General features: G+C 44.7%; 50 protein-coding genes and 2 tRNA genes (2 of these 52 cut by a window edge). 34 read left to right on the top strand and 18 right to left on the bottom strand.

The features are described 5' to 3' along the window. The 3 genes from KN811_RS18405 to mce form a co-directional block, all read right to left on the bottom strand. Window positions 1–963 carry the 5' portion of an AraC family transcriptional regulator gene (locus KN811_RS18405; protein ID WP_187965021.1) on the bottom strand. 9 nt of this gene lie to the left of the window's left edge, so only the first 963 of its 972 coding nucleotides appear in the window; its start codon is at window positions 961–963; its stop codon lies off the left edge, out of view. 822 nt (window positions 964–1785) lie between these two features. After that, window positions 1786–1859: transfer RNA gene (locus KN811_RS18410), tRNA-Ile, on the bottom strand. Between the two features lie 65 nt (window positions 1860–1924). After that, on the bottom strand, window positions 1925–2362 hold the full coding sequence (gene mce / locus KN811_RS18415) for a methylmalonyl-CoA epimerase (protein WP_187965022.1): 438 nt from the start codon (window positions 2360–2362) through the stop codon (window positions 1925–1927). Window positions 2363–2457: 95 nt separating this feature from the next. Here mce and rbfA point away from each other — a divergent pair, with 95 nt between their 5' ends. Further along, a complete protein-coding gene (rbfA, locus tag KN811_RS18420) occupies window positions 2458–2850 on the top strand; it encodes a 30S ribosome-binding factor RbfA (protein ID WP_187965023.1) in 393 nt (130 codons plus the stop codon). 75 nt (window positions 2851–2925) lie between these two features. Continuing rightward, window positions 2926–4134, top strand: a complete 1209-nt coding sequence (locus KN811_RS18425) for an FtsX-like permease family protein (protein WP_187965024.1) — start codon at window positions 2926–2928, stop codon at window positions 4132–4134. Window positions 4135–4265: 131 nt separating this feature from the next. On the opposite strand, the gene dusB is transcribed toward KN811_RS18425, so the two are convergent. Further along, window positions 4266–5258: a tRNA dihydrouridine synthase DusB gene (gene dusB / locus KN811_RS18430; protein WP_187965025.1), complete on the bottom strand. Its 993-nt coding sequence runs from the start codon at window positions 5256–5258 to the stop codon at window positions 4266–4268. A gap of 421 nt (window positions 5259–5679) precedes the next feature. Between dusB and KN811_RS18435 the strand changes: the two genes are divergently transcribed. The 9 genes from KN811_RS18435 to KN811_RS18475 all read left to right on the top strand — a co-directional run bounded on the left by KN811_RS18435 (window position 5680) and on the right by KN811_RS18475 (window position 14974). Then, complete coding sequence (locus tag KN811_RS18435) at window positions 5680–7122, top strand: sulfatase family protein (RefSeq protein ID WP_187965026.1); 1443 nt, start codon at window positions 5680–5682, stop codon at window positions 7120–7122. 141 nt (window positions 7123–7263) lie between these two features. After that, window positions 7264–9060, top strand: a complete 1797-nt coding sequence (lepA, locus tag KN811_RS18440) for a translation elongation factor 4 (RefSeq protein WP_187965027.1) — start codon at window positions 7264–7266, stop codon at window positions 9058–9060. 153 nt (window positions 9061–9213) lie between these two features. Beyond that, window positions 9214–9957 carry a prolipoprotein diacylglyceryl transferase family protein gene (locus tag KN811_RS18445; protein ID WP_216334948.1) on the top strand — a complete coding sequence of 248 codons (744 nt, stop codon included), beginning with the start codon at window positions 9214–9216 and terminating at the stop codon, window positions 9955–9957. Next, on the top strand, window positions 9947–11338 hold the full coding sequence (locus KN811_RS18450) for a radical SAM protein (protein WP_187965029.1): 1392 nt from the start codon (window positions 9947–9949) through the stop codon (window positions 11336–11338). Before KN811_RS18445 ends, KN811_RS18450 begins: the two co-directional genes overlap by 11 nt. Before the next feature lie 2 nt (window positions 11339–11340). After that, on the top strand, window positions 11341–11547 hold the full coding sequence (locus tag KN811_RS18455) for a hypothetical protein (protein WP_187965030.1): 207 nt from the start codon (window positions 11341–11343) through the stop codon (window positions 11545–11547). A 59-nt stretch (window positions 11548–11606) separates the two neighbouring features. After that, window positions 11607–11786, top strand: a complete 180-nt coding sequence (locus KN811_RS18460) for a hypothetical protein (protein ID WP_187965031.1) — start codon at window positions 11607–11609, stop codon at window positions 11784–11786. Window positions 11787–11943: 157 nt separating this feature from the next. Next, a complete protein-coding gene (locus KN811_RS18465) occupies window positions 11944–13059 on the top strand; it encodes an NAD(P)/FAD-dependent oxidoreductase (RefSeq protein ID WP_187965032.1) in 1116 nt (371 codons plus the stop codon). A 2-nt stretch (window positions 13060–13061) separates the two neighbouring features. Then, window positions 13062–13745 (top strand): monofunctional biosynthetic peptidoglycan transglycosylase, encoded by a 684-nt coding sequence (gene mtgA, locus KN811_RS18470; RefSeq protein ID WP_187965033.1) that lies wholly within the window; start codon window positions 13062–13064, stop codon window positions 13743–13745. A 26-nt stretch (window positions 13746–13771) separates the two neighbouring features. After that, on the top strand, window positions 13772–14974 hold the full coding sequence (locus tag KN811_RS18475; protein ID WP_187965034.1) for an exo-beta-N-acetylmuramidase NamZ family protein: 1203 nt from the start codon (window positions 13772–13774) through the stop codon (window positions 14972–14974). 39 nt (window positions 14975–15013) lie between these two features. On the opposite strand, the gene KN811_RS18480 is transcribed toward KN811_RS18475, so the two are convergent. The 4 genes from KN811_RS18480 to KN811_RS18495 form a co-directional block, all read right to left on the bottom strand. Next, window positions 15014–15472 carry a GNAT family N-acetyltransferase gene (locus KN811_RS18480; protein ID WP_187965035.1) on the bottom strand — a complete coding sequence of 153 codons (459 nt, stop codon included), beginning with the start codon at window positions 15470–15472 and terminating at the stop codon, window positions 15014–15016. A 52-nt stretch (window positions 15473–15524) separates the two neighbouring features. Beyond that, on the bottom strand, window positions 15525–15959 hold the full coding sequence (gene rpiB, locus KN811_RS18485; protein ID WP_187965036.1) for a ribose 5-phosphate isomerase B: 435 nt from the start codon (window positions 15957–15959) through the stop codon (window positions 15525–15527). Window positions 15960–16657: 698 nt separating this feature from the next. Then, window positions 16658–16897, bottom strand: coding sequence for a DUF2007 domain-containing protein (locus KN811_RS18490; RefSeq protein WP_187966410.1), 240 nt, complete (start codon window positions 16895–16897; stop codon window positions 16658–16660). 55 nt (window positions 16898–16952) lie between these two features. Next, window positions 16953–17114 (bottom strand): hypothetical protein, encoded by a 162-nt coding sequence (locus KN811_RS18495; RefSeq protein ID WP_187966411.1) that lies wholly within the window; start codon window positions 17112–17114, stop codon window positions 16953–16955. A 137-nt stretch (window positions 17115–17251) separates the two neighbouring features. Here KN811_RS18495 and rnr point away from each other — a divergent pair, with 137 nt between their 5' ends. The 3 genes from rnr (at window position 17252) to KN811_RS18510 (ending at window position 20884) form a co-directional block, all read left to right on the top strand. Further along, window positions 17252–19447 carry a ribonuclease R gene (gene rnr, locus KN811_RS18500; RefSeq protein WP_187966412.1) on the top strand — a complete coding sequence of 732 codons (2196 nt, stop codon included), beginning with the start codon at window positions 17252–17254 and terminating at the stop codon, window positions 19445–19447. Between the two features lie 66 nt (window positions 19448–19513). Next, window positions 19514–20188, top strand: coding sequence for a head GIN domain-containing protein (locus KN811_RS18505; RefSeq protein ID WP_187966413.1), 675 nt, complete (start codon window positions 19514–19516; stop codon window positions 20186–20188). A 12-nt stretch (window positions 20189–20200) separates the two neighbouring features. Further along, window positions 20201–20884 (top strand): LysE family translocator, encoded by a 684-nt coding sequence (locus tag KN811_RS18510; protein ID WP_187966414.1) that lies wholly within the window; start codon window positions 20201–20203, stop codon window positions 20882–20884. Window positions 20885–21002: 118 nt separating this feature from the next. Here KN811_RS18510 and KN811_RS18515 read toward each other — a convergent pair. Then, window positions 21003–21073 (bottom strand) — tRNA-Cys (locus tag KN811_RS18515). 188 nt (window positions 21074–21261) lie between these two features. Continuing rightward, window positions 21262–21645: a dihydroneopterin aldolase gene (gene folB / locus KN811_RS18520; RefSeq protein WP_187966415.1), complete on the bottom strand. Its 384-nt coding sequence runs from the start codon at window positions 21643–21645 to the stop codon at window positions 21262–21264. Window positions 21646–21906: 261 nt separating this feature from the next. On the opposite strand from folB, the gene KN811_RS18525 reads away from it, so the two are divergent. Further along, window positions 21907–23592: a glutamine--tRNA ligase/YqeY domain fusion protein gene (locus KN811_RS18525; RefSeq protein ID WP_187966416.1), complete on the top strand. Its 1686-nt coding sequence runs from the start codon at window positions 21907–21909 to the stop codon at window positions 23590–23592. Window positions 23593–23610: 18 nt separating this feature from the next. Here KN811_RS18525 and KN811_RS18530 read toward each other — a convergent pair whose 3' ends face one another. The 3 genes from KN811_RS18530 to gltX all read right to left on the bottom strand — a co-directional run bounded on the left by KN811_RS18530 (window position 23611) and on the right by gltX (window position 26823). Further along, window positions 23611–24030, bottom strand: coding sequence for a GNAT family N-acetyltransferase (locus tag KN811_RS18530; protein WP_187966417.1), 420 nt, complete (start codon window positions 24028–24030; stop codon window positions 23611–23613). Between the two features lie 222 nt (window positions 24031–24252). Further along, window positions 24253–25194: an SPFH domain-containing protein gene (locus KN811_RS18535; protein ID WP_187966418.1), complete on the bottom strand. Its 942-nt coding sequence runs from the start codon at window positions 25192–25194 to the stop codon at window positions 24253–24255. A gap of 108 nt (window positions 25195–25302) precedes the next feature. Beyond that, on the bottom strand, window positions 25303–26823 hold the full coding sequence (gltX, locus tag KN811_RS18540; RefSeq protein ID WP_187966419.1) for a glutamate--tRNA ligase: 1521 nt from the start codon (window positions 26821–26823) through the stop codon (window positions 25303–25305). 382 nt (window positions 26824–27205) lie between these two features. Here gltX and KN811_RS18545 point away from each other — a divergent pair, with 382 nt between their 5' ends. The 7 genes from KN811_RS18545 to KN811_RS18575 all read left to right on the top strand — a co-directional run bounded on the left by KN811_RS18545 (window position 27206) and on the right by KN811_RS18575 (window position 37434). Continuing rightward, window positions 27206–30532 (top strand): DUF4175 family protein, encoded by a 3327-nt coding sequence (locus KN811_RS18545; protein ID WP_187966420.1) that lies wholly within the window; start codon window positions 27206–27208, stop codon window positions 30530–30532. Then, window positions 30525–30989, top strand: a complete 465-nt coding sequence (gene ybeY / locus KN811_RS18550) for an rRNA maturation RNase YbeY (RefSeq protein WP_187966421.1) — start codon at window positions 30525–30527, stop codon at window positions 30987–30989. Before KN811_RS18545 ends, ybeY begins: the two co-directional genes overlap by 8 nt. 156 nt (window positions 30990–31145) lie before the next feature. Next, complete coding sequence (mnmG, locus tag KN811_RS18555) at window positions 31146–33017, top strand: tRNA uridine-5-carboxymethylaminomethyl(34) synthesis enzyme MnmG (protein WP_187966422.1); 1872 nt, start codon at window positions 31146–31148, stop codon at window positions 33015–33017. A gap of 138 nt (window positions 33018–33155) precedes the next feature. Continuing rightward, window positions 33156–33629, top strand: a complete 474-nt coding sequence (locus KN811_RS18560) for a hypothetical protein (RefSeq protein ID WP_187966423.1) — start codon at window positions 33156–33158, stop codon at window positions 33627–33629. Continuing rightward, entirely contained in the window at window positions 33629–34495 is an 867-nt protein-coding gene (locus tag KN811_RS18565) for a class I SAM-dependent methyltransferase (protein ID WP_187966424.1), read from the top strand. The genes KN811_RS18560 and KN811_RS18565 overlap by 1 nt, the downstream gene beginning before the upstream one ends. A 278-nt stretch (window positions 34496–34773) precedes the next feature. Beyond that, the gene (locus tag KN811_RS18570) at window positions 34774–35289 is read left to right on the top strand and encodes an OmpH/Skp family outer membrane protein (protein ID WP_187966425.1); all 516 of its coding nucleotides are present in this window, start codon (window positions 34774–34776) and stop codon (window positions 35287–35289) included. A 240-nt stretch (window positions 35290–35529) separates the two neighbouring features. Further along, window positions 35530–37434, top strand: a complete 1905-nt coding sequence (locus KN811_RS18575; RefSeq protein WP_187966426.1) for a S9 family peptidase — start codon at window positions 35530–35532, stop codon at window positions 37432–37434. Window positions 37435–37475: 41 nt separating this feature from the next. On the opposite strand, the gene KN811_RS18580 is transcribed toward KN811_RS18575, so the two are convergent. Together KN811_RS18580 and KN811_RS18585 are read right to left on the bottom strand one after the other, a co-directional pair. Continuing rightward, window positions 37476–37871, bottom strand: a complete 396-nt coding sequence (locus tag KN811_RS18580) for a DoxX family protein (protein WP_187966427.1) — start codon at window positions 37869–37871, stop codon at window positions 37476–37478. 67 nt (window positions 37872–37938) lie between these two features. Then, window positions 37939–39084 (bottom strand): DNA polymerase III subunit, encoded by a 1146-nt coding sequence (locus KN811_RS18585; RefSeq protein ID WP_187966428.1) that lies wholly within the window; start codon window positions 39082–39084, stop codon window positions 37939–37941. Between the two features lie 323 nt (window positions 39085–39407). Between KN811_RS18585 and KN811_RS18590 the strand changes: the two genes are divergently transcribed. The 4 genes from KN811_RS18590 (at window position 39408) to KN811_RS18605 (ending at window position 45633) form a co-directional block, all read left to right on the top strand. Beyond that, window positions 39408–40598: a phosphoglycerate kinase gene (locus KN811_RS18590; RefSeq protein ID WP_187966429.1), complete on the top strand. Its 1191-nt coding sequence runs from the start codon at window positions 39408–39410 to the stop codon at window positions 40596–40598. A 184-nt stretch (window positions 40599–40782) separates the two neighbouring features. Further along, window positions 40783–42327: a LysM peptidoglycan-binding domain-containing protein gene (locus KN811_RS18595; protein WP_187966430.1), complete on the top strand. Its 1545-nt coding sequence runs from the start codon at window positions 40783–40785 to the stop codon at window positions 42325–42327. Window positions 42328–42350: 23 nt separating this feature from the next. Next, a complete protein-coding gene (locus tag KN811_RS18600; RefSeq protein WP_247716556.1) occupies window positions 42351–43430 on the top strand; it encodes a DUF4837 family protein in 1080 nt (359 codons plus the stop codon). Between the two features lie 76 nt (window positions 43431–43506). Further along, window positions 43507–45633 (top strand): Tex-like N-terminal domain-containing protein, encoded by a 2127-nt coding sequence (locus tag KN811_RS18605; RefSeq protein ID WP_187966431.1) that lies wholly within the window; start codon window positions 43507–43509, stop codon window positions 45631–45633. Between the two features lie 96 nt (window positions 45634–45729). Here KN811_RS18605 and tatA read toward each other — a convergent pair whose 3' ends face one another. Beyond that, complete coding sequence (gene tatA / locus KN811_RS18610) at window positions 45730–45921, bottom strand: twin-arginine translocase TatA/TatE family subunit (protein ID WP_282097932.1); 192 nt, start codon at window positions 45919–45921, stop codon at window positions 45730–45732. Window positions 45922–46031: 110 nt separating this feature from the next. On the opposite strand from tatA, the gene KN811_RS18615 reads away from it, so the two are divergent. From KN811_RS18615 to KN811_RS18645, 7 genes are all read left to right on the top strand, one after another. Beyond that, window positions 46032–46916, top strand: coding sequence for a M23 family metallopeptidase (locus KN811_RS18615; RefSeq protein WP_187966432.1), 885 nt, complete (start codon window positions 46032–46034; stop codon window positions 46914–46916). Between the two features lie 172 nt (window positions 46917–47088). Next, on the top strand, window positions 47089–48006 hold the full coding sequence (locus KN811_RS18620) for an Abi family protein (RefSeq protein WP_187966433.1): 918 nt from the start codon (window positions 47089–47091) through the stop codon (window positions 48004–48006). Window positions 48007–48072: 66 nt separating this feature from the next. Continuing rightward, window positions 48073–49569 carry a GH3 auxin-responsive promoter family protein gene (locus tag KN811_RS18625; RefSeq protein ID WP_187966434.1) on the top strand — a complete coding sequence of 499 codons (1497 nt, stop codon included), beginning with the start codon at window positions 48073–48075 and terminating at the stop codon, window positions 49567–49569. A gap of 143 nt (window positions 49570–49712) precedes the next feature. Then, a complete protein-coding gene (locus KN811_RS18630) occupies window positions 49713–50228 on the top strand; it encodes a hypothetical protein (protein WP_187966435.1) in 516 nt (171 codons plus the stop codon). 48 nt (window positions 50229–50276) lie between these two features. Next, on the top strand, window positions 50277–51986 hold the full coding sequence (locus KN811_RS18635; protein WP_216334949.1) for a DUF6909 family protein: 1710 nt from the start codon (window positions 50277–50279) through the stop codon (window positions 51984–51986). 56 nt (window positions 51987–52042) lie between these two features. Continuing rightward, a complete protein-coding gene (locus KN811_RS18640; RefSeq protein ID WP_187967025.1) occupies window positions 52043–53029 on the top strand; it encodes a hypothetical protein in 987 nt (328 codons plus the stop codon). A 59-nt stretch (window positions 53030–53088) separates the two neighbouring features. Beyond that, window positions 53089–54066: a LuxE/PaaK family acyltransferase gene (locus tag KN811_RS18645; RefSeq protein ID WP_187967026.1), complete on the top strand. Its 978-nt coding sequence runs from the start codon at window positions 53089–53091 to the stop codon at window positions 54064–54066. 156 nt (window positions 54067–54222) lie between these two features. On the opposite strand, the gene tyrS is transcribed toward KN811_RS18645, so the two are convergent. Beyond that, the gene (gene tyrS / locus KN811_RS18650) at window positions 54223–55524 is read right to left on the bottom strand and encodes a tyrosine--tRNA ligase (protein WP_187967027.1); all 1302 of its coding nucleotides are present in this window, start codon (window positions 55522–55524) and stop codon (window positions 54223–54225) included. Between the two features lie 252 nt (window positions 55525–55776). Between tyrS and KN811_RS18655 the strand changes: the two genes are divergently transcribed. Then, window positions 55777–56811, top strand: a complete 1035-nt coding sequence (locus KN811_RS18655; RefSeq protein ID WP_187967028.1) for an NAD-dependent epimerase/dehydratase family protein — start codon at window positions 55777–55779, stop codon at window positions 56809–56811. Here the strand turns inward: KN811_RS18655 and ade are convergent. Next, on the bottom strand, window positions 56789–57671 hold the 3' portion of the coding sequence (gene ade / locus KN811_RS18660) for an adenine deaminase (RefSeq protein ID WP_187967029.1). The gene runs 749 nt beyond the window's last position; the window shows 883 of its 1632 coding nt (coding positions 750–1632); the start codon falls outside the window, past its right edge — the gene reads right to left on this strand; the stop codon is at window positions 56789–56791. The genes KN811_RS18655 and ade overlap by 23 nt on opposite strands.

Here is a 57671-nt window from a genome sequence, read left to right on the forward strand (position 1 = left end):
TTTTATGTTAAAATTCAGTCTTACCCCTTTTTTCAGGAATCGATTGAGCGCATAGCGGAACGAGCGTTCGTCACGGTAGCCCACCATCGGATAAACATCCTTTATGCTTAGACTGTTGCATTCCATCAATGCAATAGCGTGGGTGATCCTTAGCCTGCTGTAATATTCATGGGGAGTGCTGCCATATGCCCGTCTGAATTGGTGGCGTAGGGTAGGTTCCGTTACATGGAAACGGGATGCAAGGAATTTACTACTCAGATCGCTGTCTTGATAATGCTCATCCAGATAGGTTTTGGTTTGGTAAGCGAGGTCATGTGTTTGTGTTTCCAATGCCTTATCATAATACCCTAACACATAGGAGATGTACTTACGGAGGTTTCCATCGAGTGCACCGATGTTATTTTTCGAATAGCTGTACACCCTATAGAGCCAACGTTGTACCTTGCGGTCCATCCGGCATGGATACATTGCGAGATAGGAACGGCCGTCTTTTAGCTTTTCCAGTACAGATTGTATGTTTTGGAATCCGGCACTAATATTTTTCATCCACTGAGGGTCAATGCCAATCCATAGAGAACTGTGATGACCAGCTCTTGCACGGACCTGGTAGCTACCGGAACTGTAATACAGTAGGGCGAATGTATTGGGACGTGTCCTAGTAATGGGGCGGTCACCATCCGTGGTAAGGGAAAATCCGCCTTCCAGCATAAAATAGAGGAATAATTGTCGTTTGGGGATACTGAACCGGATAGGAATCGGTTTATCGGTTTTAATTTCAAAAAGGTCGATATAGAACGGCTGATGGCTACGCCTTTGACTCAATATTTCCATCCCGTCCAGGCCATAGTGGTGGCAATGCTCGGCGAAAGGCATCTGAAAATAGCACCACTCCGGAAGGTTTCGGGTGAATTCATCGCACAGCAACTCATCAGGCCTGAAGATTAGGTTGTATGGTGTTTTCATAATGCTTTACTTGGCAGTGACGGAGTCGATCGTTTTAAAATTTATGGACTCCGCTCCGGCCGCCGGTATATCGAAATAAAATTACGGTCCTAAATGTTAAACCCGGTATTCCGGGCAGATACAAAAAGTATTCATTGAGGATACTTTTGCGTAAGAATTTTAACGTTTTTACTTACAGTATAAAGTTCCTCAATAAAAAATAAAAACATTTCGGGTAGAGGGAGAAAGATTTATGGCTCAGGGAGTTTTTTGGGTAAGAAAGCAGGTAATTGGCGTATTACCTTTTGGATTTGAAAGATTTTGAAACATGTCTGGTGCAAAGCCATACTATTTCCTAAACACTTTAGTAGGCACCTTCCGGTTTAGTTTTTCATTAGATTGAATATCATCAAACATAGAGTTTTCATAGTGTTTGTTTTTGAGGTCCGATGTCCGGTGTCCGAAGTATATTTACTTCCGACCTTTCGGCTACGCTCAAGGCGTCGCTTCGAGCTTCCGACTTCCGACTATTTCATCGTTTCCTGGTTTGCAAACTAACGATACTGTTTTCTACTATCAGTAATCATTTGATCTTTAAGTTGATAAATGTTTAATTTTAATAAAAATGGGAACTTTACGGTAAGTAATTGAATTACAAACACAAAAAAGCCCAAACCATATTTTCATATCATTTGGACTTGTAAGCAGGTGGGACCACCTGGGCTCCCTTCGGCGCAGTCTATACTGAGCTTGTCGAAGTGCTCAGGGTAAACTTCTCGCCAAATTCTCTAAAAAAAGAAACGCAACTACTTGTAAATAAGTAATTGCGTTTTGAAATAGAGGTGGTCCCACCTGGGCTCGAACCAGGGACCCCTTGATTATGAGTCAAGTGCTCTAACCAGCTGAGCTATAGGACCCGCATTTTGCGGATGCAATATTACTACTTATTTTAGTTTGCTGCAAACTTTTTTAACTTTTTATATCACTCCTGTACTGCCGTATCTCCGGAGTTTTCAGGCGTAGGTATGTCCTGGCAAAGCTCTATTAAAACTCCCCCGGTACTTTTGGGATGTAAAAAAACAACCCGTTTATTGTCCGCTCCCTTTTTGGGTACTTCATTCAGCACGGTAAACCCTTCGGCTGTAAGGCGTTTTATCTCCGCTTCCATATCATCCACGTCGAAGGCTATGTGATGTATGCCCTCTCCCCTTTTCTGGATGAATTTATATATGGGACTGTCTTCGGCAGTGGCTTCCAACAATTCTATCTTGCTTTCGCCCACCTGGAAAAAAGAGGTCTTTACCCCTTCGCTTTCCACTGTCTCCGTTTTATAAGGGGCTGTTCCCAGCAATTTGGTGTATAATGTGTTGGATTCCTCAATATGGCGCACTGCAATGCCCAGATGTTCTATTTTTCGCATTACTTTTTCTAGCAAATATAGGATTTACCCTCTAATTTACTGAAGATGTATCGATTTATACCCCATTCCTTCCCGGTATTTCCTATTTTTGCACTATGGAGAGTAACAGACAGAAAAAGATAGCAGGGGTCATACAGCGCGACCTGGCAGATATTTTGCAACGCGCCGCCACCGATGGAGGCCTTCAGGGCATACTCATCTCCGTAACCAAAGTAGCGGTAACGGTAGATCTGTCCATGGCCAAAGTATACCTGAGCATTTTTCCCAATACCAAAGGCAAGGAGCTCCTCGCCGGGATCAAAAAAAACCAGCCGTTGATAAAACACGAGCTGGCAAAGCGTACCAGAAACCAGCTGAGAAGGGTACCCGAACTGGAGTTTTTTATAGACGATTCACTGGAATATATCGATAAGATCGAAAAATCCCTGAAGGGTAAGGACAACCCCATAGAAAACCCTGATATGCTGGACAAGCGGAAAAAATCCTGAATATCCGGCTTTATAAGATCCCGGGTTGTATATCGTTATAATACAACCCACAAAACGGTAACGCAATAACAGAAAGTGCATTTCCCTACCTACATAGCCAAGAGGTACCTCGTTTCCAAAAGCAGCCAGAATGCGGTGAACATCATTAACCTGGTCACCTTTCTCGTGGTTGTTATCGGTGCTGCGGCTCTGTTTATCGTACTTTCGGGATTTGCAGGGCTAAAGACCTTCAGTCTTTCTTTCAGTAATTCTTTCGACCCGGACCTGAAAGTACTCAGTGACGGAGGAAAATTCCTGGATGTTGACAAAGACCGGGAGGAACAGTTAAAAGCCATTCCCGGAGTGGCCTCCTATTCAAGGGAAATTGAAGAGCAGGTACTTCTTACGCACAAACAAAAAAATCATGTCGCTTTTATAAAAGGGATAGATGATGGCTATGCCCATGTGGTAGATACAGACAGTATCCTCTATTACGGGAACTGGTTCGACAGGGAACTGAACGAAGTCGTTACCGGGATCGGTACGGCCAGCCTGCTGGGAATTGCCCTGAACGATTACAAAAACCCCTTGAAAATACTGGTGCCCAAGCCCGGAAAAGGAAGTATTACGTCCAATTCCACACCCTATAATGAAGTCGCCGTCACCGTTTCGGGAGTCTATGCCATTACAGAAGATATCGACAAAAAATACGTGTTTGCTGACCTGGCACTGGTACAGAGGATGCTACATAAAGAACCGGGTGAGATCACAGGAATAAATATAAAACTTACTCCGGATGCCAATGCAGATCGGGTAAAACAACAGATCATTTCCGTATTCGATAACAAAGCGGTCGTAAAGGACCGGGTGGAACAAAACGATGCCTTATACCGTATGCTGAATACCGAAAACATGGCCACTTACCTCATCTTTACCCTGGTGCTTATCATAGCTCTGTTTAACGTGGTCGGAGCCATTATTATGATGATACTGGACAAAAGAAAGAATATCAACACCCTGTTCAGCATGGGAGCAACAATTAAGCAGTTGCGCCGTATTTTCTTCGTACAGGGGCTTATAGTTACTCTCGTAGGGGGAACTATAGGCATTGCTTTGGGAGCATTGCTCACCTGGTCGCAAATGTTTTTCGGATGGCTTCGTATCACCCCTTCCCTGCCTTACCCGGTAGAGATCCACCTTTCCAATACGCTTATCGTATTCGGTACGATCGCCGTTCTGGGACTGATCGCTTCTAAAATTGCCTCCGGAAGGATCTCGGAAAAACTGGTCCGGGAACAGAATTAGAAGCCATTGTTTTGGTGGAAAGAGATTGATGTAGATTGAATCTCAAACCTTTCAATCTCCCGTCAATCTTTTAACCTCAGATTTTTCGGGTATACAAAAGATGCAAAGGATTGAAAGATCTAAACAATTTTTCAGGCAAACTGATAATCTCCGAATCTTTCGAGCACCTCGTCAAATGCTGCAAAAACATCGGAAGCATCGTCTGAAGTCACCATTTTTTGCCGGTATTCCTTAAAGTGGGGAATGCCTTTGAAATAATTTGTGTAGTGTCTCCGGGTTTCAAATACACCCAGTTTTTCCCCTTTCCAGTCCATAGCCATCTGAAGGTGCCTCCGGGCTGCTTCTACCCTTTCTTCCATCGTGGGCGGAGCCAGGTGTTCACCTGTTTTGAAAAAGTGCTTGACCTCTTTAAAAAACCATGGATTTCCAATACTTGCCCTGCCTATCATGGCACCGTCCAGCCCAAATTTATCGCGCATTTCCACAGCTTTTTCCGGTGTGTCCACATCGCCATTGCCAAAGACGGGAATATGCATCCTGGGATTGTTCTTTACCGCTGCAATAGGGCGCCAGTCAGCCTCTCCCTTGTACATCTGCACCCGGGTACGTCCGTGAATGGATATGGCCTGTATACCAACATCCTGCAGGCGTTCGGCTACCTCTACTATTTTTATGGAATCGCTGTCCCACCCCAGGCGTGTCTTTACGGTAACGGGCAGGTTGGTACGTTTTACCATAGCTTCCGTGAGCTTTATCATCAGCGGTATATCGCGAAGTATCCCGGAACCCGCATTCTTGCATACCACCTTTTTTACCGGGCAGCCGTAATTGATGTCTATGATATCCGGTTGGGACTGTTCTACAATATCCACAGCCTGTAACATGGAGTCGAGTTCCGCGCCGAAGATCTGAATGCCTACGGGACGCTCCTTTTCGTAAATATCCAGCTTCTGGACACTTTTGGCAGCATCCCGTATCAAACCTTCCGAAGAGATAAACTCGGTATATACCACATCCGCCCCCTGTTCCTTGCAAAGCGCCCGGAAGGGAGGATCGCTCACATCTTCCATCGGCGCCAGCAACAGGGGAAACGCTCCAACTTCTATGTTACCTATCTTAACCACAGTGCTTTAATTTATTGCGGTGCAAAGATAAAGCAAAATTTAAGAATGTATCATTAGCTTTAGTACATGTCAAAAAATTATCAGTTATGACGTAAGACTGCAGGACGTAAGACATAGGACTTTAAAATACACATATAGACCGTCACGGCCAGAACTAACATTTTGGCAACCACATAAATTTATAATGACACCCTCTGTCACCCCGAGCCCTTCGACACTTCGACAAGTGATATACTGAGTTTATCGAAGTGCTCAGTGCAGGCGAGCTCAGTGCAGGCTTTACCTCCATTCGGTCGGTTCCTGGCAAAGACGCTTTTCCGGTCCTTCCTTCTTTTCAACCAGGTTTCAAAACATTTTCCAGCTAAAAACACGGCAAAAACCCCTTTTATTTATTATTTTACCCAACCAAAACTTTAATAAAATGTTTAAGAGAATTTTACTTTTTACGGCGGTTTCGATTGCTATGTTATCGTGCACAGAAAAGAAAAAACAGGAAACCGGTAATACTACTCCTCCGACTCCACCCAATGTGATCATTATTTTTACCGACGACCAGGGTTATGAAGACGTAGGCTGTTTCGGCTCGACCGACATTAAAACGCCTCACCTCGACGAGATGGCCCGGGAAGGGATAAAACTCACCAATTTCTACGCCGCGCAGGCGGTATGTTCGGCTTCCCGGGCTGCGCTTCTCACAGGATGCTATCCCAACAGAATAGGTATTCACAATGCCCTGATGCCCCAGTCTAAAATCGGTTTGAACCCGGATGAAACCACCCTGGCCGATATGCTCAAAACCAAAGGTTACAGCACTGCTTTGTATGGCAAGTGGCACCTTGGCGACCATCCGGATTTTATGCCCAACAAACAGGGCTTTGACGATTATTTCGGCATCCTTTTTTCGGGCGATATGTGGCCGCACCACCCGCAACAGGGACCGGTTTTTAATTTCGACCCCTTGCTGTTGTACGAAAATGAAAAGGTCATCGATACCCTGGACGACCAGTCCATGCTGACCACACAGATCACGGAAAAGGCCGTCAGTTTTATCGAGAATAACAAGGAAAAACCGTTCTTTCTGTATGTCGCCCATCCACAACCCCATGTGCCGTTGTTTGTTTCCGACAAATTCAAAGGAAAATCGGAAAGAGGGCTTTACGGCGACGTGATCATGGAGATCGACTGGTCCGTAGGGCAAATACTCCAATCGCTCGAGGACAATCAACTGGATGAGAACACCCTGGTGATCTTTACTTCCGACAACGGCCCCTGGCTCGCTTATGGCGACCACGCCGGCTCGGCATATCCTTTCCGGGAAGGGAAGGGGACAGCCTGGGAAGGCGGCCAGCGCGAACCCTTTATCGCCAGGTTCCCGGGAAAACTGCCCGAAAACAAGACCATAAACACCCCGGTGATGGCCATAGACCTGCTACCCACCATAGCTTCCCTGACCAACAGCGCATTACCGGAACAGAAGATCGACGGAAAAAACATATGGGATATCCTCGCAGGCGAAACCAAAGAAAACCCGCATGAAGCCTATTATTTTTACTATAAAGTGAACGAACTCCAGGGCGTGCGTTACCAGGACTGGAAACTCTATTTCCCTCATACCTACAGAACCATGGAAGGACAGGAACCCGGCAAGGGAGGACAGCCCGGGGAATACAAACAGATCGCCCTCGAAGAGATTGAATTATACAACCTGTCTGTCGATTCCACAGAAACTCACAATGTAGCGGAAAAACATCCCGAAGTTGTCGAAAAAATAGTAGCCCTGGCCAATAAAAAGAGGCAGGAGCTGGGCGATAATCTCCTGGATATAAAAGGCAATGAAAACCGGGAGCCGGGAAAAGTGGAATAGCTTTTTCAAGGGGAAAATTTCTCTTCCCGCTACGCGATTTACAACATAAAATCATCAAAATAAACCTATATTTGCAAATTGAACCTATCCTTATCCGGCCCGGCTTTAAACCGGGCTGGAGACGGACATATAACGTTTGCTATGAAGCACATCCGGAATTTTTGCATTATTGCCCATATAGACCACGGTAAAAGTACCCTGGCCGACAGGCTGCTGGACTACACCGGATCGGTAACGGAGCGGGAAAAGCAAGACCAGTTACTCGACAATATGGACCTGGAAAGGGAGCGGGGGATCACCATAAAATCCCACGCCATCCAGATGGAATACATATACAACGGCGAACAGTATACCCTTAACCTGATAGACACTCCCGGACATGTGGATTTCTCCTATGAGGTATCGCGGTCCATAGCCGCCTGTGAAGGGGCACTGCTCATCGTGGACGCCGCACAGAGCATACAGGCACAGACCATTTCCAACCTGTACCTGGCCCTGGAAAATGACCTGGAGATCATCCCTGTACTCAACAAGATAGACCTCCCCAGCGCCAACCCGGAAGAAGTCACCGACGATATTGTGGACCTGCTGGGCTGTGATCCGGAAGAAGTTATCCCCGCCAGCGGAAAGACCGGGCTTGGTGTGGACAAGATCCTGGAAGCCATCATAGAACGCGTACCCCCGCCTAAAGGAAATAAGGAAGAACCCTTACAGGCCATGATCTTCGACTCGGTCTATAACCCGTTCCGGGGTGTTGAAGTTATTTTCCGGGTGATGAATGGTGAGATCACCAAGGGCCAGAAGATAAAATTCATGGCCACCCAAAAAGAATATTTCGCCGATGAAATAGGCACCCTGAAACTGACCCAGGTTCCGAAAAATACAATTAAAACCGGGGATGTGGGTTATCTTATATCCGGGATCAAGGAAGCCCGGGAAGTCAAGGTAGGGGATACCATCACCGATGCCAGGACACCCACACAAAACATGATCGCCGGCTTTGAAAATGTCAAGCCTATGGTATTTGCAGGGATCTACCCCGTGGATACCGAAGATTACGAAGAATTGCGGGCCTCTATGGAAAAGCTCCAACTGAATGATGCTTCGCTGGTCTTCACCCCGGAAAGCTCCGCCGCACTCGGTTTCGGTTTCCGTTGCGGGTTCCTCGGCATGCTTCACATGGAGATCATACAGGAACGCCTGGAACGCGAGTTTGACATGACCGTCATCACCACGGTCCCCAACGTATCCTACCTCGCCTATACCAAAAAAGATCCGGAAACGGCTGTCATCGTAAATAACCCGTCAGACCTTCCCGAACCGTCCAAACTGGACAGGGTAGAGGAACCCTACATCAAGGCTACGATCATTACCAAAGCCGATTATGTAGGCCCCGTGATGAGCCTTTGTATAGAAAAACGCGGACAGATCACCAATCAGACCTACCTTACTACTGAAAGGGTGGAACTCAACTTTGACATTCCGCTCGCAGAGATCGTATTCGACTTTTACGACAGGTTAAAGACCGTTTCCAAAGGATATGCTTCGTTCGACTATTCGCCCATAGGCATGCGGGTATCCAAACTGGTCAAAGTGGATATTCTCCTCAACGGCCAGTCCGTAGATGCACTTTCAGCACTGATACATGCCGATAATGCCTATAATATCGGGAAAAAGATGTGCGAGAAGCTCAAGGAGCTGATCCCGAGACAGCAATTCGACATCCCGATACAGGCAGCGACAGGGGCAAAGATCATTTCGCGCGAAACCATCAAGGCCCTACGGAAAGACGTGACGGCCAAATGTTACGGGGGAGATATTTCCCGTAAACGAAAACTGTTGGAAAAACAGAAAAAAGGTAAAAAACGTATGCGCCAGGTAGGTAATGTGGAGATCCCTCAGCAGGCGTTTATGGCTGTCTTAAAATTGAATGATTAAGTTTATAGACTAAATGTAAATCGTTACCCTGAAACAAGTTCAGGGTGACGAAAAGACCATTTTCAGACATCTCCTAACCTGAATACAATATCATTCTCTTGAAGAAAAATGCCGGTTTTTGAAGGAATTGTTATCTTTATTCAAAACTCAGCATTGGAAATTCCTTTTTCCTTTAACCTGTTCGGTTATTCCATAAACATCCACCTGGTATTGGAATACCTGGCCTTTTTTGTTGCTTTCCGGTACTATCTGTTTCTGAGGAAAAGAAGTAACGATACCATCAGCAACACCAACAGGCTATCCATTATACTCGGGGCAGCCATCGGGGCATTCCTGGGCTCCCGGATTGTTGGAGCCTTGGAAAATCCTTTTTTTATCATCAATGAGATCTCTTTTATTCAACTGCTGAATGTCAAGACCATTATGGGCGGTTTGTTTGGCGGTTTGCTGGGTGTTGAAATTGCTAAAAAGATCATTGGCGAAACCCGGTCCTCGGGCGATCTGTTCGTATTTCCCATTATTTCCGGCATTTTTATCGGCAGGATCGGTTGTTTTTTATCGGGTATAGATGAATTTACCTATGGAAAAGAAACCTCGTTCTTCCTGGGGATGGACCTGGGTGACGGACTGCTCCGGCATCCGCTGGCCCTTTATGAATTGTTGTTTCTGCTGATCCTCTTCACCGGATTGAAATACATAAAGACCCATATAATACTCCAATCCGGAGAACTCTTTAAATACTTTATGATCGCCTATTTCGGTTTCCGTTTTTTTATGGAATTTTTAAAACCCAACCTGTTTTTTGTGTTGGGCCTGAGCTCTGTTCAATGGCTTTGTATTGTTTGTTTGCTATATTATCGAAAAATCTTTTTAAAACCTCTTCTTTATGCCCGTTAGAAAGTACAATTACTACGATTTTACCTTAAGCCTGTGCCCGGAATGCCTGAGGCGTATCGATGCGAAGATCGTTTTTGAGGACAATAATGTCTTTATGCTGAAAAGGTGCCCCGAACACGGAAACTCCAGGGTGTTGATAGCCGATGATGTGGTGTATTACAAGAACATACGCAACTACAACAAACCTTCCGAAATGCCGTATACTTTCAATACCAAAACGCATTATGGCTGCCCGTACGATTGCGGATTGTGTCCCGATCACGAACAGCATTCCTGCCTGACTATCGTTGAGATCACCGACCGCTGCAATTTAACATGCCCGACCTGTTATGCAGAATCATCACCACATTACGGAAGGCACCGCTCTTTTGAAGAGGTAAAAAAAATGCTGGATACCATTGTTAAAAATGAAAAAGAACCCGATGTGGTGCAGATCAGTGGTGGCGAGCCTACCGTACACCCCGATTTTTTCAGGATACTGGATTATGCCAAAACCCTGCCGATAAGGCATTTAATGGTAAACACCAACGGAATTAAAATTGCCAAAGACAAAGCCTATGCCGAAAGGCTGAAAAGTTACACCCCCGATTTTGAGCTTTACCTTCAGTTTGATTCTTTCGAAAAAGAATCGCTCCATACGCTGCGGGGGGCCGACCTCACCAGGATCAGGGAACAGGCCATTGAAAACCTCAACGAGGTCAATCTGTCAACCACACTGGTCGTTACTTTACAAAAAGGGCTGAACGATCACGAAATGGGAAAGATCATAGACTACGGGCTTCAACAGAAATGTGTTCGCGGAGTTACCTTCCAACCTACACAAATAGCCGGACGTACAGAACATTTCGATGCCGGGCTAAACAGGATCACGCTTACCGAGACCCGGAGGAAAATACTGGAACAAACCGATGTTTTTAACGAAGACGACCTTATTCCCGTTCCCTGCAACCCCGATGCCCTGGTCATGGGATACGCGCTTAAACTCGGCGGAAGTGTCTTTCCGTTGACCCGCTATATCAATCCCGCAGACCTGTTGGACAACAGTAAAAATACCATTGTATATGAACAGGATGAAAACCTCCAGGGCAAAATGATAGAACTTTTCAGTACGGGAAATTCGGTAGAATCTGCTGAAAACAATTTAAAATCGATCATGTGTTGCCTGCCCGGTATCGATGCCCCGGATTTAGGTTACGACAATCTGTTCCGGGTGATCATCATGCAATTCATCGATGCTTATAATTTTGATGTAAGGGCCATTAAAAAATCTTGTGTGCATATTGTAAACAAAGACTACAAGATCATCCCGTTCGAGACCATGAACCTGTTTTACAGGGATGACAAACAAACACTTTTAGAAGAACTGAGAAACACTATCTGATTATGCAAAACTTAATATTAACCGTAAACGGAGAAGGCTTTGAGATGCTCTTATATTTTATTCTGGCCATTATGTTCGGCCCGCCCGTTCTGTTTGCCATTATCGGTATCCTCTTCAGAAAACGTAAAACAGTGGCAAAAGTCTTTTACATTCTTGCCGCTGTATACCTGGTTATTGGTTTGGGTTTATGCGGATCCATGATGCTGTGATTTATTGTTTTTAAGTCAGAAGGCTTGTCAGAACTTTAAGTTTTTATATATTTAACTTAATGAAAAACAAGTTTTTAAAATTATCAGGCATCCTTATCTTTATGTTCGGGATCATCGCTTCTACCGTCTACCATACGACCACAAGAGAAGATATCCTGTGGCTGGACTTTGTGCTGGGCACCATAACCGGAGTAGGCATCGGCCTTACCATTGCACTGATACGAAAAGCAACTTCATAGTAAGGTTTACCGGCCTTCTTTCCATTTCTTATTTTAACACCCCGGTATTGCATAATTTTCTTAACTTGAACTTCTGATGTATTCCGGTACAGATCGGGTTCCGATATACATGCTCTTAGTACCACAAAATTTTTGTACCACCCTAAATTTTAAACCTATGCAACTCTCGTACTGGGAAAAAACAGAATGGCTATCTGGTATTGATTTTACCATTATCGGCAGCGGTATAACAGGGCTCAACTGCGCCCTTGCCCTTCGTGAAAAACACCCGAAATCCCGAATACTGGTCCTGGAAAAAGGCATCCTTCCACAGGGTGCCAGCACCAAAAACGCCGGATTTGCCTGTTTTGGCAGCATTTCCGAGCTTCTGGACGATCTGAACACCTCTACCGAAGAAGACATGGTAAAACTCGTAGAAAAGCGCTGGAAAGGCCTTCAATTGCTCCGAAAGAATTTAGGAGATAAGAAGATGGACTATCGGCAATACGGGGGACAGGAATTGTTTCTCAAAGGCAATCCCCAATTTTTTGAAGCCTGTCTGGAGAACATCGACCGGATCAACGGCCTGTTGCAACCGGTATTCAATGAAGATGTCTTTACGGTCAAAAAAAACATATTCGGTTTCCAGGGCATACAGGACCGCTATATTTTTACTCCTTTTGAAGGGCAGATAAACACGGGGAAAATGATGCAGGCCCTCTTAAAACTATGCTCCCGTAAGGACATCCGTATACTCAATGCCACCGAGGTACTGGATTTCAAAGATACGGGCAATAAAGTGGCCGTAAAGACCGATCGCTTTGAGTTTTCTACCGAAAAACTGTTTATTGCCACCAACGGTTTTGCATCCAACCTGTTAAAGGAAGATGTTCTCCCTGCCAGGGCGCAGGTACTCGTTACCAAACCTCTTAAAAATCTGAAAATAAAAGGAACTTTTCACCTGGAAAAAGGATATTATTATTTCCGCAACATACAGGACAGAATACTGTTTGGCGGTGGCAGGAACCTCGATATCAGCGGGGAGACCACCATAGAATTCGGGGAGACCAGGATTATCCAGGACAGGTTGGAAGAGATCCTGAAAACCGTTATATTGCCTGGCACATCCTATGAAATAGACCAAAGGTGGAGTGGTATCATGGGTGTGGGAAAACACAAGGACCCTATTGTAAAGCCACTTTCCGGCAACGTGTACTGCGGAGTGCGACTGGGAGGAATAGGCATTGCCATAGGCACGTGGACTGGAAAAGAACTGGCGGCATTGGCCGATTGATTATGATAAAAAGAATAGTAAAATTTACCGCAAAATGCATCTTCGGATTCGTACTCGTATCCTTTTTAATAGTGCTCCTTCTAAAGTGGTGCCCGGTGTATATTACACCGCTCATGGCAATACGGAGTATAGAACAGAAACAAGAGGGGAGGAGCGTGGTGATAAAACACGATTGGATCCCCTTAAAAAAAATATCCGAAAACCTGCAACTGGCCGTTATTTGCAGTGAAGATCAGAATTTTACAACACACAGTGGTTTTGACCTCAAAGCCATTGAAAAAGCATATGAGAACAATAAAAAGGGAAAACATTTAAGAGGTGCGAGCACCATAAGCCAGCAAACAGCGAAAAATGTGTTCCTCTGGCCGAAACGAAGCTGGCTGCGAAAAGGGCTGGAAGCCTATTTTACGTTCCTGATAGAATTGTTATGGAGCAAGGAACGCATTCTCGAGGTATATCTTAATTCGGTAGAAATGGGCGATGGTATATACGGAGCAGAAGCAGCCGCTATACACTGGTTCAATATGCCTGCCGAAAGCCTGAATAAAAGACAGGCCGCAGCCATAGCCGCCATTTTGCCCAGCCCGCGAAATTATATAGCCAATCCGCCATCGGGCTATATCCAGGGAAGGATAAACTGGATCACCCGGCAGATGCGTTATTACGGAAGACTGGAATTTCCTTAAAATAAACAGATCAACAATCAAGGAGTATGAAAAAAATAATAGTATTGCTAATTGCCTGTTTATCGATCGGTCACTCTTCATTCGGCCAGATCAGATATGCCAATGACCAGATAAAGACCGGTGCGGAACAGACCGAAAAATATCTCCCCCGCTTAAAAGGAAAAAGGGTTGCCATAGTAGCCAACCCCACCAGCATAATCGGAAATACCCACCTGGTGGACAGTCTTTTAAAATTAAATATAAATGTTGTCAAAGTATTTGGCCTGGAGCATGGGTTTCGCGGAAATGCCAGCAACGGAACTCCGGTTAAGGACGAAATAGATCCTATGGGATTCCATATCATATCTTTATACGGAAAGAAGAGGAAACCTTCTGCAGAAGACCTTTCGGATGTAGACATCGTTATTTTTGATATACAGGATGTGGGATGCCGTTTTTATACCAACATCAATGCCATGCGCAATGTAATGGAATCCTGCGCCAGGAACAATAAAGAGTTCCTGATCCTGGACAGGCCCAACCCGAATGCCTATTTAGTGGACGGCCCCATACTCGATATGCGGTTAAAATCCGGTATAGGCCAGTTCCCTGTTCCGATTGCCCACGGACTGACAATGGCGGAATTTGCCCAAATGATCAATGGAGAACAATGGCTCCCAAACGGGTTAAAATGCAAATTATCCATTGTCAAGGTAAAAAATTACAACCACGATATGCTGTATAAGCTACCGGTGAACCCGTCCCCGAACCTGAATACCGAGGCCAGTATCCTGCTTTATCCGTCTACTTGTCTCTTTGAGGGTGTTGCGCTTAATCATGGCAGGGGAACGGATTACCCGTTTACAGTAATCGGCGGCCCTAATCTGAAGGGCATATACTCCTTTTCTTTTACACCGGTAAGCAAGAAAGGAATGAGCGAAAGGCCACTGTATATGAATGAAGTCTGTTATGGTATAGACCTGCGAAATACTGATCTGAAGAAGTTGGTAAAAAGCAAAAAGATAGAATTGAAATGGATTATTGAACTCTATAAAAACCATCCTGATAAAGCACATTTTTTCGATCGCTCCATAAGTGACCAGATCGGTAATATAGATTATTTGGCGGGTAATTACGAGTTCAGAAAACAAATCGAAAATGCTGTTCCTGAAAAAGAAATACGAAAGTCCTGGGAGGCAGGACTTGAAAAATATAAAGAAATGAGAAAGAATTACCTGCTTTATCCCTAGCAATTGAGGTGATTTGAACTCTTTTAAACGATCTGGGGTCTAAACAACGTTCAAGGCATCCCTTATCATGCCAATATGTGGGATGCCGTCTTCAAGATATTCCTCCCCGACCTGGACAAAACCGTGTTTTTCATAGAAACGGATCAGGTATTTCTGAGCGGATATTTTTATCCGGTACTCTTTAAAATGGTCCCCGATAGCCGCTATGGATGCTTTTATGATGTCGTGCCCGTAACCGTATTTCCGTTCTTCTTCCTTTACCACAACACGGCCTATACTGGCTTCGTCAAAATAACCGCCACCCGGGAACAGACGGGTATAAGCAACTACTTTTCCCTGCTTTTTACCGATAAGGTGAAGCGCTTTCCGGTCTTTTCCGTCGATATCCTGATATACACAATCCTGTTCCACTACAAAAACTTCCGATCGGAGTTGCAGCATATCATATAATTCCCCGGTAGTAAGTTCATCAAATGTCTTTATAAAAATAGAAAGCATAAGAAAACTATAAACGATTATGTTCTACAAAACCAAATAAATAAAAGAGTTATTAACAAGATACCGGTATCTTGTTAATCCTGTTCTCATGCCTTCCGCCTTCGAACTTTGTATTCAAAAAGGTTTTCACCATATCCAGGGCCTGCGGAAGTGAAGTAAAGCGGGCAGGTATGCTCAAAATATTGGCATTGTTGTGTTCCCTGGCCAGCTGTGTTATTTCTTTGGTCCAGCACAGGGCTGCTCTTATTCCCTGGTGTTTGTTTGCAGTCATGGATGCCCCGTTTCCGCTGCCACAAATAATAATACCAAAATCTACCAAAGATTTTTCAACATCATCTGCCACAGGATGTACAAAATCAGGGTAATCCACACTGGAACTCTCATTTGTCCCGTGGTTTATTACCTCTATGCCCATCTCTTCCAGGAGTTCTTTCACGGCAAATTTATATTCCGTGCCTGCGTGGTCGTTCCCTATGGATATTTTCATCGTATCAAATGTTTTATTATTACAGTATACAAAGGTACTAAATAAGCTATCTTTATATCGAGGTCATTTAAACTTTTCTCACCAAAAGTACCCCGACAAGCTGACAAAAGCTCCCACAACTTTATCTATAAACACCCTTGTTAATTCAATTTTATAATTTATTAATTTTCAGTTCATTGTAATTTAACATAGATTGTTGATATTTATAGACTATTTAGGAATAAAATAATTTGCATATATCGATTTATATTGCAATACAATTTACATATGAAAGAATGCAAAGTAATTCTTTTAATTTTTCTTCCCCGGTTATTAAGTTTCAATAGTGGGTTATCAACAACTATTAACAACTCAACTTATCAAAAAGAACACACTGTTCACAGTTGTTGACAACTGTTAATTACTTTATACTTCTCCGTATAAATTAATCCTTTACATCTTTAATAGGCTGTTAATTTCCGGGGATATTTTTTAATAAACCCCAAAGTCAAGTTTTACCTTAAAATTTTACGCTACAAATTAACAGCCTATAATAACCTCCAAAAAATATTTTTTTAAAAAAGAATTTATAGTGATTATTATAAGTATTGTTAATTACTTTAGAAAAACCCTGGTGTGAAGAATGGGGAAATGGAAAAGTAAAACGAAAGTCAGGGGGCGTTTTCTTCATATGATAAAACCCTGACAGTCTCTTAATATCAGACGATGCGCAGAGAATTGTTATTGTCCAGTTTTTTCAGGATAGCGATAACAGCTTCGGCGTCTTCACGGTGAACTTTGAGTTTTATACCGCCGAGGGCATTAGAGTAGAAAGGCGTGATGTTAACTATGGTCTCGTTCTCAAAAACGTGCGGAATACCCTCTTCATCAAGAAGGTGCTGCAGTATTGTATATTCGTGCGGGTAAGTAAAGATCGCTACCACTACAAAATCTTCCATACAAAACCATTTGTCGGTTAATCTTTATAAAATTAAAAAAATAGACGGATATTTGCTAAAATATTTTAGTGTAGTAAGCTGGGATTTCCCGGGTAACAGGTACTTCCTTTACAGCTCCTTTTTCATCCAGGGAACGGTCGATATAGTGCATAAAAGACAGTACACCCGTGATGAGGATGAGTATAAAAACAGCTATTATTTTGTAAACTTTTCTCAAAAGTCTGTGGCTTTTACTTATATAGACGAAGATATGGACGAATTGTTACACTGATTTTAATATAATTTTAACTTTCCTTTTCCTGGGAACTACTTCAATTATTATTCGTATTTTTCAGCTTTAATAGAAACGATTATATGTCAAGAAAGAAAAAACGTACAGAAAAACAGAAAAAGAGTGAAATTACGAAAGGCATTTTTTCTGTACTGGAGAAAGATCCTAAATCATCTTTTAATTATAAACAAATAGCTTCCAAACTGGGTATAACCGATACGAACGGGAGAAACCTGCTTATAAAAAGACTGGGAGAATTAAAACAAAAGAAAAAGATAGAAGAAGTGGAACGCGGCAGGTACCGCGTTATACCTTCACTGAACTATTTTACCGGAACCGTGGATATTACGGGCAGGGGAAATGCTTACGTGATATGCGACGACCTGGATAATGATGTGTTTGTACCTTCAAACCTGTTGAACAAAGCCCTGCACGGCGACGAAGTGGAGGTTTATGTCTTCCCCAGGCGGCGAAGGAACGGTAAAAAGTTGGAAGGAGAGGTCACCAGGGTCATTTCCAGGAAGAAAACAGCTTTTGTCGGGATCGTACAGATGCAGAAAAACTTCGCTTTTGTATTGCCTACCGATTTCCGTATGTATACCGATATTTTTGTGGCTAAAAACAAGATCAACGATGCGGAAAACGGGGATAAGGTCCTGGTGGAGATCACAGAATGGCCGGATAAAGCCGATTCACCTTACGGAAGGATCGTGGAGGTCTTCGGAAAACCAGGCGAACACGATACGGAGATCCACGCTATTCTGGCAGAATACGGACTTCCCTATACCTTCCCGGAAGAAGTAGAACACTTTGCCAATCAGCTCGATACCTCCATTACTCCAGAGGAAATCAAAAAACGCCGTGATATGCGCGATGTGCTCACCTTTACCATCGACCCTAAGGATGCGAAGGATTTTGATGATGCATTGTCATTCCGGGTACTGGACAACGGCAATTATGAGGTAGGTATACACATAGCCGACGTATCCCATTATGTGGTTCCCGGAAGTATGCTCGACGAAGAAGCGTATAACAGGGCCACTTCTGTTTACCTGGTGGACCGGGTGGTGCCCATGCTGCCCGAAATACTTTCCAACAATGCCTGTTCCCTGCGTCCTAACGAAGAGAAATACACGTTTTCCGCGGTTTTTGAAATAAATGAAAAGGCCGAGGTTTTAAAGCAATGGTTCGGACGTACCGTTACTTATTCCGATCGCAGGTTTGCCTATGAAGAAGCACAGGCTATGCTGGAGAGCGAAAGCAATGAAGTACCGAAGGAGGTATCGCTTACAGGCAAGGCATACAAGGTGGAGCAGGAAGTTGCAGATGCCGTACTTATCCTGAACAAACTGGCTAAAATAATGCGGACCAAACGGATGAGTATGGGAGCCATATCATTTGACAAGGTTGAAGTGAAATTTAATCTGGACGAAGCGTATGTCCCTACCGGGGTTTATTTCAAGGAAGCGAAGGACGCCAATAAGCTGATAGAAGAATTTATGTTGCTTGCCAATCGGAAAGTAGCAGAGTTTATCGGCAGGAAAAAACCGGAAAAGACATTCGTCTACCGGGTACACGACGACCCTGATGAGGAAAAATTAATGCAGTTACAGGGTGTTATTTCCAAGTTTGGATACTCCCTTGACATGAAGAGCAAAAAAACCATTACAAGTTCTCTGAACAGCTTATTGGAAGAAGTACAGGGCAGGAAAGAACAAAACCTGGTCGATACCCTGGCCATCAGAACCATGAGCAAAGCAGAATACACTACGCACAACATTGGCCATTACGGGCTGGCATTTGATTATTACACCCACTTCACTTCACCGATACGAAGGTACCCCGATGTCATGGTACACCGCCTGTTGCAGCAATATCTCGACGGTGGTGATTCTGCAAAAGAAGAAGAGTACGAAGAGCGGTGCCGCCATTCGTCCAATATGGAAAACCTTGCTGTCAATGCAGAAAGGAGTTCTATAAAATATATGCAGATCAAGTTTATGGAAGATCGCAGGGACCAGGAATTTGTAGGCGTGATCTCCGGTGTTACCGAGTGGGGTATCTATGTGGAGATCATCGAGAACAAATGTGAAGGGATGATACGGATCAGGGATATCCGGGACGATTATTATGTCTTTGATGAAAAACAATATGCCCTGGTCGGGGAAGTTACCAAAAACATGTATCAGCTCGGTGATGAGGTCGTGGTAAAAGTAAAGAGTACCGACCCTATAAAGAGGCATCTGGACTTTGAATTGCTCGGAAAAGCGGAAGAATAGCGGGTTTTGGAATACTTATTGTTTATGAATGCATTAATTTTGTATCACAATTAAAAAATGAATGCTATGAAGCGGGTATGTTTTCTTGTTTTGGTTTTTGTAACTGCTACCGGTTTTTCCCAGGAAAAGATCACAAAGGAAACCGGTAAATTCGATGTGGTAAAGGTTTTTGACGGTATTTCTGCCCAACTTATACCTTCTGACGAAAACAAGGTCATTGTTTCCGGGGAAGATGCTTCCGAGGTAGAGGTGGTCAATAATAACGGTAACCTGAAGATACGGATGAAACTGAAAAAGACCTTCAACGGTCACAAAACCTATGCGGAAATACATTTTAAACAGAAACTGAGTGTTATAGACGTCAATGAAAATGCCTTTATTTCCTCGCCGAAAACCTTTAAACAGATCAACCTGGAACTCAAGGCACAGGAAGGCGGGGAGATCGATATTACTGTAGACCTTGAAAAGCTGAATACAAAGGTCACTACCGGCGGGATACTGGATGTAAAAGGAACTGCCAAGAACCAGGATACACATATCAGTACAGGCGGACAATATGAAGGGGACAAGTTAAAAACAGAACAAACCACGGTAAAGGTCAATGCCGGGGGAAGGGCTTATATCAATGCTTCGGAATATGTAGAAGCCAAAGTGAGGGCAGGAGGTACGATCAGGATATACGGCAATCCCAAAGTCATAGACAAGCAGACCTTTCTCGGCGGAAAGATCGTGGAACAATAAAATATTGTTTTGATGACGGAGGATATACTCGCGGCAATACCCTGGGGAATATTACTGGCCTTTACCATAGGTCCTGTGTTTTTCGTACTCCTGGAAACCAGCGCGCTCAAGGGGTTCAGGGCCGGGATATCTTTTGATCTCGGCGTGGTTACCAGCGATATTTTCTTTATTCTCATAGCTTATTTCAGTACCAGTCAGATCCTGGAAAAACTCAAGGACGACCCTGCACTTTTTATTTTCGGAGGTGCCCTGCTGTTGTGTTACGGGATCATTTCGTTTATAAAGATCAAAAGGGATTTTAAGAAAAATGGGGACAATATGGAAGATTTTGTCATCCCGAAAAAGAACTATATCGCTCTTTATATCAAAGGTTTTCTGCTTAATTTTATCAACATTGGAGTACTTGGGTTCTGGCTTGGGATCATTATTGTTTTCGGGCCTAAGCTGGATATGGAACCCAACAGGATCACCACCTTTTTCGGGACGATCATCGTCGTTTATCTCTTTATTGATTGTATAAAGATCCTGCTTGCCAAACAACTGAGGGGAAAACTCACACCCTGGCGTATATACAGAGTAAAACGCGTTATAAGCGTGGTGCTGATGGTATTTGGCATTGCCCTGGTGATCCAGGGATTGTTTCCCAGCGAAAAAGAAAAGATCAAGGAGGCCATAGAAGATATCCGCAGCAAGTAAGTAACAAAGCGGTTTTTTGGGTTGAACGTTGTTGAGACGCACGGCCGTGCGTCTCAACGAGGTCCGTGGAAGACCGCATAAAAAAAGCACCCTGTTTACGGAGGATGCTTTAAAGAAGAGGCACCGAGCGGATTCGAACCGCTGTACAAGGTTTTGCAGACCTCTGCCTAGCCACTCGGCCACGGTGCCATACTTACGGACGGCAAATCTACTAATTTATTTTTTAAAACAAATAAATTCTTCCGGGGAATTCCGGGATGAATGTAGCTTAATTTTGAGTATTCGGGTGTTCGGGTATTCGAGTATAAGAATGGGACATTAACAACCAGTATAATGAAAATCCAAACCTTAAACCTCGAACCTGCAACCCTGGAATATTACAATTCCGATTGTTGTTTATGGTTGTGCCGGTGCAGGGTCATTTCTATGGTCACCATTTCCACATTACCCCCGATCGGAGGGTTGATCTTGGATACTTCTACCGTAGCTTCCTCCGCTATGGGGATCTCGTTAAAAATACGGTCCAGGATACGCTTGGAGACATGCTCCAGCAATTTGGACCGGATGGCCATTTCTTCTTTTACGATACGGTTTATATGTACATAATCTACAGTATCCTTTAAATTGTCGGTTCCTGCGGAAGGTTGCAGGTTGGCCTTCACAGAGACATCCACGCGGTAGTCACTGCCTATTTTTCCCTCTTCAACCAGGCACCCGTGGTATGCATAGACCCGGATATTTGTCAACTTGATGATTCCCATTGTCTTTTAATCAAAGTGCAAAAGTAGTTCTATTAATAATAAACACAAAGCGATGTTGATCTGTTAACACCCCCCTGGCCCCCCTCAAGGGGGGAACTTTATCTGTTTTAAAAGAATTTTATTTCCCCCTTGAGGGGGGCCAGGGGGGTGTTCTCCCATCAAACCATAATTTTAAAATCTGTCACCTTCATTTTTTATCTTCTAACGCTTTAACCCCTAAACTCTTTAGCTTATTTTTGCAACAAAAGAACAGGAAGCACCATGTCGGAAAAAGAAAGATCACTCAATTTTTTAGAGCACATTATCGAGGAAGACATCAGGGAAGGTTTCCCCAAGGACAACCTCCGGTTTCGTTTTCCTCCGGAACCCAACGGATACCTGCACATAGGGCACGCCAGCTCCATATGCCTCAATTTCGGGCTTGGGCAGGAATATAATGCCCCTGTAAACCTTCGGTTCGACGATACCAATCCCGCAAAGGAAGAACAGGAATATGTGGATGCCATAAAAAGGGATGTGGAATGGCTCGGGTATAAGTGGGACACAGAATGTTATGCTTCCGATTATTTTCAGCAATTGTATAACTGGGCTGTGGAACTCATCAAAAATGGGAAAGCCTATGTAGATAGCCAGACCTCCGAAGAGATCGCCGCACAAAAAGGAACTCCGACCAAAGCAGGAGAGGAAAGCCCTTACCGCAATCGTTCGGTAGAGGAGAACCTGGAACTTTTTGAACGCATGCGCAAGGGTGAGTTCGAATCCGGTACACATGTACTGAGGGCTAAGATAGACATGGCCTCTTCCAACATGCTGATGCGCGACCCGATAATGTATCGTATACTGCACAAAAAACATCACAGAACAAATAATGACTGGCCCATATACCCGATGTATGACTGGACACATGGCGAAAGCGATTATATCGAAGGTGTATCCCACTCGTTCTGTACCCTCGAATTTGCCATGCACAGGGAGCTCTACGAGTGGTTCCTGGACAATGTATATGAAAACGGCAGGGTAAAGCCGAAACAACGCGAGTTTGCCCGGAGGAACCTGAGCCATACTGTGGTTAGTAAACGAAAGTTGTTGCAACTCGTAAAAGAAGGCGTGGTCAACGGTTGGGACGACCCGAGGATGCCCACCATTTCCGGTTTGCGGAGAAGGGGGTATACCGCAGAGTCCATACGCAATTTTGCAAAGACCATAGGAATAGCAAAACGGGAAAACCTTATCGATGTTTCCCTGCTTGAATTTCACGTCAGGGAAGACCTGAACAAAAAAGCACCCCGGGTAATGGCTGTACTTGATCCGGTTAAAGTGGTCATCACCAATTATCCCGAAGACCAGGAAGAATGGCTGGATGCCGAAAACAACCCGGAGGATGAGAGTGCCGGGCATAGAAAGGTGCCGTTTTCCAGGGAAATTTACATCGAAAGGGAAGATTTCCGGGAAGAGGCCAACAGGAAGTTTTTCCGCCTGAAATTGGGTGGAGAAGTGCGGCTTAAAAATGCTTATATCATCAAGGCCGAAGACTGTGTTAAGGACAGTGAAGGCCATATCACCGAAATACACTGCACCTACGATCCGTTGAGCAAAAGCGGCAGCGGAACGGAAGAAAGCATGCGAAAGGTAAAGGGAACGCTCCACTGGGTGTCCGTAAAGCATGCCATAGAAGCCGAAGTACGCATATATGACAGGTTGTTTACCGACCCTGAACCCGATGCCCACAAGGACAGGGACTTTATGGAATTTGTAAATCCGGATTCCCTGGAGGTGAGCAAAGGATACCTGGAACCATCGTTAAAAGATGCCGGAGTAGAGGAGCGATATCAGTTTCAACGGATCGGCTATTTTTGTGTGGATAAGGATTCTGAACCCGGAAAACTGGTGTTTAACAAAACCGTGGGACTACGGGATACCTGGGCGAAGTTAGAGGATAAAAAGTAGGTGAGTTACCCCTTAAATTTAAATAGAAACAATTTTCTCCATAATAAGTTCGGATTGCGTCGTAGTACGGAATCCGAACTTTTTGTATAATCCGTGGGCATCGAGTGTTTTTAATCCCCATTTTTCTACGTCGCGGAGTTCCTGATGCTGCATAATGTGTTCCATGAGCAACCTGCTCAGTCCTTTTTTTCGGTACCCGTGAATGATAAATACATCCATGACCCAGGCAAATACCGCATAGTCTGTTACAATGCGGGCAAAACCAACCTGTTTGCCTTCCGGAGTATAGACACCAAAGCAGAGGGAGTTGGCAATAGATTTTTCGACAATGTTGCGATCCCTGCCTTTGGCCCAGTATGATTTGTTTTTCAGAAAATCTTCAATAAGATCGATGTCCAGTTTGGATTTGTCCGTAGAAACTGAAAAGGAACTTTGCATGACAATAGGGTATTTAAAAGGTTTATGGTCTTATGGAAAAGTATATAGATTTCTTATTATATATAAAAATTATGATTTGCAGATACTGTATCACTATTTATAATCAAAAACGACCTTTTCAGAACGCGTATAAGAAAAGATCGTTTTTTGATAGGAGTAAGATACCTTTTTTTATCCGAAAAGGCAGGAGAGGCTTTTATTTTAACGTTTTGCTATGGTTTATCAGGAATTCCCTGATTTGTCGTCTCCTTTTTTCCGTGACTGCTTTTTCATGGCCTCTCCAAGTTGATTGCTGGTGGTAAAGGCGGCCACCATATTGTTGAGCATATCCGTTCCTGCCTGTGGCGAATTGGGTAGGAGAATAAGATTGCTGTTGGTTTCTTCTCCTATCGATTGTAAAGTGTCGTAATGTTGTGTTACCACAATTAAGGCAGAAGCCTCCTGGGAGTTTATACCTACCTTGTTAAGGACTTCCACAGATTCTTCCAGTCCGCGGGCAATTTCCCTTCGTTGGTCGGCAATACCCTGTCCCTGTAATCGCTTGCTTTCGGCTTCGGCCTTGGCCTTTTCCACGATACGGATACGTTCGGCATCACCGTCGAACTGGGCGGCGATCTTTTCGCGTTCTGCAGCGTTGATACGGTTCATGGCAGCTTTTACCTGTGCGTCGGGGTCAATGTCGGTAACCAGGGTTTTGATGATGTCATAACCGTAATCCAGCATGGCTTCCTGTAATTCTCCTTTTACGGCTATGGCGATGTCGTCTTTTTTTACGAAAACATCGTCGAGCTTCATCTTCGGAACTTCGGCCCGGACCACATCAAAGACATAGCTTGTGATCTGGTCGTGGGGATATTCCAGTTTATAGAAGGCTTCATAAACCTTGTCGCGTATTACCACATATTGTACGGATACCTTCAGTTTTACAAAAACATCGTCGAGGGTTTTGGTCTCCACAATAACGTCGAGCTGTTGTATCTTCAGGCTCAGTCTTCCCGAGATCCGGTCTACTATCGGAATTTTTAATTGAAAACCGGAGTGTCGTATGCTGTTAAACCGGCCAAAACGTTCCACAACGGCCGCAGTCTGTTGTTTCACTATAAAAATAGCCGAGATAAGGATGATCAGCCCAAAAAAGATCACCGGGTAAATAATGTAACTCATAGGATTTGCTTTTTAACAGGTTAATTGTTTGGTGAATATACGTAAAAAAACCTCATAGGTTTTTAGACCTGTGAGGTTTATAAAAGTAAAATATGTTAAAAATAGTTTTTAATGCTGTTCGAGAATTTTTACAGCCTTTTCTATACGGTTCACAGTTTCTTCCCTGCCCAGGATCTCGGTGATATCAAAAATATGCGGCCCTTTCATTTCACCAACGAGTGCCAGTCGCAACGGAGGCATAATCTGTCCGAAGCCCAGTTCATTGTCTGCTATCCATGTTTTTACGGATTCCTCGGTTTTGGAAGATGAAAAGTCGGTGACTTTTTCCAGGATTTCAATGAGCTGTCTCATAAGATCGGCCGTATTTTCCTTCCATTGTTTCTTGGCTGCTTTTTCGTTATAGGATACCGGCGCTTCAAAAAAGAAGGAAGCCTGCTCCCACAGATCGCTGACAAATGTGGCTCGTTCCTTGACCAGCGAAACAATACGGGGCAGGGGCAAAGAGGTATTGATACCTTTGGATTGCAATAACGCTGCAAAAGCACTGCTCAGGGAAGCATCGTCTTTTTGCTGCAGATAATGATGGTTGAACCATTTGATCTTTTCCGGGTCGAACCTGGCACCGGATTTATTGACCCGTTCCACCTCAAAAGACCGGATAAGCTCTTCCTTGCTGAATATTTCCTGTTCCGTACCCGGGTTCCATCCCAGGAGTGCCAGGAAGTTTATCATGGCTTCCGGGAAATAACCGTCTTCGCGGTATCCACGTGAAACATCCCCGCTTTTGGGGTCTTTCCATTCCAACGGGAAAACCGGGAATCCCAGCTTGTCGCCGTCCCTTTTGCTCAGCTTTCCTTTTCCGGTGGGTTTGAGGATCAGGGGTAAATGGGCAAATTCAGGAGCATCCCATCCGAACGCCCGGTAGAGGAGAACATGGAGTGCCAGGGAAGGCAGCCACTCTTCCCCGCGGATCACATGGGTGATCTCCATCAGGTGGTCATCCACGATATTGGCAAGGTGGTAGGTAGGCATACCATCGCCTTTAAAAAGCACCTTGTCGTCGAGGATATTAGTATCTACCGCAATTTCACCGCGGACCATATCTTTCAGCTTCAGGGTTTCGTCCTGGGGAGATTTAAACCGTATGACAAAGTTTTCCCCCGATCCGATCCTCGATTGTACTTCTTCCGGAGAAAGAGAGAGCGAGTTTTTCAACTGCCGGCGGTTCTGCCAGTTATAGATAAATGTTTTACCTTCTGCTTCGCACGCTTTTCTTTGGGAGTCGAGCTCTTCGGCCGTGTCAAAGGCATAGTAGGCCATACCGCTATCAATGAGCTGCTCCGCATAACTTTTGTAAAGGTGCTTGCGTTCGCTCTGGCGATAGGGGCCAAACCCCTTGTCCCTGCCTATACCTTCGTCAAAAGGTATTCCACACCAGTTCAGGGATTCAACGATATAATCTTCCGCGCCTTCGACATAACGGTTCTGGTCGGTGTCCTCGATCCTGAGAATAAAATCACCACCGTGTTTTTTGGCAAAGAGGTAATTGAACAATGCGGTGCGGACACCTCCTATATGTAAGGGCCCTGTGGGACTGGGCGCAAAACGTACGCGAACTTTTTTTGTCATTTTTTCTACTTTATCTGAATTAAATATACAGGCTGTTGGGCCGGAGCAAATGCATTAAAATGGAGTAATTCAAAGATTCAAGGTTCAAAGTTTCAGGTTATGTATTTGAAAACCCAACCGGAAAACTGGCAACGGGCAACTGGTCCCTGAGCGGGCAGGTTTTATCCGGTCTTCGGTTTGTTTTGTTATTGCGGGTTACCTGTTTATCCTCAAACCCCAAAATTCCCACACCTTCTCACTTTCTCGCACTACCTTCAATCATGCCATGGGTTTGGTCCCGCAAATTTAAGGGTTTCTCCACAAGCGGCAAATCGCTGTTTGAGAATCGGAAAAAATTGTAACTTTATAAGTTATAATCAAAGGAAATATAAAGGAAGAGGATATGCAACCGCAGCGCGAAAAAGAGAAGATACAAGGGTTTGGTATCATAAGGCAGAAGCTGGAAACATTCATTAGAAGGTATTATGTCAACGAACTGATCAAGGGAGCCCTGCTGTTTACGGCTATCGGGTTGCTGTACCTGATATTTACGTTACTCGTGGAACATTTCCTGTGGCTGGGCCGGGGAGGCCGCGCTGTATTATTCTGGCTGTTTTTTGGAGTGGCTGTTTTTCTTTTGTATCGCTTTATCGCCGTTCCCCTGTTTAAATTGTTTCGTATTCAAAAGGGGATCAGTCATGAAGAAGCCTCCCGAATTATCGGAAACCATTTTCCTGAAGTAGGGGATAAACTGTTGAATGTACTCCAGCTTTCCGGCAATAGTTCCGAAGAAAATAAGAATGAATTGCTCGTTGCAAGTATAGAGCAGAAATCGGCAGAATTGCAGCCATTTCCGTTTCATATCGCTGTTGATATAAAAAAGAACCTTCACTACGCAAAGTATGCGCTTATCCCCATAGTTATCATTTTGTTGGTATGGGTAAGCGGAAATATTAATTGGTTTTCAGATAGTTATAATCGTGTGGTACATTATCAGTCCGCATTTGAACCTCCCGCACCTTTTCAGTTTTTTGTGGTCAACAATACGTTGAGCGCTATCGAAGGAAAACCGTTCGAAATACAGGTAAGGACAACGGGTGATGTGGTTCCGGAAGATGTAGAGATACATTACGGAGAAGAAACCTATTTTATGCAAAAGGAGGGCCCCGGGAATTTCAACTACGTTTTTAAACGACCTGATAAAAGTGTTGATTTTTATTTGTCCGCAAATGATGTGCAATCCCGCCCTTATCGACTGGAAATTGTAAACGCCCCCGCCATGACCGGTTTTGAAATGTACCTGAATTACCCGGCCTATCTGAAAATGAGTCCTGATACACTCACAGGGACAGGAAATGCCACAGTACCGGAGGGAACAAAGATCACCTGGAAGCTCAATACCGAAAACGCAGAAAAAGTAAACTGGATCTCCAAAGACTCAGCCGCATCGTTTAAAGAGATCAGCCGTAATGGAAAAGAGGCCGGGTTTGAATGGTCCGCAAGGGTGTACCGGGACACCGATTATGAAATAAGCACAGGCAGTACCGATCTGCCCGATTATGAATCCCTGGGTTTTGGTATTGTTGTGATCAAGGATGAATATCCGGAAATAGAAGTAAAGGAAGTCCGGGATTCCCTTTCGGTCTCCTCAACCAATTTCGCAGGCCAGATTTCGGATGATAACGGGTTTTACGGCCTTAAAATGGTCTATTATCCGGAGAACAAGGAAGAGCAGAGATCTGAAAAAAAGATCAATATCAATACTTCGGGAAACGTAGACCGGTTTATAGATATCTTTCCAGGCAAGCTCTCTTTGGAAGAAGGGCTGAGTTATACCGTCTTTTTTGAAGTAACGGACAATGACGCATTGAGAGGAGGGAAGTCCGCAAGGTCCGGCTTGTTTACTTATCGGGTGCGTACCGGGGAAGAAATAGAACGGGAGCAGTTGCAACAGCAAAAGGGAGCGATCCGTTCGCTCGAAAGATCCCTGGGAAATATGGAAGAACAGCGAAGGGAATTGAACCAGATCAATACCCTGAACATGGAGAAAGAAGAGAAGACTTTTAACGACCGCCAGAAGATAGATAATTTCCTGGAGCGACAATTACAACAGGAAAAGACCATGCAGAAATTCACCAAGGAGTTAAGCGATCATCTGAAGAAATCTCCCGGGGATAAAGAAGATGAAGCGCAGAAAAAATTACTGGAAGAAAGGCTGGAAAGGCAGAAAGAAGAGATCGATAAAAATGAAAAATTGCTGGAAGAATTAAAAGAACTGACCGATAAACTGAAGCGGGAGGACATGGCCAAACGACTGGAAAAACTGTCAAAGTCCCAGCAAAACAACAAACGGAACCTGGAGCAGGTGCTGGAACTCACAAAGCGGTATTACGTAACCCAAAAAGCCGAAAAGTTGAGCAGGGAAATGGAAAAATTGGGGGAGGAGCAGGAGAAACTATCCGGAGAAAAAAGTGAAAACAGTAGTGAAAAACAGGAAGAACTGAATGAGAAGTTCGATCAATTGAAAAAAGAATCGGAAGAACTTGAAAAGGAAAACAGCGAACTGAAAAAGCCCATGGAGCTTGGCCGGGATGAGAAAAAAGAACAATCTGTTTCTGAAGAACAGCAGAAAGCCCTGGAAAACCTGCAAAATGAAAACACCGAAAAAGCCAAGCAGCAACAGCGAAATGCCGGGCAGAAAATGAAACAAATGGCCGGAAAAATGAAATCGGCCATGCAATCCGGTTCCGCTTCGGATGATATGGAAGACGCCACCGTGCTACGGCAGATATTAAAAAATGTGGTGGCTTTTTCTTTTGAACAGGAAGACCTCATGAAGAAGGTAAATGAAATGCGTGAAGACCATCCCTCTTATTCCGTAACGATAAGAAAACAACACGACCTTAAGGAGGCTTTTGAACATATAGACGACAGTATTTTTGCCCTGTCATTAAGAAGGCCTGAACTCTCTGAAATGGTAAACAAGGAGATCACTGACGCCCATTTTCATATCGATAAGGCGATCGAAAGGCTTTCGGAAAATGAGGTTTACAGGGGAGCGTCCAGTCAGCAGTATGCCTTTACCGCTGCCAATAATCTGGCGGCCCTGCTTGGAAATATACTGGACAATTTGCAGCAGAATATGGGAATGGGAAAAGGAGACGGAGAGAATGAGATACAATTGCCCGATATTATACAGAGCCAGGAGCAACTGAATCAACAAATGAAAGACGCTATGGAGAATACCGAAAAGAAGGGTGAAGAAGGAAAGAAAAATGAAGATGAAAAAACAAATGAAAAAGATGGAGAAGGGCAATCTGAAGAATTATATGAGATCTACAAACAACAGCAAATGCTCAGGCAGGCGATCGAAAAACAACTATCGGATAAATCCGGTGATGGGAACCGGGGAAAAAAGGACAAGCTGTTGAAGGAAATGGAACAGGTCGAGGATGAGTTATTGAGGGATGGATTTAATGAAAGCACCCTTAAAAAAATGTTGAACTTAAGGCATGAGCTGTTGAAATTACAGGATGCCGCCATGGAGCAGGGAGAAGAGAACAGGCGGGAAAGCCATACTAATGAAAAGGGATTTCAGGGAAAGCAGGGCGAGCTTAATCCGGAATTGGAGGAATATCTGCGTGGGATAGAGATATTAAACAGACAAGTATTACCTTTGCGCCAAATTTATAAAAAGAAGGTAAAAGAATATTTTAAAAAGGATGATTAGCTTTCACTACGAACTCGATTTCCGGTTGGAGGATGAGGATAAATATGCAGACTGGATAGAAAGGGTGATCACCTCCGAAGGAAAAGAAACAGGCGGGGTGAGTTATATCTTTTGCGACGATGAATACCTGTACAGCCTCAACACAAAATACCTGGATCACGACACCCTGACCGATATTATCAGTTTTGATTATACCGAGGGTAAGCGTATACATGGAGATGTATATATTTCTGTGGAAAGGGTCAGAGACAATGCCGGTGATTTCGGAGTTGATTTTGAAGAAGAATTAAAAAGAGTGATGGTGCACGGCATATTGCACTACTGTGGATACAAGGATAAATCTGAAGAGGAGGCCGCCGGAATGCGGGCTAAGGAAGAAGAAAAAATGAAAATGTTCCACGTGGAACATTTCCCTCGGCTCCGTTCGGGAACCGGAAAAGGGGAAGAGGAAAATTAAAATAGTTCTTGGTTACTGAGATGAATTAAAGCGGGTATTTTATATTGTTCCACGTGGAACATATCTCGTTAGAGTCACACAGCTTGTCCCGGTATGTCGGGAGTCGTGCGACTAAAGAATCAATATTATTAAGGAGACAATTTTAAAGATACAGGCATGTTTGACAGAACGTATGATGTAATTGTTGTAGGAGCGGGCCATGCCGGTTCGGAGGCTGCCGCAGCGGCAGCCAATATGGGATCGAAAACCCTGTTGATCACCATGAATTTGCAGAACATCGCCCAGATGTCCTGTAATCCTGCCATGGGTGGGATTGCCAAAGGACAGATCGTCCGGGAGATCGATGCCATGGGAGGGTATAGTGGTATTGTCAGCGATAAAACCGCGATTCAGTTTAAGATGCTCAACAAATCAAAAGGACCGGCCATGTGGAGCCCCAGGGTGCAGTCCGACCGGATGCGTTTTGCAGAAGAATGGAGGCTGATGCTGGAACAAACCCCAAACCTGGATTTCTACCAGGAAATGGTGTCGGGCCTTATTGTGGAAAATGGTAAGATCGCCGGAGTAAAAACCTCGCTGGGGATCGAAGTGAAAGCCAAAGCCGTGGTGCTGACCAATGGTACTTTCCTGAACGGGCTTATCCATATCGGAGAAAAACAATTTGGTGGCGGTAGGGCAGGCGAGCGAGCTGCTACCGGAATTACCGAAGAGCTGATAGCACTCGGGTTTAATGCCGGAAGAATGAAAACCGGAACCCCGCCCCGGGTGGACGGACGCTCTCTCGATTACAGCAAAATGCAGGAGCAACCCGGGGATGAGATCCCGGAAAAGTTTTCCTATTCCGGTGAGACAAAGCCGTTGGAAAAACAGCGTTCCTGTCATATGACCTATACCAGCCCCATAGTACACGACCTGCTCCGGGAAGGCTTTGACCGTTCGCCGATGTTCAACGGACGGATAAAGAGTATAGGGCCGAGATATTGCCCTTCCATAGAAGACAAGATAAACCGCTTTGCAGATAAAGACAGGCACCAGATATTCGTAGAACCCGAAGGGTGGCATACCGTAGAAGTATATGTTAACGGGTTCTCTACTTCGCTGCCGGAAGATGTACAATTTAATGCGCTTCGCACCGTAGTCGGATTTGAAAATGTGAAGTTTTTCCGTCCCGGTTATGCTATCGAATACGATTATTTTCCGCCTACACAACTCAAACATACCCTCGAGACAAAGCTGGTGGAAAACCTCTTTTTTGCCGGACAGATCAATGGTACTACCGGTTATGAAGAAGCAGCTTCTCAGGGGCTCATGGCCGGGATAAACGCACACCTCAAGGTTTGTGAAAAAGAGCCTTTTATTTTAAAGCGCAATGAAGCCTATATAGGTGTTCTTATCGACGACCTTATTACCAAGGGAACAGAAGAGCCCTATCGCATGTTTACTTCACGGGCCGAATACAGGACGCTTTTGCGGCAGGACAATGCCGATTTCAGGCTTACTCCAAGATCAAATGCCATAGGATTGGCTTCGGACGAAAGGCTTCATCGCATGGAAAAGAAAAAGGACAATGCCGATGCGTTCATCCATTTTTTTAAAGAAACCAGTGTCGATCCGGAGGAAATGAACCCCATTCTTGAGGAGAAAAAATCATCCCCGATGAAACAATCCGGTAAAATGTACAAGGTGTTTTCCAGGCCGAATATCACCATGCAGGATATGCTTCGGGTAGGAGAGGTGAAGGATTATGTGGAAAAAAACGGACTGGACAGTGAGGTGATGGATCAGGCGGAGATACAGGTAAAATATTCCGGCTATATCGAAAAAGAGAAAAACAATGCCGACAAACTGAACCGCCTGGAAGATATTACCATTCCCGCTAATTTCGATTACGACAAACTGAAGTCCCTCTCATTTGAAGCCCGGGAAAAATTAAAAGATATACGCCCCGCAACACTTTCACAGGCATCGCGGATAAGTGGAGTATCGCCCAGTGATATCAGTGTAATGCTGGTGTATATGGGAAGGTAACCCCTCGCCCCTCCGCTCCGCTCGGGGACCGGGAGAGATAAATCGTAAAAACGATATGCCCAGGCTCCCGAGTGGAGCCGAGCGACATAAAAACAAAACCCGATGTTCCACGTGAAACTATGTTCAAAACCCCTTTGTTTGCTATGGTCTGTTGTTCTGACACACGGATGTATTCCCGTAAAACAAGCTCCGCGTATTAGTGAATATCGAATTGAAAGGGGAGTGGATATCGATAAGAGTATAAAGACAAAAAAGAATATCTTCATATTTCAGAACCGGAAAAGAGCACCACATTTTTTTAATTTCATTTCCGGAAAATACAAGCTAAAACCCCATGGAGGCGGAAAGAGATTTTCAGTGAATTTAAACGATACGGATTTTGATATTTTTGTCTTTGCTCCGCAGATCAGTGATGCCTATCTGGATTTTACCGGACTTACAGATGAGGATGAAAATGATCCCGGCTATAATTCCGGTGATGCCTATCATTATATTGCCATGCGGGTTTCGTCGGAATACGAAGAGGATTGTTTGTCTTTAAATTCACTGCAGCACAATGTCGTTGTAAATTATCTGAAAGAACTAAAAACCGAATATTTAAGCTCCCTTTAATGGATAAAACAGAAGATACCGTTTATCTGAAATGCAAGGACCATACCGTTAGCGGAAAGTCTTTTTCGTTGGTTCCGGACGAAAACCACAAGATGCTTCGCACCAGTCCCGCACCGGGGGTAGAAGAACTCCCCGAATATTACAAAAGCGAGGATTATATTTCACATACCGATGCCAGGCGGAGCTGGTTTGAGAAAATATACCACCTCGTAAAAAACTATGCCCTGAAACAAAAATTAAAATATATCAATGCGGAAAATCCCGAAAAAGGAATGTTGCTGGACATTGGTGCAGGGACCGGAGATTTTCTCACGGTAGCAAAAAACGACGGATGGAAGGTCAGCGGAACAGAACCGAATGCATCCGCGAGGAAAAGGGCAGGGGAAAAAGGAGTTTCATTGATCGAAAAAACGGATGCTTCTTTTGTGCGCAAACATATATCGTCCTATGATGTCATTACCATGTGGCACGTATTGGAACATGTACCCAACCTTGAAGAACAGTTACAGGAATTAAAGGAATTGTTGAAAAAGAGCGGAACACTTTTTATTGCCGTTCCCAATTTTCGTGCATACGATGCAAAACATTACGGAGCGTATTGGGCAGCCTATGACGTGCCCAGGCACCTGTGGCATTTTTCTGCCGATGCTATCAGATCGCTTTTTTCGGAAAAGGGAATGAAAGTGGTCCGAACTATCCCCATGAAATTCGACGCATTTTATGTAAGCCTCCTTTCGGAAAAATACAAAAACGGGAAAATGAATTTTTTCCGGGCCTTATGGACAGGATGGCTTTCCAATCGTAAGGCGGCACGTACCGGGGAGTACTCCTCCCTGATTTATGTCATTAAACATCAAAATAATTAGAATAAGAAGGTTTTAAAGGCTTTTAACGGATATTCCTGGTCTATCCCTGCCTTTGTTTTAAAAGCGCCTTAAATCGCATTTATTGAAGGGGTTTTTAATAGTTTCTAGTTATTTTTCATAGAAGATGCATAAGTGTTGACTATAAAATGTTTTTCGATGTGTTTTTATGTTTTGGTTATGGGAATGGAGCTGGAGAAGAAAACAGAAAATTAAATAAGTCCCGAATAGGCTAGTTTGAAAACTTTTCTATTTTTGCGTATAAACAAATTTGTAAAGAGATGAAGAAAATTGTTATAGCCGGAGTAGCTTTATTGGGATTGCTTTCCTGTCAGCAGAACAAGATCGCCTTTGTGGATAATACCACACTTATCAATGACTACCAGGAAAAGAAGGACGTAGAATCGAAATTCCAGGTGAAACTGGATTCCTTTCAGAAGAAAACGGATAGCCTCTCCCAGGCACTGCAGGCCGAAGCACAGCAATTTCAGGCCGAAGCCTCAAAAATGGCACAAAGCAAGGCCGAGAAGAGGTATGGCGAATTGATGCAGAAAAGGCAACAGATCCAGCAACAGGTGCAGCAGGAAGAAATGCAGTTGCAACAAGACAGCCAGGGCCAGATAGATTCTCTCGTAAAAAAAGTACGCAATTTTATCAAGGAATACGGGAAAAACAATGGCTATACCTATATTCTCGGAGCCAATGAAGCAGGGAGTGTGCTGTATGGAGAGGAGACCAAAGACATTACTGAAGAGCTCCTGAAAGCCCTCAACGATAAATACAAGGAAGAAAAATAGTATTTCCCTGCCAGTAATATGGAGGAAATCGTATTGTTCTTCCGGTAAAAAATATTCTTACAATAGGCCCGGCCCGGTGTAATGCACCGGGCTTTTTTTGTTTAATATGTTTATAATCAGTATGTTGATATTTAATATCTTGCTGGTTCCACATGGAACAAAAACAAATAGATAAAAAAATGTAACTTTTAAGCATATTAACGGTCAGATAGTTACAATAACCAATTAAAAACAGATCATATGAAAACCATCTTTTTTTTACTGGCTGTTTCTCTTGTGTTATCCTGTAATACGGAAAAAAAAGAAGAAACAAGGGAAGTCAAACAATACACCATAGAGCAGTTTTACGGTAACAGCCGTATTGGCGGGGGCGCCTTTTCTTCCGATGAGTCCGCATTGTTGGTGAGCAGTGACGAATCCGGAATATTCAACCTTTATGAAATAGATATTCAGAATGGTACGAAAAAGCAGTTGACCCATTCTGAAGAAGAGTCCTTTTTTGCGATAGACTACGTGCCCGGAACCGGTGAAATACTCTATTCCGCAGATAAAGGGGGCAATGAAATAAATCACATATATCTGCTGAAAGAGGATGGGACTACTACGGACCTTACTCCGGATGAAAAAGCTAAATCCAGTTTTGGAGGTTGGAGTGAAGACAAAAAATCGATGTACTATCTCTCCAACAAAAGAGATCCGAAGTATTTTGATATGTATAAGATGAACATGTCTGACAAGACTTCGGAAATGCTTTATGAAAACGAAGAGGGCTTTAGTATTTCCGGGATGTCCCCGGATGAAAATATGCTGGCTCTTCGACAATCCATAACAACGAGCGAAAACCGGCTTTTTCTATACAACAGGAAGACAGAAAAAACCACGGAGGTATCCGATCCGGACAATCCCGGAAACTATTCCGCCTCCGGTTTCGGCAAAGACGGAAAACATTTCTTTTATACCAGCAATAAAGGTGCGGAATTTCAATATCTCATGAAGTATGAAATAGAAAGCGGTAAAAGTAGCGTGCTCTATAAAACCGATTGGGATGTAATGTACAGCTATGTTAGTGAAAATGAAAAATACAGGGTCATAGCCATTAATAAAGACGGGAAAAACGTTCTGGTGGTATTGGACAATGCCTCCGGGAAAGAAATAGAATTCCCGCAGGTCCCCGGTGGGGATATCGTAGCCGTGAGTATCTCGGAAAGCGAAGAAAAAATGCGGCTTACCGTAGGTACTTCCAGGTCGCCGAACAATCTCTATGTATATCATTTCGATACGGGGGAGATCAAGAAACTCACCGAAACCCTCAACCCGGAAATAAACAGGGAAGAACTGGTATCGGCAAAGGTGGTGCGTTTTAAATCTTTTGACGGGCTGGAGATCCCGGCCATTTATTATAAACCCCACACCGCAACGGCCGATAACAAGGTACCCGCCCTGGTTTGGGTACACGGAGGCCCCGGGGGACAATCCCGCACAGGATATTCGTCGCTTATACAATATCTCGTAAACAACGGTTATGCTATACTGGCGGTAAATAACAGGGGAAGCAGCGGTTACGGGAAAACCTTTTATAAAATGGACGACAAAAACCACGGCGACAAGGACCTTAAAGACTGTATATGGGGCAAGAAGTGGTTGCAGGAGCAGGAGTATATAGATACTGAAAAAATCGGTATTATTGGGGGAAGCTACGGAGGCTACATGACCATGGCCGCCATGACCTTTGAACCGGATGAATTTAAAGTGGGCGTAAACATTTTTGGCGTCACCAACTGGCTGCGTACCCTTAAATCCATTCCGCCGTACTGGGAGTCGTTCCGCAAGGCCCTCTACGAGGAATTGGGAGATCCCAACACCGCAGATTCCGTTCGGCTCTATAATATTTCACCGCTTTTCCATGCCAACCGTATAAAAAATCCTGTAATGGTATTACAGGGGGCCAACGATCCCAGGGTGTTACAGGTGGAATCCGATGAGATTGTGGAAGCCATGCGAAAGAACGATATTCCGGTAGAATATATCGTGTTTCCCGACGAAGGGCATGGCTTTGTAAAGAAAGAGAACGAAATTAAGGGATACGGACAAATATTAAAGTTCCTCGATACCTATCTCAAGGGAGGAAATACTGAAGAAAAATAACATTTTACCTCCTGTCCGGGTTCCCGAGCGGAACCGAGGGGTTATTGCAGGAGAAGAACCCCCAGCACAGCCGGAATAAAATAAACCACAATAGTCCTGGCTCCTTCGTAGTCCTTGGCCACGCGTTGCCCGAAAAGCAGGATCAGCAGTGTGAGGCAGGAAAGGATCGATCCGTAAAGGCCGGTCAACCTGTCACCGTCGATGAGCAGCCGGATGATGCCCAGCAGGCAGAGCATGCCTGTGATGATCTCCAGGACCAGTACGATCGCCACGGACTGGGGCACCATATCCTTCATAAAGGTTTTTGCAAAATGTTCCCGGAGCCAGGAAATATTGCCTTTCCAATCGGTTATTTTGTCCAGGCCACTCTGTAAAAAAGTGATCACGAGCAGCAGGAGGATCAGAATTTCAGCGGCGTTATTTTGCAGGTTTTCCATAATAAACTGTTTTTGGGTTGATGTAATATTACTGGCAAAGGTCGTTTTTTATCTCCTCATCACAAGCTCAATATTTATGCAGCAGGCGGGTGAGCTTAATGGAAAGATCCGTGAGTACGATCTTGGCATTGCCGTTCCGCTCTATGTGATAAATGGCATCCTGCAGCTCCCGGGTGATCTCCGTAATGTTGTTACCACTTACAAAAGGTGCAAATTTCTCCAACCGGAAATTGTCTGCCTTAAATTCCATGTAAACCAGTGGTGTGGCATTATAGTTGATCAAAAGCGCCTGCCGGAAAACATCCAGGCAGTAGTTGAGGAACAGTTTCTGGGTTTCTCTTCCCGTGGCGGCGATCTGTTCTCCCCAGGCTATGAGATCGTGTATGGCAGCCTTGTTGCCTTTGGCCTTAAAGGCAGAACGTACCCATTGCACAAACCACGTTTCGAAAGTGAGATCGTTGCTGTCTGTGTCTGCCAGGACCATGGCCCTGTTGTAGTCCCCGTTGGCCTGGTGGGCTATTTTTGTAGCTTCGTTTTCTGCAATGCCCTCTGCTATGAGCTTTTCCTTAATGGCTAATTCCGCAAGCGGGGGGAAGTGCAATATCTGACAGCGCGAAAGAATGGTCTGTATGATCTGTTCCTCATCTTTGGCAATAAGGATAAACAAGGTTTGGTTGGGCGGCTCTTCAATGAGCTTAAGCAATTTATTGGCCGCCGAAATGTTCAGCTTTTCCGCCATCCAGATGATCATGACCTTGTGACCGCCCTCATAGGATTTCAGCGAAAGCGATTTTACGATGTCCTGGGCTTCGTCCACACCGATCTGTCCCTGTTTGTTCTCTATTCCCAGGGCCTGGTACCATTCAAAAAGGGTTCCGTAAGGCCTTTCTTTGACAAATTGCCGCCATTCTTCCAGGAAGTTGTTGCTTACCGGATGTGACTTTACCTTGTTGTTGGCCGCCACCGGAAAGGCAAAGTGCAGGTCCGGATGGGCGAGATTGGCGAATTTCAGGTTACAGGCGTCCGCACCCGTATCGTTTTCGCCGGCCTTGTTGTTGCAGAGAATGTATTGTGCGTAAGCAATGGCCATAGGCAATACCCCGCTTCCTTCAGCCCCTACAAAAAGCTGGGCATGCGGAATCCTTTCCTGATCCGCACTTACCGTGAGGTGTTTCTTGATGTGTTCCTGTCCCAGGATGTCTTTGAATAGCATAGGGCAAATATAAAGGTCTTTTTAGTTTTGGAGTTGGGGAGTCCCGGAGTTTTTTAGTTGAGGTTAACACCCCCCTGCCCCCCTCAAGGGGGGAGCCTTATTTCTTTCTAAAAGCGTTATGCTCCCCCCTTGAGGGGGGCAGGGGGGTGTTACTCCTAAGCTCATTCAATATCTAAACTCCAAAACTATCCCATCAATTTAACAATATTCTAATAAAAGGGCTATTTTTACAAGTCAATATTTATTTACATTTGTGCTCTGTACCTCTCATTTTTATGGAGAAAGTACAGGACCCCTTCAAAACACGTAAACACATTACTTTTATGAAGACAATAGATGATTTTGACTTTAAAGGAAAAAAAGCATTGATCCGTGTGGATTTTAACGTACCCCTGGATGGTGAATTTAATGTAACGGACACTACACGTATAGAAGCTGCCAAGCCTACGGTGATCAAAGTCCTGGAAGACGGGGGAAGTGCTGTATTGATGAGCCACCTGGGCCGCCCGAAAGGAGTGCCTCAGGAAGCCCTTTCTTTAAAGCATATCGTAAATGCCGTATCGGATATACTCAGTGTCAAAGTAAATTTTGTAGAAGACTGTGTAGGGAAGAAAGCCGAAGAAGCCGTAGCCAATTTAAAAAGCGGTGAAATACTGCTTCTGGAGAACCTTCGTTTTCACGCCGAAGAAGAAAAAGGAGACGAGACTTTTGCCGAACAATTATCAAAACTGGGTGATATTTATGTGAACGACGCTTTCGGAACCGCGCACAGGGCACATGCATCCACGACCATTGTGGCGAAGTTCTTCGAAGACCGCAAATGCTTCGGTTACCTGCTCGCCAAAGAAATAGAAAGTATCGACAAGGTGATGGAAACCGGTGAAAAACCGGTGACTGCCATACTGGGAGGAGCCAAGGTATCTTCCAAGATCACCATTATAGAAAATATTCTCGACAAGATAGACCACCTTATCATCGGCGGTGGAATGACCTATACTTTTGTAAAAGCCCGGGGCGGAAAAGTCGGTGATTCCATCTGTGAAGATGACAAACAGGAACTGGCACTCAGCATTCTGAAAAAAGCCGAAGAAAAAGGCGTAAAAGTACACCTCCCGGTCGATGTCATTGCAGCCGATGCCTTTGATAATGATGCCAATACACAGGAAGTTGCAGTAGATACCATACCCGACGGGTGGCAGGGACTGGACGCAGGGCCAGAAACCCTTGAAGATTTCAAAGAGGTGATCCTCCAATCCAAAACCATACTCTGGAATGGTCCGGTGGGCGTCTTTGAGATGGAAAATTTCCAGAACGGAACAAAAGCTGTGGGCTATGCCATAGAAGAAGCTACGAAGAACGGAGCGTTTTCTCTTGTGGGTGGCGGAGATTCTGTTGCTGCCGTGAAACAATTCGGTTTTGAAGATAAAGTGAGTTATGTTTCTACCGGAGGAGGTGCCATGCTGGAAAGCCTGGAAGGAAAAACACTGCCGGGAATTGCCGCAATCCTGAAATAAAATTCAGACAGTTTCTAAATCAGTTCGTAAAGTAAGTTTTTGCTTTAAAAAACAGAAAGAATACATCCCTGACCGGGTTTTTCCGGGCAGGGATTTTTATTTTAACATGTTTTTATGTTTATTTTTTGAATAAAAAACACGATTTTTACGGGATTTTCGTTAATTCAAAAAGAGTCTAAACCCGATGAAAAGCTATTTTGCTACCCTATTCTTTGCCCTTATTGCCATAATGGGCCACGCACAGGCAGTTGCAGAAATTGATGAGAGCCAGGAAGAAGCATCGCCTCATAGAGCAAGGATCTCCTCCCGGAACAGCGATTCTTTAGTGCCACAGGTAACCATAGAGAAAATAGATGGAGTATACCGGTTAAAGGATAATTCCATGGCGGTCAGAATAGACAGTTTATGGTTAAAAGAACTGTACGACAATAGTTTATATGACACCATTACCCAAACCATAGCCGGTCTCAATTATGAAGGGGTAAAGTATAGTGAACTACCCACCAGCGTTCTGAAAGAACGACTGGCCAGGTTGAATCAAAAAACACCTTTCAACGTGGAGTACAACCCTGAGTTGGAAAGTGTTATCAAGAATTTCCTGAAGAACAAACGAAAATTCCTGGAGCGCACCATGCTGAAAAGTGCGTATTACTTCCCGATGTTCGAAGAGGAGCTGGATAATTACGATATCCCGCTGGAAATAAAGTACCTGGCCATTATAGAATCGGCACTGAACCCCAGGGCGAAATCCAGGGTAGGGGCTACCGGGATATGGCAGTTTATGTACGGTACCGGAAAAATGTACGGCCTGGAAGTGAATTCGTATATCGACGAACGCAGTGACCCTTTAAAATCTACGGAGGCCGCCTGTAAATACCTGGCCAAGTTATATGAAATATTCGGCGACTGGGATCTTGCCCTGGCGGCATATAATTCCGGCCCGGGTAATGTATCCAAGGCCATCCGCCGTTCGGGAGGGTATCAGAACTATTGGAACCTCAGACCCTTCCTTCCAAGGGAAACTGCGGGTTATGTACCTTCTTTCCTCGCCATGATGTATATATTCGAATATGCGGGAGAACACGGATTTGCAGCTCAAAGACCGGAAGTGGCCCATTTCGAGACCGATACCGTTCACGTTAAAAGGCCCGTTACTTTCGATCAGATATCGGAACTTGTCAGTGTAGATGTAGATCAGATACAGTTCCTGAACCCGTCCTATAAGCTCGATATCGTTCCTTATATCGAAGGAGAGGCCCACGCCCTTCGCCTGCCCGGTAAGGCCATAGGCAAGTTTGTAACCAATGAAGACGCTATCTATGCCCATATAAAGGCCGAAGAAGCTAAAAAGGAAAAACCCCTGCCGCAGTTTTTCAAAAAGAACAGCAGGATCACCTATAGGGTAAGGCGCGGGGATTACCTGGGCAGAATAGCCAACCGCTACGGGGTTCGGGTAAGCGACCTGAAACGATGGAACGGGCTGCGGAATAACAAGCTACGTATTGGTCAGCGCCTGACCATATATTCGCGAGGATCCGGTGTGGCCAGAACATCGTCGAAAAGTGCTGTTTCGCCTTCAAAAAAAGTATATACAGTGCAAAAAGGGGACTCGCTCTGGACCATTTCTCAAAAATTCCGGGGAATTTCTGTAAAAAATATTCGAGATTGGAACGATATTAGTGGGGATAGATTAAAGCCTGGAATGAAGCTAAAACTTTGCAGCTGCTAACAAACCCACTAAATCTAAACATAATGATACAAAATGCGCCTGTCTGCCGCCGGGCAGACAGAAGATTGAAACATGATCAGAAAAAAAACCGTAAAGCGGGACTTCATGTTTATCTCACCAAAGGACTTGCCTTTATTTTAACCGGAATGTTGCTGGTACTGTCTTCCTGTAAAGAAGACGAAAAAACCAGGAAAAGTTATCTCCCCGATTCTGTCGGGGCCATAAATTCCCTGGCCGTGGTCATAGATAACGAACTGTGGAAAGGAGATGTGGGAGACGAAATACGCGAATACTATGCTGCACCGGTAGATGGGTTGCCTATGGAAGAACCCATCTTTGCCATTCATCAGATCCCCTTGTCCATCTTTAAAGGTTCTACGACCAGGAGCAGGAATATTCTGCTGGTTGAGAAAGATTCAACCACCAGTTCCGGTGTCAGCACCGATACCTTTGCCCGGCCGCAAAAAGTAGGGGTCATCAAGGCTCCGGACAGCGGGACAATGATAGACCTTATTGCAGAAACGTCGAAAGAATATATTGAAGAATTCAAGGCGAACGATATCAAAGAAAAGCAGCACAGGTTTTACACTTCCCTGAACAAAGAAACCTATGTTCAGAAAAAGTTCGGAATATCCCTGACCATGCCATCCATCTACAAGACGAAAGAGGAAGAAGATAATTTTATCTGGATAGAAAGGGTTATTCCAAAGGGGTCCATGCATGTTTTCGTATATGAACTCCCCCTGAATAGTATCCCTAACGATTCTACCCGGGTGGATGCCTTCATAAAAATACATGATTCCATAGGGAAGAAATACGTACCCGGACGGGAAGAAGGCATGTATATGATCACCCAGAAGGCCTACGCTCCTTATATTTTTGATATTACCCTTGCCGGAAAACCCACCATAGAGACCAAGGGTATGTGGGAAATGAAGAACTTTGCCATGGCCGGCCCCTTTGTAAATTACATTATCAGGGATGAGGAAAACAACCGCTTGCTCGTCCTGGAAGGGCTTACATTTGCCCCGTCCGTGGACAAACGCGACTATATGTTTGAACTGGAAGCTATCCTGAAGAGTGTAGAATTTATTTCAAAATAACATCCCTCTACGTTCCTAACTATACCTCCCAAACCCTCTGTTTGATATCTCAAATCTCAAGTCTAAGATCTAAGTAGTGAATATCTTAAATTACGTTTCCACTCATATCGACCTGCCACAAAGAAGTATTGCCAATACCCTGAAACTTTTGGAGGAAGACAGTACAGTGCCTTTTATTGCCCGTTACCGCAAGGAAATGACCGGAAACCTCGATGAGGTACAGATCTCGGGGATACAGAAGCTGAAGAGTGCGTATGAGGAATTAGAGAAGCGAAAGGCTTCCGTTCTTAAATCCATAGAAGAGCAGGAAGAGCTCAGTCCGGAACTGAAACAGAAAATAGAGAGTGCCACGTCCCTTACCGAGGTGGAGGACCTTTACCTGCCCTACAAGAGAAAGCGGAATACCAGGGCCGGAATGGCCAGGGAAAAAGGGCTGGAGCCCCTGGCAAAGATGCTTATGGCACAGTCCGGAACAGATGTGGAGAACGCAGCTAACCGCTTTCTTAACGACAAAGTGGGCGATACCGGGGAAGCGTTGCAGGGAGCTGTGGATATCAGTGCCGAATGGATCAACGAAAACCGAAGGGTACGCCATGTATTGCGGCGCTTGTTCAGCAGGAGTGCAACGATATCCGCATCCGTGGTAAAGGGCAGGGAAGAGGACGAACAGGCACAAAAATACCGTCAGTATTTCGATTGGAACGAGCCGTTGTACAAATGTCCTTCCCACAGATTGCTGGCCATGCTGCGGGCCGAAAAGGAAGAAGTGGTCCGGGTAAAGGTCGCGGTAGATAAGGAACAGGCCCTGGAAGCCATAGAAAACATCGTTATACGCAATGAAAGGGCCCCGGGGATATCCTATATCCGGAAGGCTGCAAAAGAAGCCTATGAGCGGCTGTTATACCCTGCTGTATCGAACGAAATACTGAAAGAAGCCAAAGAAAAGGCAGACCATACGGCCATTCAGGTCTTTTCAGGTAATTTAAGACAGTTGCTGCTGGCGCCTCCCCTCGGGGAAAAACGTATCCTGGCCATAGACCCGGGATTTAAAAGCGGTTGCAAGGTCGTATGCCTCGACGAAAAAGGCGATCTCCTGTACAATGAAAACATCTATCCGCACCCTCCGCAAAGAGAAGCCTCACAAGCCATAAAAAAGATACGCTCCCTGGTGAATGCATACAGGGTAGAAGCTATTGCCATCGGTAACGGTACGGCATCCCGGGAAACCGAAGCACTGATAAAGAGAATAGCCTTCGACCGGGAAGTACAGGTTTTTGTGGTGAATGAAAGCGGGGCATCGGTATATTCTGCCTCGGGTGTGGCCAGGCAAGAATTTCCAAATTACGACGTTACGGTCAGGGGAGCAGTATCCATAGGGCGGAGGCTGGCCGACCCGCTGGCCGAGCTGGTAAAGATCGATCCGAAATCGATAGGGGTGGGGCAATACCAGCACGATGTGGACCAGGGCCGGATGAAAACCGAGCTCGATGCCGTAGTGATGAGCTGCGTGAACAGCATAGGTGTCAATGTCAATACTGCCAGTCCCAGCCTGTTGGGATATGTATCCGGCATAGGGCCGTCACTTGCGGAGAAGATTGTGGAATACCGGAGCGAGAACGGGGAAATACGTTCCAGAAAAGAACTCCTGATGGTCCCCCGGCTCGGCAACAAGGCTTTTGAACAAAGTGCTGCCTTTCTCCGGATATTGCAGGGTAAAAACCCCCTGGACAATTCTGCCATACACCCGGAAAGCTACACTATCGTGGAAAAAATGGCCCGCGACCTGCAACTGGAAGTGGAAGAACTGATAGGGAACAAAGAGAATATCGCAAGGATAAAGCCCGAAAAATACTGTACGGACAGCGTGGGATTACCAACATTGAACGATATCCTCAGGGAACTGGAAAAACCCGGCCTGGACCCCAGGAAAAAAGCAAAAGTCTTTGAGTTCAGTAAGGATCTGCGTACCATAGAAGATGTGAAACCCGGCATTACCGTGCCCGGTATCGTAAACAATATCACCAATTTCGGATGTTTTGTGGATATCGGTATCAAGGAAAGCGGACTGGTACATATTTCCCGCCTCAGCGACACATACGTAAGCGATGTGAACAGCGTGGTAAAACTGCATCAGCATGTCATGGTAAAGGTTATAGATGTGGACCTGAAAAGAAAGCGTATTCAGCTGTCCATGACAGATTGATGTATTAGCGGGAGAGGAAATATTCTATTGTAAGAGGGACAAAAAAACCCTCATCCCCGAAAGAATAAAGGTTATTATCGTTATATCGGTAAAAAGCTATTGTTTCTTGTCGCTTTCGGGAGCAGCTTCGTCTTCCTTGGAGGCATTTTTAAATTCCTTTATACCGCTTCCAAGACCTCGCATCAGTTCAGGTATCTTCCTACCGCCGAAAAGGAGCAACAGTACGACAACGATCAATATGATCTGTGGAGCACCGATCATCCCTAAAAAAATATTCAATGACATCATTTTTAATTACATTTACTGTAACAAAGGTAATAAGAAAAGTTTAATCGAGGCGTTAATTATTATAATTTTAAGAATAGCGGTATATATAGAACGCTATATTTGCAGGAATTATGTCAGAAAGCAAACCGAAAAGAAAGAAACTTGCAAAAAAGCTGTTACACAAGTATCGGCTGGTCATTCTCAATGAAGATACTTTCGAAGAGCGGCTTTCCTTTAGGCTGAACAGGCTTAATGTTTTTGTTGTAGGTACTTCCTTTGCTGTTTTTCTGATTGCCATCACCACAATGTTCATCGCTTTTACTCCTTTGCGTGAATACATCCCCGGATATTCGTCCACAGAACTGAAAAGGCAGGTAGCCGATCTTACCTTTAAGACCGATTCACTGGTGAATGTACTGGATTACAACGACCGCTATATAGAGAATGTCAAGAGAGTACTTACCGGGGAAGTAAGCCCGGCGGATATGGATGCCGAGGCTTTGGAGGATTCCCTGACCAAAGAAAAAGAAAGGCCCGACCCTTCCGAAGTGGATCTCAGTCCCGGGAAGGAAGATCTTGCCCTACGGGAAGAAGTGGCCCTGGAAGACAAGTACAATCTGGTAGGAAAGAGCCTGTCTAAGGTGAATTTTGTACTGTTTCCCCCGGTTTCCGGCGCCATATCAAACGCGTATAACCTGGAAGAAAAACACTTTGCCGTAGATATCCCCGGAGCTTCCGGCACCCCGGTAAAGGCTGCTGCGGACGGAATTGTTATCTTTGCCGAATGGACGGTAGAAACCGGCTACGTATGTATCATAGAACATTCTTTCGGCCTTATATCAGTGTATAAGCACAACGGATCCCTGAGCAAATCGCAGGGAGAGCTTGTCAAAGCGGGAGAAGTCATCGCCACTATGGGAAATACGGGCGAACTGACTACCGGGCCACATCTGCACTTTGAATTGTGGAGCAACGGCTATCCCGTAAATCCCACGGATTATATAGATTTCGACTAAGGCTTATGAACATGATTAAAAAGTGGTATATTTTTTGTACCTTTGTACTAACAGTACACACCACGCTACCCATAAGAACAGCGTCCCAGGGTGTGTCTTTTGTTTTTAGAATATCCTGATAATTAATAACTTCGTCAGACTTTGGTTTGACGGAGTTTTTTATTTTTAAAAGATGTTTGATAAAGAAGCCACAACTATTGAAGAGCAAATAAAATTGCTTAGAAGAAGAGGGTTGAGTATACATCCGGAAGATGATGCGGAACATTATTTATCTCATATCAGTTATTACAGATTGGGAGAGTATTGGTATGTAATGCAATCGGATAAGGAAAAGCATATTTTTAAACCGGACAGTAAATTTTCCGATGTTATTGCTTTGTATAATTTCGACAGTGAATTACGCCTGTTACTTTTTGGAGTTATCGAAAAGTTGGAAATCAGCCTGCGGACCAAACTTATTTATCATTTGTCTCACGAATTTGATCCCTGGTGGTTTCAAAACTTCAACCTTTTCAATGACAGTATATCCCTGGTGAAAACACTGTCCGGAATAGAAGAGGAGATTACCAGGAGCAAAGATATTACCATAAAAAATCACAAAAAAAAACACAAAAATGACAAAAGGTTTCCTCCTTCGTGGAAAAGTTTGGAACAGACCAGTTTCGGAGCCTTGTCCAAACTATACGGAAACCTCAAAAATACGATTGAGTCCAAAGATATTATAGCGAAAGAATTTGGTGCGGTAAATCATACTTATCTGCCAAGTTGGTTACAGTCCATTACGCAAATTCGCAATTATTGTGCACACCATTCCCGGTTGTGGAACAAGAATTTACCCGGTGCACCGAAATTGCTATCCGATCCACCCTTTTATTGGGTGTCTAACGTCCCGAAGCAACATGAATTTCAAAAGCTGTATGTTCATTTGTGTATTATGAAATATTTACTGAATATTGTTCAACCGGGAAATACCTTCACAGAAAACCTGCACGAATTAATGCAAAAGTATTCTAATATAGACGAGAATGCTTTGGGAATAAAGCCTGAATGGACCAAAGAGCCATTATGGCGTTACAGCAAAAAGCATTAATATTCAAAATGTCTATGAAGGCCTTGACGGTTTGTATTAATTTTATCGATTTGCCAAATCAGGAATATGTCATTAAAATCCTTTGCTGCAAAAATATTTGCAAAGACCACCTGCAATAAGATTCAAAAATGGGCAGCCCGCCCCGTGGAAACCCAGGAAAAGGTATTCCGGGAACTGATCGCCTCGGCTGCACCTTCTGCATTCGGAAAAGATCACGATTTCAGCAGCATCAAAAACCATGAAGATTTCGTAAAAAGGGTCCCCGTACGCGACTATGAGGCATTGAGGCCCTATATAGACCGTATGGTGGAAGGGGAGGAAGATGTGCTCTGGAAAGGCAAGCCCCTGTATTTTGCCAAGACCTCCGGGACGACTTCCGGGGCCAAGTACATCCCCCTCACGGCCGATTCCATGCCCTATCATATTCAGGCAGCGCGGAATGCCATCCTGTGCTACATCAACGAAACGGGAAATACGCGTTTTGTGGATGGTAAGATGATCTTCCTGCAGGGCAGCCCCATACTGAATGAAAAGAACGGCATAAAGCTGGGGCGTTTATCCGGGATCGTGGCCCACTATGTCCCCAAATACCTGCAAAAGAACCGTATGCCCAGCTGGGAAACCAACTGTATAGAAGACTGGGAAACCAAGGTCAATGCCATAGTGGAAGAAACCCTGAAAGAAGATATGACGGTGATAAGCGGCATCCCTTCCTGGGTGCAGATGTATTTTGAAAAACTTCAGGCCAGAACAGGCAATAAGGTCGGTGATATTTTTAAGAACTTCCGGCTTTTTATTTATGGCGGAGTGAATTATGAACCCTACCGGGCAAAGTTTGAGCAGCTTATCGGGAGAAAGGTAGACAGTATTGAACTTTTTCCTGCCAGCGAGGGATTTTTTGCCTATCAGGATTCGCAGAAAGAAAAAGGGATGTTGTTACAACTCGATTCCGGGATCTTTTACGAATTTATCAGGGCAGATGAATTTTTTGAGGAAAACCCGGAACGGCTCACCATAAAAGATGTAAGAACCGGGGTCAATTATGTAATGATCATTTCCACCAATGCCGGGCTGTGGGCCTATAACCTGGGCGATACCGTTCAGTTTACCTCGCTTAAGCCCTACCGGGTAGTGGTTTCGGGCAGGATAAAACATTTTACCTCTGCTTTCGGTGAGCACGTCATAGCCAAGGAAGTGGAGGAGGCCATGAGGCAGGCCATCGAAAGTTTCGGGGTCAGCATTAATGAGTTTACCGTAGCTCCCCAGACCGAGCCCGGGGAAGGCGGGCTCCCTTATCACGAATGGCTGGTAGAGTTTGAAAAGGAGCCCGAAAACCTGGCAGACTTTGCCCTGAAAATAGACCGGGCCCTGCAAGAGCAGAACAGCTACTATTACGACCTTATCGCCGGAAATATATTACAACCCCTGAAGATCACGAAAATAAAAAAAGACGGTTTTACCGGCTATATGAAAAGCGTGGGCAAGCTGGGTGGGCAGAACAAGGTGCAACGCCTGTCCAACGACCGTAAACTCGCCGAAGAATTATATAAATACAAAGTTTAACCCAAATAAATTATCAGACTATGCGTACAGGATTATTGATTTTTGCATTGTTGGTTTTGCTGTTATTTCAAAGTTGTGCTTCAGGGAATATTTCTGATCATAAGATAAAGGAACCGTCAAGAATATATAATAAAGTGGCTGTTGTGTGGACAACATCGAAAAATGACATCACTAAACTCAACGATGAGACTTATAATGAGTCTTTTCGTGGAAAGTTTAACGATCTGGACGGTGCAAAGTACAGGAAACAATTAGAAAAAACCTTTATCAGGAATATGTTTCCAACTAAAGGAATTGCTTCCGGGGATTTGTTCGATATTAACAAGGATTACGATTATAAAGAGTTTATAGATATAATAAAAACTTCCGGAGCCGAGGCCGTTTTGGTTATAAAAAGAGTGTCCTGGGAACAAACGCAGCATATAGATGGCGTAGATGGGGATATCAGTACCAGATACGAACCCAATGCCAGGTTTCATATCTATCTTATAGACATGGCTACACTGGAAAACCAGTGGATAGCGACCTCTTCCGTAGAGGGTGATTTTTATGCAGGCTATGGGACCGTAAATAATAATCTGGCCCGTAAGGTGATAAGAAAATTGCGCAAGGAGCGGTATATAGCAGGTAAGGAACTGAAAAGAATGATGAGTAACTAATCGGTGGAGATAACATAAAATCCCGTATTTTTGTGCGGAAAATAGAGTATGAGTAAAACTAAAGGAAGAACAAGAGCACAGGAATCGACCAATGCCATTGAACGGATGTACATCACCATGAGGCATCTGCTCAACAGGGGGTTCTATAAGCCTATGGGAGTGTCGGGGGAAACCCTCCGGCAATCGCTTTTGCTGCTGCGGCCGGAAATTTATGGCTCCGTTGCCGAAGACAAGGTAGAACTGAACGGGCTGATGTATATTCTGGACAGGCTTCCTATCGGTATTGAAGAATGCCGTTATGTGAACCTCACTTCCGATGAAGGCTATAAAAAATCGCACTTCAAACCCATCATTCCCCCGAAAAGGAGAAGGAACTGTTATCGTGTAGATGACGAGCAGATGAACATTGAGATCACCAGGGGGCGATCGGACATTTACGATATTCTTACGCATCTTACATTCCTGTATATCGAGTCGCAAAAAATATGCAGGCGTGTTTATATAGACGAGACCGGAGAGACCACGCGCGACTGGTTTAAACTGGAAACCGCTGTAAAAAAGGGCAAACTTTCACAAGGCGAACGGGAGGTTGCCCTGATCCATGTGGCCAATATCATCGGAAGGACTTTTGAGGAGGCCCTCGATGCCTATCGAACTTTTGCTACGAAACAAAAACCGGAGCGTTTTCTGCACATGGTGTACTGGATGGGAAAACTGGCTATAGAAGAAGAACGCGACAACAATAAGAGAACCATTACGTTCAGCCCCATACTCCGCGAACGCCTGGGGCACCACATACACGGGGAAGCCTGGGCCAATACCATTAAAAAAACACTGCAAAAGAACAATTTGCTGCAGCGGCCCATTCACATAATCAGTGCCAATATGCACAGTGTTATGAATTCCCTGTTCGCTGAAAAGGCGCTTAAAAAGGAATTTTCCGGTAAAGAAAAACTGGAGCTTTATGAAGTACTGAGCCTGCCGGAAAACGGAGCACTCCGTGACAAAGTAAAAGCCTTTGCCCACAAAAACGGGATGATCTCCGTAGACGACACTACCGGGACCAATATAGACGTGCAGATATTCGACACGGCCAAAATAGATTTCGGCCAGATCAACTACGATTTTAACACTACCCTGCCTGAAGAGGAAAAGCCCGTGCTTTTTGTCATGGACTACGCTTTTGGTGAACAGGCTTACGAAACCATAGACGAATTTTTAAAACCCTATAAGGACAAAGCAGCAGGGAAAGAAGGAGAGAAGGGAAAATTGTATTTTCTCAATGTAGCCTCGGTATCTATTATGGGTAAAGCCGGTATACTCGAAGGAGGCAAAGGCGATCTGATGATCCCTTCGGCACATATTTTCGAGGGTACGGCAGATAATTACCCCTTTAAAAACGAATTGTGCAAAGAAGATTTTGAAGGGCATGGCCTCAGGGTTTTCGAAGGAACTATGATCACTGTTCTCGGAACTTCCCTGCAAAACAAGGACCTGCTTAAGTTTTTCCACGATTCTACCTGGAATGTAGTGGGACTGGAAATGGAAGGAGCCCATTATCAGAAAGCCATACAATCCGCATCCAGGATACGGAAGAGCATAGCGAAAGATGTTGAGGTGCGCTATGCCTACTATGCTTCCGATAACCCGCTGGAAACGGGAAGCACCCTGGCTTCGGGAGGCCTTGGCGCCACGGGAGTAAAACCTACCTACCTGATCACCGAAAGAATACTTGAACAAATACTTAACAAGCGTTGATTTTGAGATCGCCGGGAACAGTATCCCCATAATTCTGAAAAACAATATTGCAGACCATGAGTGATAACATCCAAAAAAACAATAACTCCGAAGAAATAGACCTTGCTGTTTTGTTTCAAAAGATCAAGGGATTTTTCAAGTGGATCATAAAAGGCATTTATAATATTTTTCTTTTCTATAAGAGATTTGCCGTTATAGTTATCATATTGCTGGTTATTGGTTTTGTGGCGGGTTATTTTATGGATACTACCGCATCGAAGACCTACAAGAACGAGGTCATCGTGGTACCCAATTTCGGGAGTGTGGATTATCTGTATTCCAGTGTAGAAGAACTCGAGGCCAAAAGGAGGATAGGGGATATCAGTTTTTTTAAGTCCATGGGAATAGATTCCGTATCCTATTTTTCCGGGATTGAAATAGAGCCTATTGTTGATATTTACAGCTTTCTGGGAGAAAATGAGAGCAACCTGAATGCGTTCAGGGCACTAAAGGGCGATGCATCTTCCGCAAAGGAGATGGAAACTGCCAAAAATTACAAGTTTCACCGTATAACCATTTATACCAGGACCCGGAAGAATTCCGCGAAGGTTATTTCCAGGATCATGGATTTTCTCAATAACAACGAATATTTCAATAGCCTGAAAGACAGCCTGCGCACCAATATCGATAACAGGATAAAGGTCAACAGGCAGGTTGTCGGGTATATTAACGACATTCTGCGCATGCAGGGGAATGACAGTATAAACCGGGGCATACCCGATGATAAGCTGTTCTACTTCAGGGCCGAATCACTTACCGGATCAATGGGTGACCTGGTTAGTTCTCAACAGGAACTATTTGATGATATTGATAAACTTACCATCAATGCCACAGATACGGATAAAGTAATAAAAGAAGTTGCCGTAAAGACCAATATTCCGAAAAAGGGAATCACTTCCACCAAGAAATGGTTGTTCCCTTTACTGCTGTTTATAGTTTTTTCCGGTGTATCCCTGTTCATATACCTTTTCAGGAGGGTGAAGGAGATCGCCACGGAAGAATAAGCGGATGTCCTGTACATCTGTTTATCATTGGTTTTTGTAGTAATGTATAACTTCCCGTCATGAATAATGATGTCATTTTTAACATAGCCAATACGGCAGATTTCAATGCCGTGACCCTGGATGTGTTCCGGCATCAATACCGGAATAATGAGGTATACGGGAAATTTTGCGACCTTCTGAAAAGAACCCCGGAAACGGTAAAGACCGTAGAAAAGATCCCTTTTCTGCCCATTTCGTGCTTTAAGACCCATACCGTAGTAGCGTCTCCCGGCGATCCGGAAGAAGTATTTACCAGCAGCGGAACTACCGGGATGAAAGCGAGTAAACATTATGTTACGGACAGAAGCCTTTACGAAAAGAGTTTTTTAGGTGCATTTAAACGTTTCTACGGCGATATTGAGGATTATGTGGTCCTTGCCCTCCTGCCGTCCTATCTGGAGCGCCAGGGCTCTTCCCTGATCTATATGGTGGACGATCTGATAAAACGCTCCGGCAATACGGAAAGCGGTTTTTACCTTCACAATATTTCCGAATTGAGCGATAAGCTGGAAAAACTGGACAGTTCGGGTAAAAAAGTGTTGCTTATCGGGGTCTCCTTTGCCTTGCTCGATCTCGTGGAAAGCCACACGTTCCGGTTAAAGAACACCATTATCATGGAAACGGGAGGGATGAAAGGGCGGAGAAAAGAACTCATCCGCCAGGAATTGCACAAAATACTCTGCGCAGGCTTTGGCGTGTCTCATATCCACAGCGAATACGGGATGACGGAATTGTTGTCGCAGGCCTATTCTGCCGGGGACGGCCGTTTTAAATGCCCTTCCTGGATGAAAATTGTTATAAGGGATACCGAAGATGCCCTCTCACTACAAACTGCCGGAAAGACCGGGGGAATAAACGTCATAGACCTGGCCAATATCAATTCCTGTTCGTTCATAGCCACACAGGATCTGGGAAAAACCTATCCCGATGGTAGTTTTGAAGTGCTCGGCAGGTTCGACAATTCCGATATCCGGGGATGTAACCTGATGGTGATGTAATCGTATTTCCTATATTTAACGCCGTCACCCTGAACTTGCCTGCACTGAGCACAGCCGAAGTGTCGAGGGGTTGTTTCAGGGTCTCATAGCGATTGTCCGATCAACGTGATGGGATGCTGAAACAGGTTCAGCATGACATCGTAATGATCCTCTGTTTTAACGAGCTACCAGAACAAAATAGTTCTTCTTCCCCCTTTGCAACAATACAAACTTGTCATTGATAAGAGCTTCAGCAGTGATAGTATGTCCTTCGCTTACCTTTTCTTTGTTTACTGAAATGGAATTTTCCTTCAGCGCCCTCCTCGCTTCACCATTGGATTTCAGGAATCCGGATTTTTCGTTGAGTGCGTCGATAATGTCCAGTCCTTCTTTAAGATCGGAAACAGGTATTTCGGCCTGAGGCACCCCGTCAAACACGTCCAGGAAGGTCTGTTCGTCCAGGGCTTTCAAGTCTTCTGAAGAGCTCTTGCCAAACAGGATCTGTGATGCCTTTATGGCCTTCTCCAGTTCTTTCCTGCCGTGAATAAATATGGTGATCTCTTCGGCAAGCCTGTTCTGAAGAACACGGGTATGCGGAGCTTCCCTGTGTTGGGCAACCAGTTCGTCTATGGTTTCCCTGTCCAGGAAGGTAAATATTTTGATATACTTTTCAGCATCCGCATCTGAAGTGTTCAGCCAGAACTGATAAAACTTGTAGGGCGATGTCTTTTCAGGGTCCAGCCATACGTTTCCGCCTTCTGTTTTGCCGAACTTCGATCCGTCGGCCTTAGTGATCAGCGGGCAGGTGAGGGCAAAGGCCTTGGCACTGTCATCGCTCATCCTGCGTATCAGTTCCGTTCCGGTGGTGATGTTTCCCCATTGGTCCGATCCGCCCATTTGCAACTGGCAGTTGTAGGTTTTGTATAAATGGTAAAAATCATATCCCTGGATAAGCTGATAGGTAAATTCTGTAAAAGACATTCCTGAACCGGAATCGGAGCTCAGGCGTTTTTTAACAGAATCTTTGGCCATCATGTAGTTGACGGTAATGCGTTTGCCCACATCGCGCGCAAAACCGATAAAGGAAAAATCCTTCATCCAGTCGTAGTTGTTTACCAGCAGGGCTGCATTGGGCTGGTCTGAATTGAAGTCCAGTAAGCCCGACAATTGCGCCTTGATCCCATTGATGTTTTTTTGGAGGGTCTCCTCGTCCAGCAGATTGCGCTCTTCCGATTTCATGGAAGGGTCTCCGATCATCCCCGTTGCTCCGCCTACGAGAACAATAGGGCGGTGGCCTGCAAGCTGAAAATGCCTTAGCATCATCACACCGACAAGGTGACCGATATGCAGGGAATCCGCAGTGGGATCAATACCCACATAAGCCGATGTGGATTCCTTGCTCAGTTGTTCTTCCGTACCCGGCATAACATCGTGGATCATGCCCCTCCAGCGCAGTTCTTCTACAAAATTCTTGACCATTATTACTTCTTTTTTGGTAAACAAGCGCAAATTTACAATAAAGCGGCCAATAGAAGAAAAAAACTATAACCCGGAACCAAAAACCTGGAACCTGTCCTTCGGCTCTGCTCAGGAACCAAAACCTTGAACCTTGCCCTTCGGCTTTAGTTTATCCTGAGTACTTCGATAAACTCAGTATAGTATTTAACCGAAGGGCTCAGGGACCGGGTAAAACTTTGAACTTTGAACCAGAAAATACATATCTTTGATCCTATGATTCTAGTTACCGGAGGAACGGGGCTTATCGGGGCCCGTTTGTTGTATTCGCTAAGCCGAAAAGAAGAAAAAATACGGGCGGTTTACAGGAAGGGCAGTGATATCGACGCTGTGGCCGGGCTGTTTTCTGCCTCTGAGGAAGACCGGGCAAGGTTTGGCCGCATAGAATGGGTTGAAGCCGACATCACGGATATTCCCGCCCTTTCCAATGCTTTTGAGGGAGTGAGAAGGGTTTATCATGCTGCTGCCCTCATTTCCTTTGATCCTTCGGATTATTACCTTTTGAAAAAAACAAATACCGAAGGGACTGCCAATGTGGTGAACCTTTGTATTGCCAATGCCGTAGAAAAGCTGTGTTATGTCAGTTCAGTGGCAACACTCAGCAAAAAGGTTGGGGAGGAATTTATTACCGAGGAAGCCCAGTGGAATATGGAGGAAGAAAACAATGTGTATGCCATTTCCAAATACGGTGCGGAGATGGAAGTGTGGAGGGGCAGCCAGGAAGGGCTGGATGTGGTTATCGTAAACCCCGGGATAGTGCTGGGCGTACCCCCGGGCATAGCGGGATGGAACAAAGGTAGCGGAAGGCTGTTCCAGGAGCTGGACAAGGGAATGAAATATTATACAGAAGGAGTTACCGGATATGTGGATGCAGAGGACGTGGTTGCCATAATGATACGGCTTATGAACAGCGATATAAAGAACGAAAAGTATATTGCCGTATCTGAAAACCGCAGTTACAGAGAGCTATTTGCTGCTATTGCCAGGGCCCTGGGAAAAGAAGGTCCAAAAAAAGAAGTCCCGGCATGGGCGCTGCAATGGCTGTGGCGGCTGGATTGGCTGAAGAGCCTTCTGACCGGGAGCAAGCGTAAAATTACCAGGCTCCTGGCCAGGACAATAACATCAAAAAACCTGTACAGCAGTGATAAAGTGAAGGAGGAACTGGGCCTGGAATTCCGGCCGCTTTCCGAAACCATAACCTTTGTAGGCAAAAATTATGTGTCATCAGTTAAGAAGGGAACAGGTCGGTAAACGCAAATTTTTGTCCGTCAAACAGGCCTTTGTCACTGAGTTTAAGGTCTGGAATAACGAGCAGGGCCATAAAGCTCAGGGTCATAAAAGGCGAGTGCAGGGTAGCACCCATCATTTTGGCCATCTTGTCTATGGCAGTGTACTCCCGGGCCACTTTATAACCGTTTTCGGCAGACATAATGCCTCCAACCGGTAAGGCGAGCAGCTTTTTCTCCGTTCTGTTTACCGCAGAAATCCCTCCTTTGCTGTCAATAATGAGATTTACGGCTTCGGCAATGGCACGGTCGTCCGTACCTACCGCAATGATATTGTGTGAATCATGTGCTACGGAAGATGCAATGGCCCCTTCTTTTAATCCGAAATTTTTAATAAAGGCAATCGCAGGCGGTGCATCCCGGTATCGGTTGATCACTGCAATTTTAAGGATATCGTTGTCCGTATCGGAAACGGCATAACCGTTATCAGTTTTAACACCGGTTGTTTTTTCCGAGGTAATGAGTTCCCCGTCTTTGGCTTCTATGACCCTGATCTTTTCTCCCCGGGCCTTAACGGCAAATTCCCCCGGGGATTTTCGGGAGGCGTGAAAATTGTTGATGATACGGTTTTTTGTTCCCGCGATCAGGGATTCTCCCGCTTTCGCAACCGTTTCGCCGTCGATAAGGGTCTCCAGTACTTCAAAACTTTCCAGGTCTTTGACGAGGATGAGATCGGCCGGGTCGCCTTCGCGGAGCTTTCCTACGTTCATGTTATAGTGATCGATAGGATTCAGGCAGGCGGCTTTCAGCACCTTAAAAAGGTCTTTCCCTTTTGCAACAGCCCGGGCTGCGAGCTGGTTGATATGGCCTTCCACCAGGTTGTCC

It is taken from the genome of Sinomicrobium weinanense, assembly GCF_018863395.1.
Taxonomy (GTDB): Bacteria; Bacteroidota; Bacteroidia; order Flavobacteriales; family Flavobacteriaceae; genus Sinomicrobium; species Sinomicrobium weinanense.

Bases quoted from the DNA above. Each gene is read 5' to 3' on its own strand.
- mnmG (WP_187966422.1), top strand. From the start codon at position 31,146: ATGTTTGACAGAACGTATGATGTAATTGTTGTAGGAGCGGGCCATGCC.
- KN811_RS18595 (WP_187966430.1), top strand. From the start codon at position 40,783: ATGAAAAGCTATTTTGCTACCCTATTCTTTGCCCTTATTGCCATAATG.
- KN811_RS18615 (WP_187966432.1), top strand. From the start codon at position 46,032: ATGTCAGAAAGCAAACCGAAAAGAAAGAAACTTGCAAAAAAGCTGTTA.
- KN811_RS18580 (WP_187966427.1), bottom strand. From the start codon at position 37,871: ATGGAAAACCTGCAAAATAACGCCGCTGAAATTCTGATCCTCCTGCTG.
- KN811_RS18435 (WP_187965026.1), top strand. From the start codon at position 5,680: ATGTTTAAGAGAATTTTACTTTTTACGGCGGTTTCGATTGCTATGTTA.
- tatA (WP_282097932.1), bottom strand. From the start codon at position 45,921: ATGATGTCATTGAATATTTTTTTAGGGATGATCGGTGCTCCACAGATC.
- KN811_RS18585 (WP_187966428.1), bottom strand. From the start codon at position 39,084: ATGCTATTCAAAGACATCCTGGGACAGGAACACATCAAGAAACACCTC.
- KN811_RS18465 (WP_187965032.1), top strand. From the start codon at position 11,944: ATGCAACTCTCGTACTGGGAAAAAACAGAATGGCTATCTGGTATTGAT.
- KN811_RS18570 (WP_187966425.1), top strand. From the start codon at position 34,774: ATGAAGAAAATTGTTATAGCCGGAGTAGCTTTATTGGGATTGCTTTCC.
- KN811_RS18620 (WP_187966433.1), top strand. From the start codon at position 47,089: ATGTTTGATAAAGAAGCCACAACTATTGAAGAGCAAATAAAATTGCTT.
- KN811_RS18590 (WP_187966429.1), top strand. From the start codon at position 39,408: ATGAAGACAATAGATGATTTTGACTTTAAAGGAAAAAAAGCATTGATC.
- rnr (WP_187966412.1), top strand. From the start codon at position 17,252: ATGTCAAGAAAGAAAAAACGTACAGAAAAACAGAAAAAGAGTGAAATT.
- KN811_RS18510 (WP_187966414.1), top strand. From the start codon at position 20,201: ATGACGGAGGATATACTCGCGGCAATACCCTGGGGAATATTACTGGCC.
- KN811_RS18460 (WP_187965031.1), top strand. From the start codon at position 11,607: ATGAAAAACAAGTTTTTAAAATTATCAGGCATCCTTATCTTTATGTTC.
- KN811_RS18625 (WP_187966434.1), top strand. From the start codon at position 48,073: ATGTCATTAAAATCCTTTGCTGCAAAAATATTTGCAAAGACCACCTGC.
- KN811_RS18575 (WP_187966426.1), top strand. From the start codon at position 35,530: ATGAAAACCATCTTTTTTTTACTGGCTGTTTCTCTTGTGTTATCCTGT.
- rpiB (WP_187965036.1), bottom strand. From the start codon at position 15,959: ATGAAAATATCCATAGGGAACGACCACGCAGGCACGGAATATAAATTT.
- KN811_RS18655 (WP_187967028.1), top strand. From the start codon at position 55,777: ATGATTCTAGTTACCGGAGGAACGGGGCTTATCGGGGCCCGTTTGTTG.
- KN811_RS18505 (WP_187966413.1), top strand. From the start codon at position 19,514: ATGAAGCGGGTATGTTTTCTTGTTTTGGTTTTTGTAACTGCTACCGGT.
- KN811_RS18475 (WP_187965034.1), top strand. From the start codon at position 13,772: ATGAAAAAAATAATAGTATTGCTAATTGCCTGTTTATCGATCGGTCAC.
- folB (WP_187966415.1), bottom strand. From the start codon at position 21,645: ATGGGAATCATCAAGTTGACAAATATCCGGGTCTATGCATACCACGGG.
- gltX (WP_187966419.1), bottom strand. From the start codon at position 26,823: ATGACAAAAAAAGTTCGCGTACGTTTTGCGCCCAGTCCCACAGGGCCC.
- KN811_RS18565 (WP_187966424.1), top strand. From the start codon at position 33,629: ATGGATAAAACAGAAGATACCGTTTATCTGAAATGCAAGGACCATACC.
- mce (WP_187965022.1), bottom strand. From the start codon at position 2,362: ATGCGAAAAATAGAACATCTGGGCATTGCAGTGCGCCATATTGAGGAA.
- mtgA (WP_187965033.1), top strand. From the start codon at position 13,062: ATGATAAAAAGAATAGTAAAATTTACCGCAAAATGCATCTTCGGATTC.
- KN811_RS18545 (WP_187966420.1), top strand. From the start codon at position 27,206: ATGCAACCGCAGCGCGAAAAAGAGAAGATACAAGGGTTTGGTATCATA.
- KN811_RS18455 (WP_187965030.1), top strand. From the start codon at position 11,341: ATGCAAAACTTAATATTAACCGTAAACGGAGAAGGCTTTGAGATGCTC.
- ybeY (WP_187966421.1), top strand. From the start codon at position 30,525: ATGATTAGCTTTCACTACGAACTCGATTTCCGGTTGGAGGATGAGGAT.
- rbfA (WP_187965023.1), top strand. From the start codon at position 2,458: ATGGAGAGTAACAGACAGAAAAAGATAGCAGGGGTCATACAGCGCGAC.
- KN811_RS18535 (WP_187966418.1), bottom strand. From the start codon at position 25,194: ATGAGTTACATTATTTACCCGGTGATCTTTTTTGGGCTGATCATCCTT.
- KN811_RS18490 (WP_187966410.1), bottom strand. From the start codon at position 16,897: ATGGAAGATTTTGTAGTGGTAGCGATCTTTACTTACCCGCACGAATAT.
- lepA (WP_187965027.1), top strand. From the start codon at position 7,264: ATGAAGCACATCCGGAATTTTTGCATTATTGCCCATATAGACCACGGT.
- KN811_RS18525 (WP_187966416.1), top strand. From the start codon at position 21,907: ATGTCGGAAAAAGAAAGATCACTCAATTTTTTAGAGCACATTATCGAG.
- tyrS (WP_187967027.1), bottom strand. From the start codon at position 55,524: ATGGTCAAGAATTTTGTAGAAGAACTGCGCTGGAGGGGCATGATCCAC.
- KN811_RS18645 (WP_187967026.1), top strand. From the start codon at position 53,089: ATGAATAATGATGTCATTTTTAACATAGCCAATACGGCAGATTTCAAT.
- KN811_RS18635 (WP_216334949.1), top strand. From the start codon at position 50,277: ATGAGTAAAACTAAAGGAAGAACAAGAGCACAGGAATCGACCAATGCC.
- KN811_RS18530 (WP_187966417.1), bottom strand. From the start codon at position 24,030: ATGCAAAGTTCCTTTTCAGTTTCTACGGACAAATCCAAACTGGACATC.
- KN811_RS18480 (WP_187965035.1), bottom strand. From the start codon at position 15,472: ATGCTTTCTATTTTTATAAAGACATTTGATGAACTTACTACCGGGGAA.
- KN811_RS18600 (WP_247716556.1), top strand. From the start codon at position 42,351: ATGATACAAAATGCGCCTGTCTGCCGCCGGGCAGACAGAAGATTGAAA.
- KN811_RS18640 (WP_187967025.1), top strand. From the start codon at position 52,043: ATGAGTGATAACATCCAAAAAAACAATAACTCCGAAGAAATAGACCTT.
- KN811_RS18450 (WP_187965029.1), top strand. From the start codon at position 9,947: ATGCCCGTTAGAAAGTACAATTACTACGATTTTACCTTAAGCCTGTGC.